The sequence below is a fragment of the Arthrobacter sp. P1_D4 genome (genome assembly GCF_056406115.1).
The window spans coordinates 1-56,474 of the sequence record NZ_JBFUAU010000005.1; the positions used below are offsets into that span (position 1 = coordinate 1).

Genomic DNA, 56,474 nt, shown 5'->3' on the forward strand with positions numbered 1-56,474 from the left:
CCCCCACCACCAGGTGGGGGTCCTCCCGCATTTAAACCCCCACCACAAAATCCGGCCCGGGGCCCGGGGCCCGGGGCCCACGGCCCCGCAACACCTGCGGGAGCATCCCGCCAAACCCCGCCAAACGTGAGGGAGCGTCACCGCCGCACCCCGCCTAACGTGAGGGAGCATCCCGCCGCACCCCGCCTAACGTGAGGGAGCGTCACAGGACACCCCGCCCAAGGTGAGAGAGCGTCGGGAACAACGCCACAGCCGCCGTCGACCACCCATGGATGAGGGAGCTGCCCGCCAGCCGGCGGCCGCTGACAGAAGCGCCCCGGCAGGTTGTGAGACTTCCCACCGCGGGCCCCCTTTGACCTGGTGCCGTTAGCCGGTGGCGGGTTGCTCGCCTAGAATTGGGGGAGATGTACGGACTTCGAAGCGCTTGATTTCGGGTTGCGTAGGAAACGAAACACGGAACAGAGCGGCTGCGATTGCGCCAGTGGTCAGCTCACAACAGGAGGATTCCAGCATGGCTGAGCACAATGATGGCAACCGCGGTGGCAAGGCCCACGGCAACTCTGGCGGACGCAGTTCCGATGGAGCCCCTTTCCGCGGCACCAGCAACTCTGGCGGCGATCCCCGCGGATTCCGTTCCAGGGAAGACCGTGACCGTAAGCCGTATGGCGATCGTGCTCCGCGTGAGGGCGGGGATCAGCGCGGCTTCGGAAACAGCGAGCGTAGGCCGTACAGTGGCGGCGGTGAGCGTAAGCCGTATGGTGATCGTGCCCCGCGTGAAGGCGGGGGACAGCGCAGCTTTGGTGGCGACAGCCGCCCGTCCTATGGTGACCGTAAACCGTACAGCGGCGGCGGTGACCGTAAGCCCTATGGTGACCGTGCCCCGCGTGAGGGCGGGGATCAGCGCGGCTTCGGCGGTGGCGACCGTAAGCCTTATGGTGACCGTGCCCCGCGTGAGGGCGGGGATCAGCGCGGCTTCGGCGGTGGCGACCGTAAGCCTTATGGTGACCGTGCCCCGCGTGAGGGTGGGGGCCAGCGCAGCTTTGGTGGCGACAGCCGTCCGTCCTATGGTGACCGTAAGCCGTACAGCGGCGGCGGCGACCGTGACCGTAAGCCTTATGGCGATCGTGCTCCGCGTGAAGGTGGGGGCCAGCGCAGCTTTGGTGGCGACAGCCGTCCGTCCTATGGTGACCGTAAGCCGTACAGCGGCGGCGGTGACCGTAAGCCGTATGGCGATCGTGCTCCGCGTGAGGGCGGGGGCCAGCGCAGCTTTGGTGGCGACAGCCGTCCGTCCTATGGTGACCGTAAGCCGTACAGCGGCGGCGGTGACCGTAAGCCGTATGGTGACCGCGCCCCGCGTGAGGGCGGGGGCCAGCGCAGCTTCGGCGGCGGTGGCGACCGTGACCGCAAGCCGTACGGCAGCGGCGAGAACCGCAAGCCCTTCGCCACCCGCGAGGATCGTCCCGCACGGGGCTTCGACCGTGGCGACTCAGGCCCGCGCCAGTATGGACGCGACCGCCCCGAGGACCGTCCGGTTCGCGTGCCCAATGCCCGCGACCTCCGCAGCGCCAACCGCCCCGACCGGGAGCGTTCACCCCAGATCGACGAGGACGTCACGGGCAAGGAGCTTGACCGCGCCACGCAGCACCAGATCAAGACCCTCGAAGGCACCAGCGCCGAATGGGTGGCCCGCCACCTCGTCATGGCCGGGCGGCTCCTGGACGAGGAACCTGAGCTTGCCTTCCAGCATGCCCTGGCAGCCAGCCGCCGTGGCGGACGCCTCGCGTCCGTCCGCGAAGCTGTCGGCCTGACCGCCTACGCAGCCGGCCACTATGGTGAAGCCCTTCGGGAATTCCGGACCTACCGCCGGATCAGTGGCTCCAACATGCACCTGCCGGTCATGGCCGACTGCGAACGCGGCCTTGGCCGCCCGGACCGTGCACTGGACATGGCCCGGTCCGACGAAGCCAAGGATCTCGACGCCCCCGGCAAGGTGGAACTGGCCATCGTTGCAGCCGGTGCCCGCACCGACCTCGGGCAGCTCGACGCCGCGGTTTCCGAACTGGAAATCCCGCAGCTGGACATCAACCGCGCCTTTTCCTACAGCCCCCGGCTGTTCCGTGCCTATGCTGACGCGCTGACGGCAGCCGGCCGCGCTGCCGAAGCCACCAAATGGCAACGCCAGGCCACTGTGGCAGAAAACGCGCTGGGCCTCGGGGCTGACGAGGAACCCGACATCATCGATCTCGGCTGGGACGAGGAAGAAGAAGCCCGCGAGGAGGAACGGCAGCGCCGCCTCCGGGCGCAGGAGCATGCCGACACGCACGCCGGAACCGAAGAGCGCGCACCGCGTGCCGCAGGTGCCGCTGCCGCGGCAGAGGCCACCGGCGCCGCAGCCGGTGTGGCCGGCTTGGACGCGGGCGATGAGCTCGCCAGCGACGACGGAGCCGACGACGCCGAAGCCGACTACTTCGAGTCTGACGACCCCGAGTCCGACCTGGATTCAGTGGAATCCGACGTGCTCGACGAAGCTGATCACGAAGCCGAGGACGAAGCCGAGGACGAAGCTGATGACGAAGCGATCGCCGAGTCAGACCTGGAACTGAACGATGACGCGGACCAGGAACTCTCCGCTGACTCAGAGCGGGACCAGCACGAAAGTGTGGAGGACTAATCGCATGACGGGTACCGCCCTGATCTCCACCTTTGATGCCCTGCTCTCCGATCTTGACGGCGTTGTCTATGCAGGGCCCAACGCCATTCCCGGGGCCGTCGAGTCGCTGCGCCGGCTGGCCGGGGTGGGCGTCGGACTGGGCTACGTCACCAACAACGCATCCCGTTCCCCTGCACAGGTGGCCCAACACCTGCGCGATCTCGGCGCCCCCGCCGAGGACCACCAGGTGGTGAGCTCCTCGCAGGCGGCGGCAGCGCTGCTGGCGTCGATGCTGCCGGCCGGGGCACATGTGCTGATCACGGGCAGTGCCGCACTTGCCCGGGAAATTGAACTGGTTGGCCTGGTTCCCGTCCGCGGCGCGGAGGATGACCCCGTCGCCGTCGTTCAGGGCTTTAGTCCGGAACTTGGCTGGAAGGACCTCGCCGAGGCGTCGTACGTCGTCGCCGGCGGCGCCCTGTGGGTGGCCACCAACACGGACTGGTCCATTCCCCAGGCGCGTGGAATTGCCCCCGGTAACGGGACGCTCGTGGCCGCCGTGGCAGCCGCGACCGGCAAGAGCCCGATCGTGGCCGGCAAACCCGAAGCCCCCCTGTTCCACACGGCCGCCAAGCGGCTGGCGGCGGACCGGCCGCTGGTCGTCGGTGACCGCCTGGACACCGACATCCTGGGCGGCAACAACGCCGGTTTCGCCACCGTCGCCGTGCTGACCGGAGTGGACACAAGGGAATCGATCCTCGCGGCACGGTCTGTGGAACGCCCCGATTTCCTCATCAATGACCTGACCGGCCTGTACGCGCCATACCCTGCCGTAGAGCACGACGCCGGGCGGTTCCGCAGCGGCACGGCCTCGGCGACCGTGCGGGGGCAGTCGGTCCACATCAGCGGCGACCCCGCCGACCTCGATTCGTGGCGTGCCGCCTGTTCGGCCTGGTGGGCCGCAAACCCCGAGACGACCAGCGCACTGCCTCCGGTCCTCGAGTGGTCCGATCACTAGGCTGGACACATGAGCGAGCTACACCAGGGACTGGACCAGGCCCCAGACGAACAGCCGGCTGAGGCGCCGACCCCTGCGGCCGACGTCGCCTGGCCCGAGCTGCCGACGCAGCAGCTCCCGGCGGAGCTGTCCGGGCATGCGGCAGCAGAGCACGCGGCAGCAGTCCTGGATCCGGCTGTCAACGCTGTCCTGGACCGCCTCGGGGCCGTGCGGCAAATGCCTGTGTCCGGGCACGGCGAAGTGTATGCAGGCATGCATGATGCCCTGCTGGAGGCCCTGAACGAAGACGTGACCGGACACGCCGGCGTGGCGCGCCGTATCCATGCCGCGGGGAACGGGGGATCGTGAGCCGGCTCGACCAGGCACTCGTCAGCCGGGGGCTCGCCAGGTCCCGTACCCATGCCGCCCGGCTCATTGCCGAGGGCAAGGTGAGCTCCGGGGGCGAGGTCCTCGCCAAGGCGTCGCTGCAGGTCCCGGAGGACGCCGCGCTGGACGTCACGGCCTCGGCCGAGGACGGCTACGTCAGCCGCGCCGGGCACAAGCTGGCCGGCGCGCTGGATGCCTTTCCCGCCGTCGACGTCGCAGGCAAACGGTGCCTCGACGCCGGCGCCTCCACCGGCGGGTTCACGGATGTGCTGCTTCGGCGCGGTGCTGCCCACGTGGTGGCCGTCGACGTGGGGCACGGCCAGCTGGTGCCGGAAATCCGGAATGACTCCAGGGTTTCCGTGCACGAAGGCCTCAACGTCCGCTACATGGCGGCCGCGGAAATCGGCGGACCGGCCGCCCTGACGGTGGCTGATCTGTCCTTCATCTCGCTGACGCTTGTGGTGGCGCCACTCGCGGCCTGCACGCTGCCCGGCGGCGACCTCGTCCTCATGGTCAAGCCACAGTTCGAGATCGGCAAGGACCGGCTGGGCCGGACCGGCGTGGTCACCTCGGAACGCGAACGCCGGCTCGCCGTGGGCAAGGTGGCTTCCGCCGCCGTGGATGCGGGCCTGGTCTTGTCAGGCCTCGCCCAGAGCCCGCTGCCGGGCCAGGACGGCAATGTCGAATACTTCCTGTGGATAAAACGCGCGATGTCGGAAGTCCCGCCTAAGATCGAGGAGCGGGACGCAGCTGTTGCTGCGTTGCTCGGAACAATCTGGCCGAACCACTAGTACCACCAGAAGGCGGAACCTGATGAGCAGGCGTGTCCTGATCCTGGCCCACACAGGGCGCGAGGAGTCCCTCAAGGCTGCCTGGGAAGCGTGTGCGCTGCTGCACGAATCCGGGCTGGTCCCCGTTCTGCAGGAGAACGAGCTCGGGGACATGGTCCGCTTCTTCGGCCGGCTCGACCACCCGGTCGAGGTCCTTCACGATCACGTGAAGCTGCCCGAGGTGGAACTTGTCATGGTGCTCGGCGGGGACGGCACCATCCTCCGGGCTGCCGAACTGGTCCGCGAAGTCGACGTGCCGCTGCTTGGAGTGAACCTTGGCCACGTGGGGTTCCTGGCCGAGAGCGAACGGGCCGACCTCGCCCAGACCGTCGAGTGGATCGCCAGCCGTGACTACACGGTGGAGGAGCGCATGACGATCGACGTCCAGGTCTGGGTCCGCGGCCAGAAGATCTGGCACACCTGGGCCCTGAATGAGGCCGCGATCGAAAAGGGCAACCGGGAACGGATGCTGGAGGTGGTCACCGAAGTCGACGAACGCCCCCTGACCTCATTCGGCTGCGACGGCGTGGTCCTGGCCACGCCCACAGGCTCCACGGCCTACGCGTTTTCCGCCGGCGGTCCCGTGGTGTGGCCCGAGGTCGAGGCCCTCCTGATCGTGCCGATCAGCGCCCATGCCCTCTTCGCGAAGCCGCTCGTGGTTTCGCCCCGGTCCCGCCTCGCCGTCGAGATCCTGAACCGCACCGACGCCCAGGGTGTCCTCTGGTGCGACGGCCGCCGCTCGGTGGATCTGCCGCCCGGCGCGCGCGTCGAAGTGACCCGCTCCGCAACGCCCGTGCGTCTGGCCCGGACACACCAGACCCCCTTCTCCGGCAGGCTCGTGCGCAAGTTCCAGCTCCCCATCCAGGGCTGGCGCGGCCCCGTGCCCCAAACCCGGGCCATCCACACCGGCCCCCTCCCGATCATCCGCACGCCCCGTCCCATGCCGCCGCTTCCCTCGCCGCGCCACGAGGGAACTGCCGACGCGCCCGATCCCTCGCCAGATCCCACAACCGAGAAGTGAACCATGCTTGAAGAACTGCGTATCCGCGACCTCGGCGTCATCACCGACGCCACCCTGCCGCTGGGCCCAGGCCTCAGCGTGGTGACCGGTGAAACCGGTGCCGGCAAGACCATGGTGGTGACGGCCGTCGGGCTGCTCCTCGGTGCCAGGTCCGACGCCGGCGCCGTCCGCAGCGGCGCGAAGAGCGCCTCGGCGGAGGCCGTGCTGAAGCTCGACGCCGGCCACGCTGCCGTCGCGCGGTCCAGGGAAGCCGGGGCCGAGGTGGAGGAGTTCGACGGCGGTGTGGAACTCCTGCTGGCCCGCAGCGTCGGGGCCGACGGCCGCAGCCGGGCCTATCTGGGCGGACGCGCCGCGCCGGTGGGGGTGCTGGCCGAAATCGGCGAAACCCTCGTGGTGGTGCACGGACAGTCGGACCAGATCCGGCTCAAGAGCCCGGTGGCGCAACGCGGAGCCCTGGACAAATTCGCCGGCGAGAGCCTTGCCGGCGCGCTTGCCGCCTATCAGGACCTCTACGCGCACTGGCATGCCAGCCAGGGCGAGCTGGACTCCTTGCGCAGTGCCGCGCGTGAACGCCTCCGCGAGGCCGAGTCGCTGCACGTAGCCCTGGCCGAGATCGACGCCGTGGACCCGCAGCCGGGGGAGGACGAGGCCCTCAAGGCCGAGGCCGTGAAACTGGCCAACGTCGAGGAATTGCGGATCGCGGCCAGCACCGCCCACCAGGCGCTCATCGCCGAGGACTTCGGTGAAGAAGCCGACGCGACCACCCTCGTGGACGCCGCCAAACGCACCCTGGAGCACGTTGCCGAACACGACGGGGAGCTGGGCTCCGCCGCGGCACGCCTGGCCGAGGTCGGTTTCCTGCTCAACGACATCGCCGCTGAACTCGCCAGCTACCAGGCCGCCCTTGACACGGAGGGCCCGGAACGGCTCGCCGAAATCGAGGACCGACGGGCCGCGCTGGCCAAGCTGGTCCGCAAGTACGCGCCGAGCATTGACGAGGTGCTGGTCTGGGCGGAGGAGGCCCGGGCCCGGCATGAGGAACTCCAGGACGACTCCACCCGGATCGAAGCGCTGGACGCCGAGGTCGCCCGGGCCGAAACCGAGCTCCGGAAGAAGGCCGCCGGGATCAGCAAGGCCCGCAGCAAGGCCGCCAAGGACCTCTCCGCGCGGGTCAGCGCGGAGCTCACGGCGCTGGCCATGGCCGATGCCACCCTGGTCATCAATGTGGAGTCCGCGGGCCAGCTGGGACCGTTCGGGGCCGACGAAATCTCCTTCCTGCTTCAGCCGCACTCCGGCGCGCCGGCCCGGCCGCTGGGCAAAGGCGCCTCGGGCGGTGAACTCTCCCGCGTCATGCTCGCCATCGAGGTGGTGCTCGCCGCCGTCGATCCCGTCCCGACGTTTGTCTTCGACGAGGTCGACGCCGGCGTCGGTGGCCGTGCCGCCGTCGAGATCGGGCGCCGGCTGGCGATGCTGGCCCAGCACGTCCAGGTCCTCGTGGTGACCCACCTGCCGCAGGTGGCCGCGTTCGCGAACCAGCACATCAGGGTCACCAAGACCTCCGTGCGGGGCGCTGACGGGGCTACCGCCACCGGCTTCACCTCCAGCGACGTGCAGCTGCTGGACGAGGCCGAGCGGGTCCGCGAACTGGCCCGCATGCTGGCCGGCCAAGAGGACTCCGAATCAGCCCAGGCCCACGCCCAGGAGCTGCTGGACGACGCCAAACTCCTCCCGCAAAGCTAGGCGGGCCCGAAAGGACCTCCGCAGGGACTCCCGCAGGGACCGCTGCCAGGACAACAATCACATCGGGATCCCGCCAAGGAACCCGTGGAAGGCCGAATTGATGATAAGCTCAAACCCCGTGGTGCAGCGATCAAACTCTCGTGTAAATTCCCGGTTTCCGGGCTCGTCCAAGACGACCAAACACATCTTCGTCACCGGTGGTGTAGCGTCCTCGCTCGGTAAGGGACTGACGGCTTCGAGCCTCGGCCACCTCCTGCGGGCACGCGGTCTGTCTGTAACAATGCAAAAGCTCGATCCCTATCTGAACGTGGATCCGGGCACGATGAACCCCTTCCAGCACGGCGAAGTCTTCGTCACTGACGACGGCGCCGAGACGGACCTGGACATCGGCCACTATGAGCGCTTCCTCGATGAAAACCTCGAAGGATCGGCCAACGTCACAACCGGCCAGGTCTACTCGACCGTCATTGCGAAGGAACGCCGCGGCGAATACCTCGGCGACACCGTCCAGGTCATCCCGCACATCACCGATGAGATCAAGCGGCGCATGCGGCTTCCCGCCGAGGGCAAGAACGCCCCCGACGTCATCATCACCGAAATCGGCGGCACGGTGGGCGACATCGAGTCCCAGCCGTTCCTCGAATCCGCCCGCCAGGTCCGCCAGGACATCGGCCGCGGAAATGTGTTCTTCCTCCACGTGTCCCTCGTGCCGTACATCGGCCCGTCGCAGGAGCTGAAGACCAAGCCGACGCAGCACTCCGTTGCCGCGCTGCGCTCCATCGGCATCCAGCCCGAGGCAATCGTGATCCGGTCCGACCGCGAAGTCCCGCAGCCGATGCGCGACAAGATCGGCCGCATGTGCGACGTCGACATCGACGCCGTGATCGGCTGCCCGGACGCACCGAGCATCTACGACATCCCGAAGACCCTGCACTCCCAGGGCCTGGATTCGTACATCGTCCGCGCCCTGGACCTGCCGTTCAAGGATGTGGACTGGACCAGCTGGGACAAGCTGCTCGACGCCGTCCACAACCCGAAGCACGAAGTTGAGATCGCGCTCGTGGGCAAGTACATCGACCTGCCGGACGCCTACCTGTCCGTCACTGAGGCCCTGCGCGCCGGCGGCTTCGCCAACGACACCAAGGTCAAGATCCGCTGGGTCCCCTCGGACGAATGCGAAACCCGCGAGGGTGCCGTGCAGTCCCTGGCCGGCGTCGACGCCATCTGCGTTCCGGGCGGCTTCGGCATCCGCGGCCTGGAAGGCAAACTCGGCGCCCTGAAGTACGCCCGCGAAACCAAGCTCCCGGTCCTGGGCCTGTGCCTGGGCCTGCAGTGCATGGTGATCGAGTACGCCCGCAACGTAGTCGGCCTCGAAGGAGCGTCCTCGTCCGAGTTCGAGCCGGACTCCAAGTACCCCGTCATCGCCACGATGGAAGAGCAGCTGGACATCGTTGACGGCAAGGGCGACCTTGGCGGCACCATGCGCCTGGGCCTGTACGAAGCCAAGCTCGACGAAGGCTCCGTCGTCGCCGAGACCTACGGCGCCACCAAGGTCAGCGAACGGCACCGCCACCGCTACGAGGTCAACAACAAGTACCGCGATCAGATCGCCGCCAAGGGCCTGTCGTTCTCCGGAACGTCGCCCGACGGCAAGCTGGTGGAGTTCGTGGAACTTCCCCGCGACGTCCACCCGTACTACGTGGCCACGCAGGCGCACCCAGAGCTCAGCTCGCGGCCCACGCGCCCGCACCCGCTGTTCGCGGGCCTGATTGAGGCTGCCCTTGGCCACCAGCGGGCCGGCGATGCCGCGCCCGCTGCCAGCAGCAGCCCGAGTGCAAAGGCCGATGCCCCGGCACCTGCGCCCAAGCCCTCGTCGGCAGCAGTGTCCAAGTAATTTCCAACTGAATCAAAGGACGGCGCGATGCCCGGTATGTCTGAGACCCCCAATGCTGCACGGCAGGTTTCGGATGAGCCGAGCCCGCGCCGTCTTTTGTCGTCCCGGAAGGTGTACGAGGGCAGGATCTGGGACGTCGTCAGCGACAGTTTCCAGCTCAACGACGACGGCGACACCCTGGTCCGGGACTATATCGACCATCCCGGCGCGGTGGCGGTTCTCCCGATGAACGACGACGGCGACGTGCTGCTGCTCCGGCAGTACCGGCACCCCGTCGGCATGGATCTCTGGGAGATCCCCGCCGGGCTGCTTGACGTCGAAGGGGAGGACTTCGTCGTCGGGGCCGCCCGCGAACTGGCCGAGGAAGCGGACCTCGTCGCGGACCGCTGGAACGTGCTGGCGGACTTCTTCAACTCCCCGGGCTCCTCCAGCGAGGCCATCCGCATCTACCTGGCCCGAGGCCTGAGTGAGGTGCCGGGACATGAGCGGCACGTCCGCACAGACGAGGAAGCCGAAATCGAACTGCACTGGACCCCGCTGGACGAGGCCGTGCAGGCGGTCCTTGACGGCCGCCTCCACAACCCGTCCGCCGTCGTCGGCGTCCTGGCTGCTGCCGCCGCCCGCGCGGGCAACTTCGAAAGCCTCCGCCCGGCCGACGCGCCCTGGCCCGCCCATCCCAGCCAGCGCTAGTGGAACCGCTGATCGCCGAACGGCCGGCCCCGGCGCAACTTCCGGCCCCGGCGCAGGCAGCCGCTCCCGAGCGCCCGCCCGCCAGGGCGTTGACGGCGATCGACCGCGCAATCACTGACTACCTGCAGCACATGGGCGTGGAGCGGGGCCTCGCGGCCAACACGCTCTCCGCCTACCGGCGGGACCTGGCCCGCTACGCCAGGCATCTGGCCCACGCGGGCCGGGAACGCCCCGCGGAGATCACCCGGCACGACGTCACAGCCTTCGTTCAGGCGCTCTCCGACGGGTCCGACGGCGGCTCCGCCTTGGGCATCCGCTCGGCGGCCCGGACGGTGGTGGCTGTGCGCGGACTCCACAAGTTCTGGGCCCTCGAAGGCATCACGTCCACCGACCCGGCCAGCGACGTCCACCCGCCCATGCCCGGCAAGCGGCTGCCCAAGGCCATCAGCGTCGACGAGGTCACCCGGATCCTCGAGGCGGCCGGCACGGACACGGCGACCGGCCTGCGCGACCGCTCGCTGCTCGAATTCCTCTATTCCACCGGTGCCCGCATCAGCGAAGCCGTGGGCCTGGACGTTGACGACATTTCCCTGCATACCTCGGGCGGGTCCGACGCCGGCGAAGGGCCCGCGATCGTCAGGCTCTTCGGCAAGGGCTCCAAGGAACGCCTCGTCCCGCTCGGATCCTATGGGGCACGAGCCCTTGACGCCTACCTCGTCCGCGGCCGGCCCCTGCTGGCCGCCAAGGGCAAGGGCACCCCTGCCCTGTTCCTCAACGCCCGCGGCGGCAGGATCAGCCGGCAAAGCGCCTGGACCATTTTGAAGGCGGCGGCGGACAAGGCCCACATCACCAAGGACGTTTCGCCGCACACGCTGCGGCACTCCTTCGCCACCCACCTGCTGGAGGGCGGCGCCGACGTCCGGGTGGTGCAGGAACTGCTGGGGCACGCCTCGGTGACCACCACGCAGGTCTACACCCAGGTGACGGCCGATACGCTGCGGGAGATCTATGCCGCCGCGCACCCGCGCGCCCTGGGCTAAGGTATAGTCCGCCGGTCCCGCACCGCGCCGGTTACGGCGAACTTTTTTGCGGGCCTGTGTAAGGAAATGCCGTTCACTGGACACTTACACATCAAGAAGAAGTCATCGATGTCCGGGGGAACCACCATGTTGGCTGCCAAAGAGCAAGCGTTCATTGATCTGCACACCCAGCACTCCGCGCGGGTCTACCGCTACATTGCGTGCCGTATCAGTGACGGGCACCGCGCCGAGGAACTGGCCGCGGACGTCTTCAGAATTGCCTGGGAGAAGGAGCTGGCGGAACCGCCCGGCATTGGCTGGTTGTTGGCAACGGCCCGGAATGTGGTCGGCAATGAGTACAAGGGCCGCCGGCGCCGCCAGGAACTTGTCGAAAGGCTGAAAGACGATGTCCGCAGCCAAGCCCCCGGGTCAAACGATGAAGAACGAGCCGCCGTGGCAGAGGTGCTGGTGCAGCTCAGGGAGCGGGACCGCGAAGTCCTCATGCTCAGCTACTGGGACGAGCTGACCATCGCTGAACTGGCGCAGACGCTGGGATGTTCTTCATCCGCCGCTGCGGTTCGCCTGCACCGGGCACGCCGCGCGTTCGCGAAAGCTGCCCCCTCGCATCTCATGACCGAACGGAAGGACTAGCCATGGACCGCATCGAACAGCTCATGAGGGATGCAAAACCTCGGGTGGGAGCGCCGGGAGCAGAGCCGGGAAGCGACTCTGCCCGCTCAATCGTATTTTCCACGGATCCGAATGTCGTCCTTTTGGCAGGGCGCACTCCGGCACGACGGAATGCCGTGCGGGCTGCGGCCGCGACTGTACTGGCCGCTGCAGCCATCGTTGGCGCGGTGGTTGTCGGCGGCAATCTGATGCCGCAACCAGCGCCGGGGCCTGCCCAGACGGGCATCCCGGTCCCGACTGTCTCCGCCAGCCCATTGCCGTCGTCCCCAACCCCGTCCGCTGCCTCACCAGCCGCCCCGTCGTCTCCCACGAAAGCGGGTCCTGCCGCTTTGAGCACCGGCGGGGTCGCATGCACCCTGGCCAACATTGACCAGCAGCGCAATGACCAGCAGCGCGCGATCATCCCGATTGCCCCCGCCGACCAGGGCTACTACACGGTGCTGGGCTGCGCCGGCGGATGGCTCGCCTACTCCATTTCCGGTGACGGGATCCGGGCACTCCAGCTCGATGGCGGCAACGCCTGGTTCAAGATTGCCAAACTGCAGAACGGCCGATTCCTCTGCGATGTCCGGCAGGAGTGGTCCAGCGTCTACAACTGGGAGTTCCAAGCCACGAACAACCAGGGCCTCACGCCGCAGCAGGCCATGGACAAAGAATTCGCGCAGAAGGGGATACCGGTCGAACTGAGGCAGCAGCTTGTCGGCGACGGCCCGGCCGCCGGATAGCGCCGGCAGCCTGCGGCAGCTATAGGGTTGAGCACATGAAGCTCACGCCCGTCACTCTCTGCTTCCCGCTCCGTGATGCGGAGAGCGGCACCGAGGTGCTGCTGGGCATGAAGAGGACCGGCTTTGGCATCGGCAAGATCGTGGGAATCGGCGGCCACGTGGAGCTGGGGGAGAGCGACGCCGAGGCCGTGGTCCGCGAGGTCTGGGAAGAAGCCGGGATCATAGTGCTCCAAGAGGACCTGGCCCACGCCGGCGTTGTCGAGTTCATCTTTCCGGCCCGGCCCGACTGGAACATGTCGTGCCGGCTCTTCACCACCCGGCGGTGGCACGGCGAACCCGCCGAGAGCCCGGAAATCACGCCCGAGTGGTTCGACTCCGCGGCGTTGCCGCTGGAGCGGATGTGGCAGGATGCGGGGCATTGGCTGCCTCCGGCGCTGGCAGGCGAAACGATCGACGTCGTCGTGGTCCTCAACGAGGACAACGAGACCGTTGCGTCGGTCCGCATCCCGCGACGCTGAAGTTCGCGGGCAAACAGCACGGGCCGGCCACCTACGAATAGGTGGCCGGCCCGTGCCGGCGTCCGGTCCCGCGCGTCCCGCAGGAAGCCCTGCTACGCCAGGTGCCGTTCCTCGACGCCGTTGTACTCGCTCAAGGGGCGGATCAGGGAGTTCGAATCCAGCTGCTCCATGATGTGCGCCGTCCAGCCCGTGATGCGGCTGGCGACGAACAGCGGGGTGAACGTGGCGGTGTCGAAGCCCATGAGGTGGTACGTGGGTCCGGTCGGATAGTCGAGGTTCGGCTTGATCCCCTTCGCCTCGTCCATCGCCGTCTCGAGCCCGTTGTAGAGGCCCAGCAGCTCCGGCCGGCCATAGTGCGCGATCATCTTGTCCAGCGCCGACTTCATGGTGGGCACCCGGGAGTCGCCGTGCTTGTAGACGCGGTGGCCGAAGCCCATGACCTTCTTTTTGTGGGCCAGGGCGTCCTCCATCCAGGCCTTGGCCCGGACGTGGGCGTCCTCCAGGGACTCCTCCGGCCGGATGCCGATCTCGTCAAAGGTGTGCATGACGGCCTCGTTGGCACCGCCGTGCAGCGAACCCTTGAGTGCCCCAATGGCGCCGGTCACGGCAGAGTGCAGGTCCGAGAGCGTGGAGGTGATTACCCGGGCCGTAAACGTCGAGGCGTTGAAGGAGTGCTCGGCGTACAAAATCATGGAGACATTGAACGCGTCGACTACTTCGGGGACGGCTTCCTCACCAAACGTCATCCAGAGGAAGTTGGCGTCGTAGCCCAGATCCTCGCGGGGTTCCACCACGTCCTGGCCGTGCCGGCGCCGCTGGTCGTAGGCCACCACTGCCGGCATCGCGGCGAACAGATCGATGGCCTTGGCCAGGTTGGCTTCGCGCGAGGCGTCCTCGGCGAGGGGGTGCCGGGCACCCAACACCGACGTGGCAGTCCGGCAGACATCCATGGGGTGCGCGGTGGTGGGCAGCGCGTCAATCACCTGTTTGACGACCGGATCCAGGGCGCGCCCGGCGCGTTCCCGGGCGGTGAACTCCGCCAGCTGCTCCGCGTCGGGCAGCTCGCCGTTCCAGAGCAGGTACGCGACTTCCTCGAAGCTGCACTTGGCAGCCAGTTCCTGGACGGGGTAGCCGCGGTACAGCAGCGAGTTCGTGTCCGGGTTGACCTTGGAGACCGCGGTGTAGTCCACCACGACGCCGGCGAGGCCCTTCTTAATGTCCTGTTCAGCCATGCTGAAACTCCTTTGTTCCTAACGCCTGTATACCGGCACGTGCCGGAGGTTCTATGCGGGGCTTACTTACCGGGGATCTGGAAATTAAAGACTCCGGTATCGAAACGGTTGTAAGCCTCGTAATCAACGAGATCGTACAAACGCGCACGGGTCAGCATGCTTCCAACCTGTGCCTCCTGGGTTCCGTCGGCCTTAATCGATTCCAGAGTACGCTCCGCAGCGCCCATGGCACTACGGAGCAGCGTCACCGGATAAATGACCATATTGACGCCGACGCCGGCCAGCTCCTCCACGGTGAACAAGGCACTCTGGCCGAATTCGGTCATGTTGGCCAGGATCGGGACGTCAACGGCATCGCGGATGGCCTGGAATTCGGCCAGGTCCTTCATCGCCTCCGGGAAGATCGCGTCCGCACCGGCCTCCACGAGCGCTTTGGCGCGCTCCTGGGCGGCCTCGAGCCCGTCCGTGGCGCGGATGTCGGTCCGGGCCATGATCAGGAAGTTCGGGTCGCGGCGGGCATCGGCCGCGGCCCGGATCCGCTTGGTGGCGGTCTCCAGGTCCACGACGTTCTTCCCGTCGAGGTGGCCGCAGCGCTTGGGGTTGAACTGGTCCTCGATGTGGCAGCCGGCCAGGCCGGCGTTCTCGAGTTCCTGGACCGACCGGGCCACGTTCATGGGCTCACCGAAGCCGGTGTCGGCGTCGACGATCGCCGGCAGGTCCGTCATCCGGGCGATCTGCCCGGCGCGGGTGGCCACCTCCGTGAGGGTGGTCAGCCCGATGTCCGGCAGGCCCAGGTCATTGGCGAGGACGGCGCCGGAAATGTACACCCCGGCGAAGCCCTTCTCCTCGATCAGCCGCGCCGAGAGCGGGTTGAACGCGCCGGGGAACTGGGCGATGGTGCCGGAGGCGAGGATTTCGCGGAACCGGATCCGCTTCTGCTCAGGTGTGACCTTCGAATACAACATTAAAAGAGTCCCTTCGGGGCTCCGGCGAGGTCGATCACGCCGTCGGCGGCCTGGATGTTCAGCTGGTCCAGCTCGCCGGCGGCGAGCTCGGGGAGCCGGGCGGCGGCGGCAAGGAAGCGTTCGATCTCCTCGTCGGCCACCAGGCCGGCGGCGAGGGTGCGGAACTTGTTGACGTACTGCTCCCGGGCGAACGGCCGGGCGCCCAGCGGGTGGGCATCGGCGACCGCGATGTCATCGGTGATGACCGTGCCGTCCTTGAGCGTTATTTCCACGGTGCCGCCGAAGGCCTTCTCGGCGATGTCCAGGGAGTGGTAGCGGCGGGTCCATTCCGGATCCTCGACAGTGCTGACCTTGTGCCAGAGTTCCACGGTGTCCGGGCGGGCAGCGCGTTCCGGGGCGTAGGAGTCAACGTGGTGCCAGGTGCCGTCCTGCAGGGCGACGGTGAAAATGTACGGGATCGAGTGGTCCAGCGTCTCGCGGCTGGCCGTCGGATCGTACTTCTGCGGGTCGTTGGCGCCGGAGCCGATCACGTAGTGGGTGTGGTGGCTGGTCTTGATCAGCACGGATTCGACGTTGGCCGGGTCCGTGACCTCGGGGTGTTCGCCGTTGAGCTTGCGGGCGAGGTCGATCCACGCCTGGGCCTGGTATTCGGCCGAGTGTTCCTTGGTGTAGGTGTCCATGATGGCCCGCTTGGCTTCGCCGGCCTCGGGCAGCGGCACGGTGTAGGAGGCGTCCGGGCCGTCCAGCATCCAGGCGATCACGCCGTCTTCGCCCTCGTAGATCGGCACGGGGGAGGTCTGGCCGCGCATCGCACGGTCCGCGGATTCGACGGCCATCTTGCCGGCGAACGCGGGGGCGTGCGCCTTCCAGGTGGAGATTTCGCCCTTGCGGGACTGCCGGGTGGCGGTGGTGGTGTGCAGCGCCTGGCCGACCGACTGGAAGATGGTCTCGACGTCGAGGCCCAGCAGGGTGCCGATGCCGGCGGCGGCGGAGGGGCCGAGGTGGGCCACGTGGTCGATCTTGTGCTTGTGCAGGCAGATGGCCTTGACCAGGTTGACCTGGATCTCGTAGCCGGTGGCGATGCCGCGGACCAAGTCCCGGCCGCTGGAACCGACGTGCTGGGCGACGGCCAGGACCGGGGGGATGTTGTCACCCGGGTGCGAGTAGTCCGCGGCCAGGAAGGTGTCGTGGTAGTCGAGTTCACGGACCGCGACGCCGTTGGCCCAGGCGGCCCATTCGGGGGAGACGCGTTCCTCGATGCCGAAGACCTTCGCGCCCTTGCCGCCGGTGCTGGGGCCGTGGGTGAGGGCCTGGGCCCGGGCCGCGACGATCGGGGCGCGGTTCAGCGACGCGATCGCCACCGAGGCGTTGTCGATGATCCGGTTGATCACCATGTCGGTGACCTCATCGGTGACCTCCACGGGATCAGCGGCGACCTTGGCGATCTTGTAGGCGAGCTGGTCCTCGCGGCCCAGGTTTTCCTCGCTCTTGTAAACGCGGACGTGGTGTTCCTTAACCATGGTGCTCCCTTTGCTGAGGTGTATGGGTGGCTTTGACGTGCGAAAGACTGCGGTGCAGGTGAAGCGTGGTGGCGGCCTCGGCCAGGCGCGGGTTGCCGGCGGCGATCGCCTCGGCGATGGCCGCGTGCTCGGCGGCGGCGGCAGTAAGCCGGGTGGCGTCGTCGGCGGCCAGCCGGCGGACGCGCACGAGGTGGACGCGGAGGCTGCGCATGGCCTGGACGAGGTAGGCGTTGGAGATGGCAGCGTCGATGGCCGCGTCCAGCCGTCCGACCAGCCCGTAGTAGTCGTGCAGGGCCGGATCCTGGCCGCCGATCAGTTCCGGGGCCTGGAGCAGTTCGCGCCGCAACGCATCGAAGGTTGCGGGGTCGCCGCGCTCGGCGGCGAGGGCGGCGGCCCTGCCCTCGAGGGTTTCGCGCAGTTCGAACAGTTCGTCGATGTCGTCCAGGGAAATGTCGGTGACGACGACGCCGCGGCCGCCCGCCGTCGTCGTCAGCCCTTCGGCCGTGAGCCGGCTGAGGGCCTCCCGCAGCGGGGTGCGGGAGATGCCGAGGCGCGCCGACTGTTCCACCTCCGCGAGCACGGTTCCGGGCAGGAGGCGCCATTCGATGATGTCGTCGCGCAGGGCCGCGTAGGCCTTGTCGCTGGCGCGCATCCTGCCTCCTTCGGTGGTGGCTGTGTCGGGATGGAACATCATCAGTGTATACACGCCACGGCCCTATGCCCAGCAATTGCCGCCTGTGGTGAACAAATAGCCGAGTTGTGTATACATGACCCTTGTATCGCCGGTCCGCCCCGGTTTACCATGGCTGCATCACAACGTCGTGGACAGGATGTACGTCATGGTCACCAAGAGCTACCGGGCCGCCTACGAACGGAGCCTGGAACATCCCGCAGAGTTCTGGCTGGAGGCCGCGGAAGGGATCTCCTGGCAGACGCCACCGCAGCAGGCCCTTGACGCGGGCCGGGCGCCGCTCTACGACTGGTTTCCGGACGGGGTCCTGAACACGTCGTACAACGCCCTCGACCGGCACGTCGCCCAGGGCAGGGGTGAGCAGGATGCCCTGGTCTACGACTCAGCGATGTTGGGCATCCGGCAGAGCTATACCTATGCGGAACTGACGGACCTCGTGGCCCGGTTCGCCGGTGTCCTGCGCCGCAGCGGCGTCGGCAAGGGCGACCGCGTGGTGATTTACATGCCGATGATCCCCGAGGCCGTGATCGCGATGCTGGCCACCGCACGGCTCGGCGCCGTGCACTCGGTCGTCTTCGGCGGGTTTGCTCCCAAGGAACTTGCCGCCCGCATCCGCGACGCAGCCCCCGCGGCGGTGGTGGCGGCGTCCGGCGGCATCGAGCCGTCGCGCCGGATTGAGTACCTGCCCGCCGTCGCCGAGGCCCTCAGTATCGCCGGCGCCGCCGGAACCCCGGTGCTGGTCAAGGCCAGGGACGGCTTCGCCTCGACGGTGGCCTCCATGGCGGCCGAGCACCCCGAATGGCTCGACTGGGACACCGAGATGGCCTCCGCCGAGGCGGCCGCGCCGGTGGACGTCAAGGCCACGGACCCGCTGTACATCCTCTACACCTCGGGCACCACCGGCTCGCCCAAGGGCGTGGTGCGGGACAACGGCGGCCACGCCGTGGCCCTGAAATGGACCATGGAAAACCTCTACGACGTCGGTCCCGGCGACGTCATGTGGACCGCCTCGGACGTCGGCTGGGTGGTGGGCCACTCCTACATCGTCTACGGTCCGCTGCTGGCCGGCGCCACCACGGTGCTGTACGAAGGGAAGCCGGTGGGGACGCCCGACGCCGGCGCGTTCTGGCGGGTCATCCAGGACCACAAGGTCAACGTGCTGTTCACCGCGCCCACCGCGCTGCGGGCCATCCGCAAGGCCGACCCTGAGGGCCGGTTCCTGGACAAATACGACATTGCCAGCCTGCGGACCCTGTTCGCGGCCGGCGAGCGGCTGGACACCGATACCTTCCACTGGGCCTCCCGGGTGCTCGGTGTTCCGGTGGTCGACCACTGGTGGCAGACGGAGACCGGCTGGGCCATCTGCGCCAACCCCCGCGGCCTCGGCGGACTGCCGATCAAGGCCGGGTCGCCGAGCGTCCCGATGCCCGGCTTCCGGCTCAACGTCGTCGACGGCGCCGGCGGGGACGTCGAGGCCGGCATGGAAGGCAACATCGTCCTGGGCCTGCCGCTGCCGCCTGGCACCCTGACCACGCTCTGGCGCAACGACGACCGCTACATTTCCTCCTACCTCCAGGCGTTTGAGGGCTACTACGCCACCGGTGACTCCGGCTACCGGGACGAGGACGGCTACGTCTTCGTCATGGGCCGCACAGATGACATCATCAACGTCGCCGGACACCGGCTCTCCACCGGCGCCATGGAACAGGTGATCGGCCAGCACCCGGCAGTTGCCGAATGCGCCGTGATCGGCCTCGCCGACCCGCTCAAGGGCCAGCGGCCCAGCGGCTATGTGGTCCTCAAGTCCGGGGTTGACGTGCCCGAGGACGTCCTCGTCAAGGACCTGATCGCCCTGGTCCGGCGCGACATCGGGGCCGTGGCGGACTTCAAGCACGTCACCGTGGTGGACGCTCTGCCGAAGACCCGTTCGGGAAAGATCCTGCGCAAGACCATGCGCCAGATCGCCGACGGCGAGACCTACGTGGTGCCCTCCACGATCGAGGACGCCGGCGTGATCGACGCGCTGATCGACACCCTGCGCCCCGGCCCTGCGTGACCGGAGCAGCCTCGTGGTCTAGTGATAGTCGCCGGCCCGTTCGCGGGCGATTTCCAACAGGGTGGAGTGGAAGGCCACCTCGGCCGGGGCATAGACCTTGTCCTCCCGCTGCGCCAGCAGTATCCTCCGCAGCGGGGCAGCGGAACCCAGGCTCAGCACCTTCACGTCGGGATGCTGAAGTGCTACGGCGGTCTTGGGCACCATGGCCACGCCCATTCCCACGCTGACCATGGCCTGGGCCTCCTGGTAGTCGTTGGCCAGGAAGGCAATCTCCGGTTCGAATCCGGCGTCGTGAGCGGAGCGCTGCAGCACCTCCACGACGGGGTGGGCCTCGGCGCGCACGATCCAGGACTCGTTGCGCAGGTCGTCCATGCTTACCTGCTCACGCTCGGCGAGCGGGTGGCTGCGGGCCACCAGGATGACGGTGCTCTCCCGGAAGACCTCGGTTACGCGGATGGAATCGTCCCGGAACGGGTTCCAGGGGTAATCCCAGAGCAGGCACAGACCCGTGACTCCGGACTGCAGATCTGCGACGAGTTCATCGAAGCGGGCGCTGCGCAACGAGAGGCTGATGGCCGGGTAGCGCTTTTTGAAGGTCCGGATGACGATGGGCAGGAAGGATCCGGCCAGGGTTGGGAACGTACCCACGGTCAGGGAACCGCGTCTTAGGCCCGCAATCTGGCCCAGGTCGGACCGGGCTGCCTGCATCTGCCAGACGATCTTGCGGGCGTGGCCGGCCAGAACCTGGCCGGCCTCGGTGGGCACCACCCCGCGGGAGCGACGGGTGAGCAGAGGCTGCCCCACCTCCTGCTCGAGCTTGCGCAGCTGCTGGGAGACGGCCGAGGGCGTGTACATCATCAACTCGGCCGCCGCGGTGATCGAGCCCTGCTCCACCACCTCCAGCAAAAGCGCCAGCCGCCTTATATCGAACAAATCCTGGCCTTCGTCCTTTAGCAATGCTTCACCCTTCTTCGCCTTTGGTTCATTCCCTGCCGGGACCGGGCCTCCCTTGAGGACTTCGAGCACTTTTCCTGGCAACGGACGCTTTGCAGCTGGGGAATAATCCTCCAGCGCTCTATGAGTTAAGCAATCCTACATCCCCCTGAAAAAATCCAACATTGTCTAAAGTTGTGATCTGGCTCAATCTCTTTTCAGGTCCTCATTCAAGTCTGAGGCACGAGGAGAAGCGGGAAAAACCATGAAGATCGAAGCCCAATGGATGCGCGGAGGCACCAGCAAGTGCTGGGTGTTCGAAGCGGAACATCTTCAGGCGGGCGGCACCAGCCTCGATGTGCTGCTGCCGCGGCTGTTCGGCAGCCCGGACCCGCGCCAGATCGACGGCGTCGGCGGCGCCACCTCGACCACCAGCAAGGCCGTGATCCTGCACCGGCCCGTCAGTGGGGACATCGACGTTGAGTACACTTTTGCCCAAGTGGGCGTCGAAGAGGCCGCGGTGGACTGGGGCAGCAACTGCGGGAACGGCTCGGCGGTGGTGGGTCTGTACGCCATCGAGAAGGGCTGGGTGCTCCCCAACGGAGACGTTACCCGGATCGTCACCCGCAACACCAACACCAACCAAATCATCGTCCAGCGCGTGGCCACCCCTGCCGGAGCCCTGGCCTCCGTTCCGGACGCCCGGATGCCAGGCGTACCCTTCCCCGGCTACGCTGTGGGGCTCGGCTTCCAGGACCCTGCCGGCAGGACCACCGGTGCGCTGCTGCCCACCGGAGCGGCCACTGACACCCTCACCGCCGGCGGAACCCGCTGGACTGTGTCGATGGTCGACGCCGGAGCGCCCGTGGTGATCGTCAACGCCGAAGAACTGGGCCTGGACCTGGCCAGGTACGACAGCTGGCGCGCCGGAGTGGAGTTGCAGCTGGATACCCTGGAGCAGATCCGGCGGCAGGCGGCGGTGCGGATGGGGCTGGTCCGCACAACAGCCGAAGCGGCCCGGGCCATCCCCAAGCTCGCCATCGTAGCCGCGCCCGCCCAGGCCGACCCCGGCTGCGACGCCAACGTCATGATGCTCTCCATGGGCAAGCCCCACCCGGCCCTGGCCATCACCGGCAGCATCGCCCTGACCCTGGCCGCCCGCACCCCCGGCACCGTGCTGCACACCATCACGGGCGACTCCCTGGGGAGCACGCTCCGGCTCCGCACCCCCGCCGGGGTCATCGAGACCTGGAGCGAGGAGCACGACGGGACGCTCCTCGTAGGCGTCGACCGCACGGCCCGCACCATCGCCACAACCATCATCCATCTCCCCGAGGTCCCCGGCAGCGCCGTCGCTGCCTCCCTCGCGGGAGCCACCCGCTGAGGAGACGATCATGACCAAGACTGAGCACCGCACCGCTGTCGCTGCGGACGAGACCCGGGACAACGATGCCCCGCGTCCAACCCGCCGCCGCCGAATCCTACTGGCGGCGGCCGCCGGGTTCGCGTTCCTGGCGTTGATTGCGCTCGTGCTGGGGGGTGATATCTTCAACCCTTCGGCCACCCCGCAACCGGAGCACTCCATGACCGCTGTCCAAATCATCCCGCTCGTCATCCTCGTCATAATGTTCATCGTCGCCACGAAATGGCCGCTGAACATCGGCGTGATGGGGCTGGTGGCCTCCTTCGGCGTCGGCTATTTCATGCTCGGAATGACGGACAAGCAGATCCTCGAAGAGTTCCCCGCCAGCATCGTCGTGACGATCATCGGAGTCACGTACTTCTTCAGCATGGCCCAGCGGAACGGCACCATCGACATCATCGTCCAGACCTGCGTACGCCTCGTCAGGGGCAAGACGATGCTGCTGCCCTGGGTGTTCTTCCTGATCGCTGCTGCGCTCACGTCACTGGGCACCTTCTCGCCGGCCGCCGTCGCGCTGCTGGCACCGGCGGCCATCGGCTTCGCCTACGAGTCCCGGATCCATCCCGTGCTGATGGGCGCATTCATCATCAACGGAGCCCACGCCGGCGGCTTTTCCCCGCTGTCCGTCGCCGGGGTGCTGGTGCACGACATCGCCCTGAAGAACGGATTTCCCATTTCCCAGGGCGCACTCTTCATCGCCAGCTTCGCCATCAATCTCATTCTCTCCGTGCTCACCATCGTCCTGTTCGCCCTCCTGGGCAGGCTGCGGGACGGCGAAGGCGGCCAGCATGCCGACGTCGACACCGCCCGCACCAGCCGCCCTCACGGGCAGCAGATCCTCACGCTGGCACTGATCGCGGTGATGCTCGTGTGCACCCTGGGCTTCCACTTGCCGATCGGCTTTGTCGCGCTCTCTGCCGGACTCCTGCTGGCGCTGGTCAACATCAAAGAACACCAGACGTTCATCGGCGGCGTCTCCTGGTCCACCGTCCTGCTGGTAGCCGGCATGATCACCTATGTCTCCCTGCTCCAGCACGTTGGCGTCATCGACACCCTCGCTGAGCAGGCTCTGGCACTGGGCGCACCGCTGCTGGTGGCCCTGGTCCTCTGCTACGTCATTGGGGTCGGCTCAGCCTTCGCCTCATCCACGGCGTTGCTGACCGCGTTCATTCCCCTGGCCGGTCCGCTCCTGGCTACCAGCTCGCTGAGCGCCTCAGGAACGGTCGCGGCGCTGGCTATAGCTGCCACGGTGGTGGATGTCTCGCCCTTCTCCACCGACGGGGCGCTGGTGGTCGCCAACGCCCGCGCCAACGACAGGCAGCGAGTCTACCGGCAGCTGATGGCGTATGCCGGGGGAGTGGTGCTCGTAGCCCCGGCCCTCGCCTGGGTCCTGCTGGTTCCCACCGGCATCATGTAAAACGCACGGCCATCGGCGACGCGGCTCCCGATAGCCAGGCCGCCCCCGCCGCATGGAATGAAGTCTTCGGTTGCGGCAAGCAACCAGGAAGAAGGCCCGGACACACATAGTCCGTAGGCACCAGACCGCAGTGGGGCGGCGAATGATGATCACCCGGATCATCGCCTATTCGCAACGCGCGCCGCCCCACTGCCCTGAAACGTCAACAGCGGCCGCATGGCACCAAGCATTCGAGACCATCCCCGCAAGGAAACCGCCGGGACGGCATTTCGCGGCAGTGTTTCCCGGGACTACCGGCAAGTGCCCTCCCGGTGACGGGAACGGGGGAGCGGCAGGCCTACGTCCGCGGCCGGTTCCAGCGGTATTCGTTCTCCGGCCGGCCGGGGGCGCCGTAGCGGGCGGCGCGGGTGACCGTTCCGGCGTCGGCGAGGTACTCGAGGTAGCGCCGGGCAGTGACCCGGGACATCCCGAGCGCCTCCATGACCTCGCTGGCCGACACCGCCTCGGCCTGCTGCCTGATGTAGTCCTGGACGGATTCCAGCGTGGATACGGCCAAGCCCTTGGGCAGCGACAGCTCGGACGGGGCACGGAGGCTGGCGAAGGCCTGGTCCACATCGCTTTGGGACGCCCGGGCTCCGGCTTCCCCGGCCAGGGGCGCGGCCAGCTGCTCGCGGAACAGCCGGTAGCTGGCGAGCTTGTCCGCAAAGGTCGCGTAGGTGAACGGCTTGATCAGGTACTGGACCACGCCGGTAGCCACCGCGCTGCGGACAATGTTAAGTTCCCGCACCGCGGTGATGGCGATGATGTCCGCGAACAGTCCGGCCGCCCGCATCCGGCGTGCGATGTCCAGCCCGTGCAGGTCCGGGAGGTTCATGTCCAGCAGGACCAGCTCCACCGGATTGCCTGCCGCGGAGAATTCGGTGAGCAGGCGCAGGGCGGACTGGCCGTCGGGCGCGGAGCCCGCCAGGGTGAAACCGTCCAGCCTTTCTATGTAGGCGGCGTGCGCTGCGGCAGCGATGGGCTCGTCCTCGACGACGAGCACCCGGATCTCGCTCATGGTTGTCCCTCGGTAGTGACCGGCAGCGTAGTGGCCGGCGGTGTTGTGACGGGCAGAGTGACGCGGAACAGCGCCCCGGCCGGGCTGGTGATTGTCATGGTACCGCCCAGCCGCTGGACCGCCTGGCGCACCAGGGCCAGCCCAAGGCCGCGTCCGAACGGTCCCGGGGCCTTGGTGCTGAAACCGTGCCGGAAGACGTCCTCCACGGCCGCGGGATCGATCCCGGGGCCGCTGTCCTCCACGGTAATCTCCAGGGCGGAGCCGGTGGTCTCGACGGTCAGCTCCACGAGCCTGGGTGCCGGCGCCTCGGCCGCGGCGTCGATGGCATTGTCCAGCAGGTTCCCCAGGATGGCCACGAGGTCCTGCACGGCCAGTCCGGTCACGGCCGTGGAACCGCTGGTATTGAGGGTCAGCTCGACGCCGCGTTCGTGTGCTTCGGCTGCCTTGCCCATGATCAGGGCGCCGAGCACGGGTTCCTCGATGGAGCTCACAATGTCATCCGTGAGCCGCTGGCTCAGTTCCAGGTCCTTGGTGGCAAAGTCCAGCGCCTCGGGGCCCCGGCCCAGTTCCATGAGCGAGACGATGGTGTGGAGCCGGTTGGCGTGCTCATGGGTCTGGGCGCGGAGCGCGTCCGAGAGCGTGCGCATGGTCTCGAGTTCACTGCCCAGGGATTCGATCTCGGTACGGTCCCGGATGGTGGCGACCGTTCCGTATACAGGAGTGCCAGCGCCGGACTTCGCTCCGTGCGGGCGGGCGCCGGCAGATTCGGGTCCCACCGCGGGGCCCTGGTTGACCACCAGGATCCGCGAGCCGGTCAGGTGGATCTCATCCAGGGCGGTCCGCCCCGATTCGAAGAGTTCCTTGAGGCTGGGGGCCAGCGGCAACTCCGCGAGGGAGGGCGCAGCCTGGCGCCCGCCCCCCGCAACGCCGCCGTCAGCGCCGGAGGTGGGACCGCCGTCGGCGGACTGTTTCCTCAGCCCGAGCAGTTCGGCGGCCTGGTCGTTGTACATCACCACTTTGCCCCTGGGGTCGATGAGGATCACGCCCTCACGCACCGAATGCAACACCGATTCGTAGTACGCGAAGAGCTGGCCCAGCTCTTCCGGGCCCCAGCCGCGGGTCACCCGGCGCAGGTACCGTCCCAGGAGCCAGGCCGCCGCCGACCCGCCGGCCAGCAGCGCCAGGCTGATGGCCAGCAGCGCCGGCAGCCTGCCGGAGAGTGCGACGTCCACCGTCCGGACCGTCACGCCCGCGGCCACGAGCGCCCGGACCTTGCCGTGGGCGTCCTTGACCGGGGCGATGGTGCGCACCGACGGGCCGAGGGTGCCGGCCACGACTTCCGTGAACACCTGGCCATGGAGGGCTGCGTCGATGGAGCCGATATACGGTTTGCCCAGTTCCTCATCGCGCGGGTGGGTCCAGCGTGTGCGGTCCGGGGCCATGATCGTGATGAAATCCGCGTCGGCGTCGTTCATGGTCTTCAGGGCATACGGCTGCAGCAGGGCCGTGGGATCGGCTGTGTCCGCCGCCGCCAGGACGAAGGGGGCGTCGGCGACGGCGGTGGCGATGCCGGCCATCCGGCGTCCGGCCTCGTCGTAGGCGTGATCGCGCGCGTCCACGAACACGGCCGTACCAACGATGGCCGTCAGGGCCACCACGAACAGCAGGTTGGCCGCAAACAGCCTGCGGGCGATGCTCCAGCGCCGGATCATCAACACCTTCCATGACCAATATGAACGCAAGGGTGATGCGCGTCACCTTCTCATCAATGATGGGGTTACACGCAAGAAGGACAAGAGCGGACCACAGCCAGGACCGCACCAAGTCCAGCCTATCCAAGGAGAACACCATGGCCTCTCAACGAGGAGAGTCAGCAGCACCGGCCGCCGCTCCGGCCAAGAAGCGCAAGGGACTGGACAAGTCCCACTACCTCTACATCGCAGTCATCGTCGCCGTGATCGCAGGTGCCGTTATTGGCCTGCTGTTCCCCGAGGTCGGCAAATCCCTCAAGCCGCTCGGCGACGGCTTCATCAAACTCATCAAGATGATGATTGCGCCCGTGATCTTCTGCACGATCGTGCTCGGCATCGGCTCCATCGCCAAGGCCGCGACGGTCGGCAAGGTCGGCGGCCTGGCGCTCGCCTACTTTGTGGTCATGTCCACCTTCGCCCTGGCGATCGGCCTCGTGGTCGGCAACCTGATCCACCCGGGCGAGGGCCTCAAGCTCGCCCCCTATGATCCGAACAAGAAGGCGGCAGTCGACAGCACCGTTGACTTCCTGCTGGGCATCATCCCGGGCGACATTCCTGTGTTGCCGACTCTCCTCGCCGCGATCCTGGTCGGCTTCGCGCTGCAGAAGATGGGCCCCCAGGGAGCCCCGATCCTCAAGGCCGTCGGGTACGGCCAGGCCCTCGTGTTCCGCATCCTCATCATGATCATGTGGCTGGCCCCGGTCGGAGCCTTCGGCGCGATCGCCGCGGTGGTCGGCGCCACCGGCTTCCAGGCCATCATCAGCATGGCGACCCTGATGGGCGCCTTCTACATCACCTGCGCCCTGTTCATCGTCGTGGTCCTCGGCGGTTTGCTCAAGGCGGTCGCGGGCGTCAGCATCTTCAAGCTCATGAAATACCTCGGCCGCGAATACCTGCTGATCTTCTCGACCTCCTCCTCCGAAGCCGCGCTGCCCCGCCTGATCGCGAAGATGGAACACCTCGGCGTGTCCAAGCCCGTCGTGGGCGTCACGGTCCCCACCGGCTACTCCTTCAACCTGGACGGGACCGCCATCTACCTGACCATGGCGGCACTCTTCGTCGCCAACGCCATGGGCACGCCGCTGGACCTTGGCGCCCAGGTTTCCCTGCTGGTCTTCATGATCATCGCCTCCAAGGGTGCCGCCGGCGTCACCGGCGCCGGCCTGGCCACGCTGGCCGCCGGACTCCAGGCGCACGCACCCCAGCTGCTGGGCGGCGTGGGCATGATCGTCGGCATCGACCGGTTCATGTCCGAGGCGCGCGCCCTGACCAACTTCACCGGCAACGCCGTCGCCACGGTGCTGATCGGCACTTGGGTCAAGGAGATCGACGGCGGACGCGTGGACCGTGTCCTGGCCGGTGCCGAGCCGTTCGACGAAGAGACGATGCTGGCCGGCCACTCCGGCGCACCGGATGCCGCCGAACAGCCCGCACAGCCGGCACAACCGGTCCTGGCACACGCCTGAACCGACGCCTGCACCGTCCTGACCCGCGCCGGAACCGGCCTGAGCCGCACCCCGGCCCTAAACTGACCGGAAGCACTACCGCTCGATGACGCCCCAAGCGCCCGGCMGCCCAGCTGCCGGGCGCTTGGGCGTTCGGTTCAGCCCTCGTCGGCGCCGAAGGGGGTGACCACGGTGCGGCGGGGCGTCCCTTCGTCGTCGTAGTTCAGGGTGCTGACGCGTACGCCGTACAGCGCCGAAAGCTGCGCATCGGCGAGGAGCGGCCCGGCAGGCCCGGTCACCACACCCGCGGCGCCCATCAGGACCACCGAGTCCGCGAGGAACAGGGCGTGGTCCGGGTGATGGGTGCTCACGAGCAGCGACATCCCGGTCCGCACGAGTTCCCTCAGCAGCTGGAGGACCCGGACCTGGTTCTTCAGGTCCAGCCCGGTGGACGGCTCGTCCAGGACGAGGAGCCGCGAACCGCCCGCGATAGCCCGTGCAATCAGGACCAGCTGCTGCTCGCCCCCGCTCAGCGTCGGAAACAGCCGGCCGGCCAGGGCGGCGATCCCGACCTGGTCCATGGCGCGGAGCGCGGCGGCCCTGTCCCGGCTGCCGGGGGAGCGGAAGACGCCGATGTGGCGGGCACGGCCCATGACCACCATGTCCAGGGCCGGGTAGCCGAACGTGCTGCCGCGCGCCTGGGGAACATAGCCCGCCGTCTCGGACCTGCGCACCGCACCCTCCTGTACGGCCAGCATGCCGGCCGCGCAGCGCACCAGGGTCGTCTTGCCGCTGCCGTTGGGCCCCAGGACCGCGGTCACGGTGCCCGGCGGCACCGAGAAGCTGAGATCCTTGAACACCCAGTTCTGCGGTGAATAGCCGAACCCGGCCCCGCGCAGCTCAAGCACCGTCCCAGATCCTCTCCCGGTTCCGGCGCAAGAGCACGAAGAAGACCGGTGCGCCGATCAGGGCGGTCAGGACGCCCAACGGGATTTCCCCGGCCGTGGCGGTGCGCGCGATGGTGTCGATGGCGATCAGGTAGGCCCCGCCCAGCAGGAAGGAGACCGGCAGCAGCACGCGGTGGTCCGGTCCCACCCACATGCGTGCGAGGTGGGGGATGACCAGCCCCACCCAGCTGATGACGCCGCTGACGGCGACGGCCCCGGCGACCATGAGGGCCACGGCGGCGAGGACCGCCCAGCGCAGGGGGCGGGGCCGGAGCCCCAGGGCGGTGGCGTCGTCGTCGCCGAGCGAGAGCACATTGATCCGCCACCGCAGGGCCAGCAGGACGACGCCGCCGGCAGCGATAGGGATGAGGGCCACCAGCACTTTCGCCCAGGTGGCGGTGGAGACACTGCCAAGCAGCCAGAAAACGATGGCGGGCAAGGTGGTGAACGGGTCCGCCAGATACGTCACCAGGGCCACCAGGGCGGAGAAGAACGAGGCCGTGACGATTCCGCCGAGGACCACCATGAGGATGTGGGCGCCGCCCCGCCCGGACGTGATGAGGAAGACGATTCCCAGTGCCAGCAGCCCGAAGCCGAACGATCCGCCCACGAGGGCGACGGGGCCCAGGCCCAGCAGCAGGGCCAGGGCACCGCCGAAGGAGGCGCCCGAGGAGACGCCGATGACCTCCGGGCTGACCAGGGGATTGCGGAACACGGCCTGCAGGGCCGCGCCACCGATTGCGAGGGCGCCACCGACCAGCAGGGCCAGCAGGACCCTGGGCAACCTGACCAGCAGCACCACGTTTTCCTCGGCCGCGGGAAGGCCCGGGCCGAAGGGAACTATTCGCGAGGCCAGGATCTGCACGACATGGTCCAGGGGCACGCTGTAGCGGCCGCTGGCGAGTGCAACCGCGGACACGGCCGCCAGGACTGCTCCGGAGAGCAGGCATGGACCGATGACCTGGCGCAGCCCCGGTCCGCGGCCGCCGGGGGGTCCCGTGGTCAGAGGCTGGGCCTCACGAAGCATCGAACTGCCGGTAGTTGGCCGAGGTGCCGTTGGCTTCGGTCCAGAGGATCTTGTCCAGCTCGGGCGCCGATGGCCGGTGGCGGTACAGGAAGTCGAAATAGTCGTTTGTCTCGTCCCTCAGCGTGGAGCGGTTGCCGGAGGGGAAACTGACATCTGTGAGCCAGCGCCACATCAGTGGCGATTCCTGGCCGGGGGGATCCCAGCGGTAGCCGCCCAGCGGGACCTTGTAGACGCGGCGGGAGCGCACGGCGGAGACGCTTTGCCACACCGGGTTGGCGTAGATGTCGGCGGGCATCGCGCCGTCGAAGTTCCCGAGCAGGATGATTTCCGGATCCCAGGCCAGGACCTGTTCGACGTCCACGCCCACCATGCCCTTGCCCTGAAGGCCCTGCGGGCCGGTGGCGGGGTTGTGTGCCCCGATGAGCTTGATGTAGAAGTCGTTGTAGCTGCCGTTTCCGGCCACCTTGAGGCCGCCGCTGAACCTGTTGAAATAGACGATGCCCGGGCCGCCGGTGCCGCGGGCGGCGGCCTCGGCCCGGATGGCCTTCTGTTGCCCGTCGCTGCGCGCCTTCATCTGCACGGCCCGGTCCGGGCGGCCCAGCATCGTTGCGAAGAGCGCGGCCCACGTATCCACGTCCTGCTGCGTGCCGGTGTTCGTGATGCCCAGGACCTTCATCCCGGCCTGTTCCAGCGGTGTCGTCAGTTGCGCATCGCTCCACTGGACCACGACGTCGGGGTTCAGCGCCCGGATGCTTTCGACATTGGGCGTGAAGTCGGTCGTGGCGATGTCGTGCGGGATGTTCAGGGCCTCCGGGTACATGGCGCCCATGGCGCCGTCGCGCATCGCGACCCAGGAGGCGTTGTGCATCCCGGCGAGATGGCTGGCGCCCTGGTCGACGGCGGCCAGCAGGGAGGCGGCGGGCATGGGAATGGTCACCACGCGGGTGACCGGGTGGTCGAAACTCAGGACGGTCCCGCGCTGGTCCGTCACCTGGATCCCGGCCGGGCCGGAGGCGGAACCCGGGGGCGCTGTACCGGCAGTCCCTGCCGGCGGCGTTGACTGCGGCGACGACTGTGGCGCCGTGCCGGCCGCGGCGCAGGATGCGAGGAACAGCGCCCCTCCGCCGTAGAGGGCCGCTGCCAGTACAGATCGTCGGTTGGCTTCGGGGATGCTCATCGGCCTACCTCCCGGGAAGGACCGCGCGCCACGGCCTTTCGCTCCGCGCCGGCCACAGCAATGGTCCCGGTGCGGCATTTCCTCACAGCATCCGCCGAATGCGCAGGGGTGTCAATGCCGGTCACACCGGGCATTGTTCGCCGGTGGGCGCCGGTGCTAGCCTCGCTGATATCCCCTGTGAAACGAGGCCACGGGATGGAAATCAACGGCGCCCAACTGTTTGTCCGCTACGCGTATCCGCCGAATTCGCGGGGCAGCTGCGGGCCGCCTGACAGCGACGCGCTGCTGCACTATGGCCAGTCCGGGGTGACCGACGCGGGCCTGCGCGAACTGGCGAAGGGGTTCGCCGGCGCCTGGCCGTACCTGGAGCTCATCGCCGGTGCCACCGGCAACCCGGACCCGCTGGACTACGCGGTGGTGGAGGCCTACTGGGTGGGAAACACGTTGCTGGACTCCGTGGGTGTACGCAGCATCGGCAATTCCATGGAGGACCGGTTCCGCGCACGGACCGGGCATCAGTTCCCGCACCTGATGGAAGGGGTCCTGGCCGGCGGCGTCCCGCATCACAGCTTCCACGTCCTGGAAATCTATCCGTGGACGGGACTCCTGCGCGATGACCGGCGCTCATCCACGGCCCTGAACGTCCTTGACCAATGCCGCATCCGGTGGGGCGAGGTGGTGGCCATCGAAGGGGACAGCGCCCTCGTGCGCTCGCGGCCCCTGGCGTGGGACGGGATGGCGCTGTCGCTGGGGGAACCGGTGATCGAGACGGCCAAGTACGCCGTGGCCGGGTCCGGCTTCATTGCTGACCTCACGCCCGGGGACATGGTGTCCCTCCACTGGGACTGGGTGTGCGACCGGCTCTCGCCCGCCCAGCTCCACCGGCTCCGGCACTACTTTGCGCGCCACCTCAAGATCGCGAATTCCGGCGTGGAGCACCGCGGCGCCGCGATCGCCCTCGAATAGCGGGCGCCTTGCAGTTCCGTCAGTGGAGAGTTCCTTCAGTGGGGGAGTCCAGCCAGTGGGGAGTGAAGGCTACGGGACCGTGTCGGTGGGGTCCGGGCCCCGTCCCATGAGCTCAAGTCCCGTCATCGCACGGTCGGCACCTTCCTGGTCCACGCGTTCCAGGGCGAAGCCCATGTGGATCAGGACCCACGTGCCGCTCTCCACAGGGCCGTCATCGAGGAGGCCAACGTTGATTTTGCGCTCCACTCCGGCCACATCCACGAGGGCGAGTTGCCCGTTGTAGCCGTCGATCACTTCGATGATCCGGCCCGGTATTCCCAGACACATCCGTGGTTCCTCCTCAGCCTGCTTCATCCGGAGCCGCGCTCGCGGGCGCTGCGTCTGCCTTCGTGATGCGGGCTGCCACCAGGGTGCGGACTGCTTCCACGGCTGCCGGAACGGCGCGGGACACGTCCTCGGACAGTCCCATGCCCTCGTCCGTTCGCCCCGCGATGCAGCCGACCAGGTAGGTCTCCGGCAGCGATCCGCCCAAAACACGCAGACGGCGGAGGACAGCCAGCGGGTCCATGCCATGCGGATCGAAGGCCGGATCGGCCCGCAGGCCGGCCGGCGTCAGCGGACCGCCGCTTTCCAGGTCCTCCACCCGTATCTTCAGGATCCGGAGCGTCCCTGCGCTTGTGCTCCGGTCGGCCGGGGCCGGGAGCACATCCACGAGCACGAGCGCATCCACCCCGTCCAGGAGATCGTAGGCGAGGTGCAGCCCGCGGATCCCGTAGTCCCGCACCTGGACCTCCTCCGGCGCCCAGCCGGGCAGGCCGGACTGCTCCTCGGCCAGCCGGCGGGCGACGGCCGGCCCAAATCCGTCGTCGCGAAGGAACACGTTCCCCACGCCCGCCACCAGGACCCCGCTCACACCGGGCCTCACATGCTCCGCATTCGCACGTAGCGCTTGATGTCCGGAATTGAACGCAGGCCGACGACGGCTGCTGCCAGGCCCGCGGCCAGCAAGAGCACGACTGTCATGATGCCAAGAGCTTTCATGGTGATGGTTCCTTTCCGTTGTCCGGGGCCGGCGCCGCGGTGAGCGGGACGAGTTCCTCGGGGGCGAAATACAGATACCGTCCGTACCACTCCTGCAGTTCGGCGGCGGGGTCCGCCTCGAGGACCACCGCGACGTGCGTTCCGCCGTCGACGTCGAAGTGGACTCCGGTGACACGCCCCGACTTGCCGGCGAAGAAGAGGTCCTGGGCGTCGGCGCGGCGCAGCGGGACAACCCGCACCCTGCTGCCGCGTGAGACCGGGACGCCGTCGATGAAGACGGTGTCCGATCCCGGATCCACGGCCGCGTCCCGGGCCGGATCCCACCACGGCGTGCCGGCGCCGGTGTCCGCGTCGGAGGCGCCCGGAACCGAGAATTCCGGAACTGAGAACTCCGGATAGGCCGGGACCGCGGGGCCGGGGAAGCCGTCGCCTCCGATGCTCCCGGGTCCACGGGGCGCACCGGCGTGCGGGTTCCGCAGGATGCCGTGCAACTGCTGGAGCTCCTCTGCCGTCATGTTTTCGCAGCGCTCGATGATCGCGGCGGCCCGGGCATCGGTTGACCGGGCCTCCGCCTTTTCCGCATCGGTCAGGGTGAGCACCCGCAAGGTCAGGATTTCATCGATCTCCGTCGCGTCGAACAATTCCACGGTGCTTTCCGGTGCTACCGCCGGATGGTCATAGAGGATGATCGGGGACAGGAGCAGGACATCGCGCTGCCCCTCGGGGCCGGCGAGCACCGGCCAGCAGCGGTGCTGGCTGCACGAAGCCGCCGCCGCTGCTGCCCATCCCGGCGGATCGATCACCGACAGGAAATCGGCGTCGTGGACGGCGAGCAGGACATGGGCTCCGATGAACGAGTACTCGATGGCGGTACGCGTGTCGGTGGCCGCTGCCGCCGCGTTCTCCACCGTGACCCTGAGCCGCCACAGCGGCCCGTGCGCCTGCCCGCCCGGGGCGCCGGCCTGGGCGGCCTGCCCCGGCGCCACCACTTGCGCCGCCAGCAGGCGCACCTCGCCACGAAGCTCCCGCCGCCGGCGCACAAGCCGGCCGGCAATGGCGCCGGCGGGATCCAGCACGGGCTCGATGTCCTCGTTCGCCGGCACGTTCACCGGCGCGCACACGCCCGCGGCAAGCTGGCCGAGGCTGTACGGCCCGAGGGTGATCTCCTGATCCGTTGCCTCGTCCCAGCTAAGCCACCGGGAGGCGCCGACGGTGAGTTCGTCGACGGGCGTGAAACCGCCGGCATCCGCGCGTTCGGCGGAACGGCTCTGGAGGTGCAGGAAGCGCAGGTGCACGTCGACCCGGGCCGCGGGTCCCGGCTCGAGGAGGCAATCCGCTGCCATGTCCGGCTGTTCGCCGGCACCGGATTCAGCCGCGCCCGGCGGCCCGAGCACGCCGAACTGCCAGCGGGCCTGGTTCTTGGCGGACGAGGCGCGGTAGGGGTACAGGAGGTACCCCTCGTAGAGGACGGCGTCGGCGACGGCGCGGGCCAGGCTGAGTCCGGTGTTCACGGCACCGGGTCACCCGCCCCGGCCAGCAGCCCCTCGATGGCGGCCTCCCAGGAAATCAAGCCGTGGACCGCCTTGTACCTGGCCAGGGCCGCGAGGACGTCGCGGTCCAGGCGGATCCATCCCTGGTTCGGGAAGAATGCGTCCATCAGCGACCGCCAGGCCGCCACGGGCAGGGCGTACCGCGTTTCCCGGTCCCAGGGAATCTGCTCGACGCCGAAGCCCGCCGCGCCGCGCGTGAAGACCGTCCCGGAGAAGAGGAACTCCAGCGGGACCGTCCCGTCCCGCAGGGAGTTCAGGTATTTTGCCGCTGCGACGTCGAAGTCGAACGTGCAGGGCAGCGGCAGGTCAACGTCGGCACTGTCCGCAAATCCCTGGACCAGGATGCCGCTGTGCATCCAGATGAAGGGCTTGAGCGTGGTGGGCCACCGTCCGCGGGTGCCGAAGAGTTCCAGCAGCCCGGTTTCCTCGTCGGCGTCGTAGCCGCGGCGCTGGGCCAGGATCCGCACCTGGCACCGGAGGGCCATGGCATGGACGGCGGCGCCGCTTTTCTCCTGGATCCGCAGGCGGGCGGTCAGCTGGGGTGCGGCCGCGTAGGGCTCCGGGGCGATGTCCAGCACACTGAAATCGAGCTCAACCATGGCGTCCCTCCAGATCTGCCGCGGGGGCGCCCGGCCTGCTGCGGCGGCTGATCCGGTCGAAGAATCCCGCGAGCTCCTGGCGGGACTCCTGGCCGCCGTCGAAGCCCTTCCATACCCGCCGCAGGCGGCCCACCAGCTCGTAGCACGCATCGATGGGGACAAGGTGGCAGTCCGCCCGGCCCCGGKCGGGGCCGGGGGCGCGGATCAGCAGGGCTTCCGTGTCGGGGGCGAGCGCGGTGATGGCCGGGTTGGCCGCCTCGACCGACGCCCAGGCAGCCAGGGGAAGTTCGGACTCCGTGGCGCCCGCGGGGCTCGGGTAGAAAGCGGCCGTCCGGCCAAGAGCCGAGTTGAAGAAGAAGAATGCCAGCCCCACCGGGATTTCCAGCTCGTCCCACTGGGCCTGGCCGAGCTCGAAGGGCTCGAACGAGAGGTAACGGTCAGGGACGGAGCGGTAACGCAGATGGGCCGACGAGTCCGTGAACAGCAGATAGCAGGGCCGGCACGTGCACAGCAGGGAGCGGTTCTCCAGATCCACCACGTGCTGGTGGGCGTCCGGGATGGGCTCCGCGCACATCTCGCAGCGCTCGCCGGCAGGCTGGGCCGGGCGGGTGGACGCTATCCGGCGGAGCACGGCGAGCGCCGACGCGCTGTTTCCGGCGCTGTTGTTTCCGGCGCTGCCGGCCGGCTGACTTCCGGTTCCCGGCGTCGCCGTCATGCCCTGCTCCGTTCCCGTGCCGCGGAATTCATGTGCCTGCATCTCACAGCGGGTCCGCGGTGGTGGGGACGGCCACGGAGGGAACCCCGTCGCGGAGCAGCAGCGGGAGGGGATCAAGATGCAGCGCCTTGTCCTCCAGACAGGCCCCGGCCTTCCGGACGTCGAAGTGGCTGCGGCAGTGCGGGCAGCGCAACAGCCCCCCGCCCACCGGGGCAGCCAGCGCCCGCTGCAGCGAGGCGCCCGGCATGGAGTGGGTGCACCGCGGGCACCGGTCCACAAACGCGTAGACGTCCGGACCGATCCGGCACGTGAGCACCTCCACGCCCGCCACCAGGAAGCCCGCCACGGCTCCGGACTCCAGCTCAGCGAGGGCCGGGACCGCCTGCCACGTGCCTGAGGCCGGCGTGCCGGCGTCGGGGACCGCCCAGTCCGGCGCGGCACTGCGTATGCCGCCGTCGGGCGGGCCGCCCAGCCCGTCCAGCCGCGAGCGCAGGGCGCCGACCGGGATGAGGGCGGGAACGGCGGCGGGAGCCGCCTCCTCCACTTCGATGCCGGTCACCTCGGGCGCCGCAGATTCGATCGCGTCCTCGACGGCGAGCTTGAGCGTCACCGACGACGACGGACAGCCCTGGCAGCTGCCCAGCAGCCTCAGCCGGACGACGCCTTCTTCGCTGATACCGAGCAGTTCCACATCCCCGCCGTGCGAGCCGAGGTAGGGCCGGACCGAGTCCAGGGCACCGGCGACCCTACCGGGCAGGTCCACGGGGTGCAGCCCGTGGATCAGGAGCAGGCCTGAAACCAACGAGTCGGAGGTGAGGGCGGAAACCGTTCCGGGCCCGAGCGCACCCTGCGAATCGAGCACGTGCAGGATCCGCTCCAGCCCGGCACCGTAGAGTTCCGTCACCTGCCGGACCAGTTCCTCCGCCCGGTCCCGGGCCACCGGACCGCCGGAGCCCAGTGCGTCCAGGAGGGAACTGATCCGTTCACCGGCCGAGCCCAACAGATTCTCCCGGTCCATGGCGGGCTACTCACCGGTGAGCGACTGCGTGGGGGAGTGCAGCAAATCCAGCGTCTGCCCGTCGCCGAGATACATGTGGACGCCGCACGGCAGGCAGGGGTCGAAGCTGCGGACGGTGCGCATGATGTCGATGCCCTTGAAATGATCGCGGTCGTTCTCCTCGAAGATGGGCTGGCCCTGCACCGCGTCCTCATACGGGCCCGGTGTTCCCTCGGAGTCGCGCGGGCTGGCGTTCCAGGGCGTCGGCGGATAGGGATGGTAGTTGGCGATCTTGCCGTCGCGGATCACCATGTGGTGCGAGAGCACACCGCGGACGGCTTCGGTAAAGCCGCAGCTGATGGCTTCCTCCGGCACCTCGAAGGACTCCCACGTCTTGGTGCGGCCGGCCCGGATTTCCTCGAGCGCCTTTTCGGCGAAGTGCAGGGCGGCGGCCGCCGCGTAGGCCTGGAAATAGGTCCGGGCGCGGTTCCGCTCCAGCGTGTTGCTCCACTGCGGGATCTTCCATTCCAGGGTCACCGGGCCCTTCAGCGCAGTCTTGGGGAGCTCGATCTGGACGCTGCTGCCCGTTGACTTGAGGTAGCCGGTGTCGACGAAGCCGGCAAGGGCGGTCGACCAGAGCCGGGCCAGCGGGCCGCCGCCGGTATCCAGCGCCAGGTTGCTTTCGCCGTCATTCCACCGCGGTGACATCACCCAGCTGTACTTGTCCTCGAGGTCGCGCTTCTGCGGCCGCGGGTTGGTGTGCTGGTTCCAAGGGTGCCGGCGGTCCACCGGGTTGCCCAGCGGGTCGCGGGTGACGAACATTTCCTGGTCGCCCCAGTCCTCGTAGTAGGACGAGCCCAGCATGATCCGGATCCCCAGGTTGATGCGCACCAAGTCCGTGGTCACGAGTTTGCCGTCCACCACGACGCCGGGGGTGACGAACATCTTCCGGCCCCACTCCGTCATGTCCTTGTAGGCGAAATTGCAGAACTCCGGGTCCTGGAAGGACCCCCAGCAGCCCAGCAGGGTGCGCCGCAGCCCCACCTGCTCGTACCCGGGCAGGGCCGCATAGAAGAAGTCGAAGAGGTCATCGTGCATCGGCACGACCTTCTTCATGAACTCCACGTACCGCATGAGCCTGGTGATGTAGTCCGTCATCAGCTGGATCGTCGCCACGGTGCCCACGCCGCCGGGGTAAAGCGTGGAGGGATGGACATGCCGGCCCTCCATCAGGCAGAACATTTCCCGGGTCATCCGGCTCACTTGCAGCGCCTCGCGGTAGAACTCCCCGGTAAACGGGTTCAGCGAGCGCATGATGTCCGCGATGGTGCGGTAGCCGTGCTCAGCGGCGTGCGGGGCCGGCGTGTTCTCGGCTTTGGCCAGCACCGACGGGTTGGTTTCGGAGACCATCTTCTCGCAGTAGTCCACGCCGACCAGGTTCTCCTGGAAGATGTTGTGGTCGAACATGTACTCGGCGGCCTCGCCCAGGTTGACGATCCATTCGCCCAGGTGGGGCGGCTTCACGGCGTAGGCCATGTTCTGCGCGTAACAGGAACAGGTGGCGTGGTTGTCGCCACAGATTCCGCAGATCCGGCTCGTGATGAAGTGCGCATCCCGGGGGTCCTTGCCGCGCATGAAGATGGAATAGCCGCGGAAAATCGAGGACGTGCTGTGGCATTCCACCACTTGGTTGTTCTTGAAATCGACCTTGGTGTAGATGCCGAGGCTGCCGACGATCCTTGTGATCGGGTCCCAGGCCATCTCCACCAGGTTCTCGCCCGCGGTACCGTCCGCCGGGGGCATCGGAATCGTCGAAGTCATTGCATTGCCTCTCTGCCTAGCGTCCCTACCAGGTCCGCTTGGCGCCGGTCAGCAGATCATTACCGGGTTTGCGCCAGCGGGGTTCCTGGTCCAGTGTGTGCTTCGTGATGTTCCGCAGTGTCCTGATGGTCTTGCCGTACGGCATGACCGACGCGGTCGACAGCTTGCCGCCGGGAGGTTCGTCCATGAACGGCATGAATTTGTCCGGGAAGCCCGGCATTGTGCAGCCGATGCAGATGCCGCCTACGTTGGGGCAGCCGCCGATTCCGTTCATCCAGCCGCGTTTGGGCACGTTGCACTTGACCACCGGTCCCCAGCAGCCGAGCTTGACGATGCACTTCGGGGACCCGTATTCGGTGGCGAAGTCGCCCTGTTCGTAGTACCCCGCGCGGTCGCATCCCTCGTGCACCGTCTGGCCAAACAGCCAGGTCGGCCGGAGCGCCTCATCCAGGGGAATCATGGGGGCCTGTCCGGTGGCCTGATACAGCAGGTACGTCATGGTTTCGGAAAGGTTGTCCGGCTGGATGGGGCAGCCCGGGACGCACACGATCGGGATCCCGGCTTTGGAGCGCCAGTCATACCCGAGATAGTCGGGCACCCCCATGGCGCCGGTGGGGTTTCCGGCCATGGCATGGATGCCGCCGTAGGTCGCACAGGTCCCGGCGGCGATGATCGCCGTCGCCTTGGGCGCCAGCCGGTCCAGCCACTCGCTGGTGGTGATCGGCTGTCCGGTGTCGAGGTTGTTGCCGAAGGCCGCCCAGTAGCCGCCCGCGGCGTGCAGCTTTTCATTCGGGATGGACCCCTCCACCACCAGCACAAACGGCTCCAGCTCGCCGCGGTCCGCCTTGCGGAACCACTCGAGGAAGTCGTCGGCGCCTTGCTGCGGGCCGCATTCGAAGTCGATCAGCGGCCAGTGCATGGCAATCTTGGGTAGTCCGGGAAGCGCCCCAAGGGCTATCTCCTCGACGCTTGGCTGGGTTGCCGCCGTCAGGGCCACGGAGTCACCGTCGCAACTGAGTCCGGCATTGATCCACAGGACGTGGATCAAGGTTTCTTCCGCTTTCAATGCAGTAGCTGTAGGCATCGTTGCCTCCTTCGGAGCCCGCCCTGTGGCCGCGGCTCGAATGTTGCGTCAACGGTCAAACGCGTAGTCCGCCAGAGCGCGGCGCACTCCCGGCGGCAGCCGCCGCCGGGTGGGGATTCTTCCGGATCCACTCCAGCCAGCCGTCCATGCCGTCGCCGGTGGTAGCTGACAGGGTCAGGACGTCGACGCCGGGATTGAGCAGGCGCGCCTGGCGCACGCAACGTTCGACGTCGAACTCCACATAGGGGAGCAGGTCTGCTTTGTTGATGATCACCAGGTCGGCAGCCAGGAACATGTGGGGGTATTTCTGCGGTTTGTCATCGCCCTCCGTAACTGAGATCACGACGACCCGGGCCGATTCGCCGAGGTCAAACAATGCCGGGCACACCAGGTTGCCCACGTTTTCGATGAAGAGTGTCGATCCGGGGACCGGATCCAGCGCGCCCAGCGCCCGCTGCAGCATCCCGGCATCCAGGTGGCAGCCCGCCCCGGTGTTGATTTGGATCACCGGCCGCCCGGTGGAGCGGATCCGGTCGGCGTCCAGCGAGGTCTCCTGGTCCCCTTCGATCACACCAATGACCAGCTCACCGGCAAGTTCCCTGATGGTCCGGACCAGGAGCGTGGTCTTGCCCGCCCCTGGGGAACTCATGACATTGAAGGCCTGGATGCCGCGTCCTTCCAGCCAACCCCGGTTCCGTGCGGCCAGGAGGTCGTTCTTGGCGAGCAGGTTCTCCTCCAGGGAGATGAGGGTCCGTCCCTCCGCCGCGGGGCTGTGCCCGGCGTCGGCTGTCCCGGGGGATTGGGGACGCGGATGGCCGTGATCGTGCTCGTGATCGTGGGGATGGCCGTGATCGCGCGGATGCTCGTGCGGATGCGGGTGCGGATGTTCGTGCGGGGCCGCAGCAGCGGGCAAGATGTCGTGCACAGTGCCGTCGAGGTCCGAAACCCTGGTGCCGGCGTCGTCGCCGCATCCGCACGTCGCACACATGTCTACGCAACCTCCACCGAGGTGACCAGGAGCTCCCGGCCACTGACGACTTCGACATCGGCACTGCCGCAGGGGCAGAGCAGAAACATGTCCTCAAGGACGAACTCGTCGCGGCAGCTGCGGCATCTGGCCCGGCCCTCGGATTCATCGATCGTCAGGGTTGCCCCGGCCAGCGGCGTGTCAGCTGAAACGACTTCGAAGCAAAAGCGCATGGCGTCCGGGAGGACGCCGCTCAAGGGTCCGATCCGCAGGTTGACGCCCGTCACGGAGCGTCCACCGGTCCGGTCCAGGACCGCCTCCACAAGACTTTGCGTGATCGAAAGTTCGTGCATGAGCCGCTGCCACCTCGTCGTTTCAATGTAGGCCTGCGGGGTACAAACTTCAATATCTCCGGGGTCGCCGGAGCGCCCTTGGCGTCCCCCGGGCGCCGCCGTGACAGCCCGGTAGCAACCTTCGACTTCAACCCGAACGTCAAGGCACAGCCTCCGGCGCAGTGTCAAGGTCCGGCGAATACCGTGTCGGGCGCTGTAACCTTGGGAGGAACGCGCTGGGCTCCGGGAGCCCGGAAGCGGCAAAATGAAGCACGACAATCACCGTCATCGAAAGTGTGGATAGATACGTGAGCAGCGAACAGGGTTCAGCAACTCTGGAAGGCACCGAACTCGATCTGGAAGACGCCGTCATGGGCCCCACCGGGCGGCCCCAACGCGACTTTCCGGAGCCCGCGCCGCTGTCCTCCCACGGTCCTGCGCGGGTCATCGCCATGGTGAACCAGAAGGGCGGGGTCGGCAAAACCACGTCCACGATCAACCTCGCCGCAGCCCTGGCCGAATACGGCCGCCGCGTGCTCCTGGTCGACTTCGATCCGCAGGGCGCCCTGTCCGCCGGCCTGGGCACCAACCCGCACGAGCTCGACCTCACCGTGTACAACGTGCTGATGGACCGCAAGGTGGACATCCGCGACGCCATCCAGAAGACCGGCGTGGAAAACGTAGATCTGCTCCCGGCCAACATCGACCTCTCCGCCGCCGAGGTACAGCTGGTCAACGAAGTGGCCCGCGAACAGGTGCTGGACCGGGCCCTGAAAAAGGTCGAGGACGACTACGACGTCGTCCTGATCGATTGCCAGCCCTCGCTCGGCCTGCTCACCGTCAACGCGCTGACCGCCGCCCATGGCGTCATCATCCCGCTGATCTGTGAATTCTTTGCCCTGCGCGCCGTGGCGTTGCTCGTGGAAACCATCGACAAGGTCCAGGACCGCCTCAACCCGCGCCTGCAGGTCGACGGCGTGCTCGCCACGATGTACGACGCCCGGACCCTGCACGGCCGCGAGGTGATTGCCCGCCTGGTGGAGGCCTTTGGCGACAAGGTCTTCGAAACCGTCATCAAGCGCTCGATCAAATTTGCCGACGCCACGGTCGCGGCCGAGCCCATCACTACCTACGCGGGCAACCACGTCGGTGCCGACGCCTACCGCCGCCTGGCCAAAGAGCTGATCTCGCGCGGCGGCGCGCCCTAGCCAGGGTCGTGGCAGGCGCCTTTTCTCCGCCAGCGAATCTCGACATGCCTGCGGAGCTCGACACGCGCGCGGAATCCGCGCGGGCCGCGGGGCCGGAGGGCCCAGCAGAACCGCGCGTCAAAAAGCCCGGATTCGAAGTGCGGCTGGCCAACTTCACCGGCCCGTTCGACCTCCTGCTCGGCCTGATCTCCAAGCACCAGCTGGACATCACCGAGGTGGCGCTGTCCACGGTCACTGACGAATTCATCAAGTACATCAGGGGCCTGCAGCAGCTGGGGGAGGAGTGGGCCCTGGATGAGGCCAGCGAATTCCTGGTGATTGCGGCCACCCTCCTGGACCTCAAAGCGGCCCGGCTGCTGCCCGCGGGCGAGGTTGAGGACGATGAGGACATTGCCCTGCTGGAGGCCCGGGACCTCCTGTTCGCCCGGCTGCTGCAGTACAAGGCCTTCAAGCAGGTGGCCGGCATGATCGGCTCCACGCTCGAGCTTGAGGCCCGGCGCTATCCCCGGCAGGTTGCCCTTGAGGGGCACTTCGCTGCCCTGCTTCCGGAACTGCTGTGGCGGCACACCCCTGCCCAGTTCGCCTTCCTGGCCGAGGCGGCCCTCAAACCCAAGGAGGCAGCCCCCACCGAAGTAGGCCTCGCGCACCTGCACGGCGCGCCCGTCAGCGTCAAGGACCAGGCCGAGCTGCTGGGGAACCGGCTGCGGCTGGGCACGCCACTGAGCTTCCGGGCCCTGATCGCCGACGCCGAATCCACGCTGGTGGTGGTGGCGCGGTTCCTGGCTTTGCTGGAGCTGTTCCGCGACCGGGCAGTGGGCTTTGACCAGCTGCTGCCGCTGGGGGAACTGACGGTGCACTGGACGGCCGATACCCAGGGGTGGAGCAGCGAAAACCTGAGTGAAGAATACGAGGACCAACCGTGAACGAACGACTCCCTGACGCTGCCCGCGAGGCCGGGCCGGACGCCGGGCCGGACGCTGCCCGCGAGGCCGGGCCGGACGTCGCGAGCCTGCCAGGGGGCGCCCGCGCGGCCCTCGAAGCGGTCCTGATGGTGATCGACGAACCGGCCACGGCCCAGGCCCTGGCAGCCGGACTGAACCTGACGGTCGACGTCATCGAGACCCTGCTGGCTGAACTGCAGCGGGAGTATAACGGTTATACTGTTAATGCCCCGGATGTGGACGATGCCAGTTTGAACGGCTTCAGCGCCACCGCCCGGGGTTTTGAATTGCGGAATATCGCCGGAGGCTGGCGGATCTATTCCCGCGCTGAATTCGCCGAGATCGTTGGCGAATTCGTGCTGGAAGGCCAGACAGCCAGGCTGACGCAGGCGGCGCTCGAAACGCTCGCCGTCATCGCTTACCGCCAGCCCGTATCTAGGGCGCGGGTGTCTGCAATTCGAGGAGTCAACGTTGACTCTGTCGTGCGGACGCTGACGCAGCGGGGGCTGATCGAGGACTCGGGAACCGATCCTGAATCCGGAGCAATCCTGTACCGCACGACGTCGTATTTCCTGGAGCGAATGGGAATCGGCTCGGTGGCGGAATTGCCACAGCTTTCACCCCACCTTCCGGGGCTTGAAGGCATCGAAGAGTTTTACGACGCTGGAAGAATGTAGGCAGGAACAACTGCCTGCGCACGAGTATCCACTAGGGCAGAATCATTTTGCCCAGTCGGCGGGTGTTGTCGGGAGACAGCGGCCGTCGGCCAACAAACGAAGGACGGGTCATGACACAGGCGGGACGCCAGGGTTCACCACGTAACAGTTCGGGACGTAACAGTGCCGGACAAAGCAGTGCCGGACAAAGCAGAGGTCAGGGCTCAGGCCGCGGCGCACAGGGCGGTTCGGGCCGCAGCGGCGGAGCCGGCTACAAGGGCGGCGCGGCCCGCAGCTCCCAGGGCGGCGCCGGCCGCAGCGGCGGAGCCGGCTACAAGGGCGGCGGAGACCGCCCCTTCAAGCACCCCAAGCCTCGCGAAGAGGCCTTTATCGATCCGGACCTGCAGGGTCCCGACGGGGCGCCGTCGACTGCCCGCCCGGCTTCCGCTGACTGGAAGTCGAAAGCGCCCTCCGGCAAGGAGGCAGCCCGCAAGGCAGCCGCCCGCAAGCCCGGCTTCGGCAAGGCTCCCGGCACTCCCGGCGCCCTCAAGCCCAAGCCGCGCGTCGGCGCCGGAGCGGCCAAGGCCACCGGTTCCCGCGCCTTCGGCAGTGAACGCTTCGGCCAGAACCTCGGGCCCGTGCGCAAGCCGGCCCGCAAGCGCGGACCCCGCGCCGAGGTGCCGCAGTCTGAGCTGCACGACGCCGACGGCACCCGCCTCCAGAAGGTCATGGCTTCCGCCGGCGTCGCCTCACGGCGGGTCTGCGAGGAAATGATCGCCGAGGGCCGCGTCGAGGTCGACGGCCAGGTGGTCACCGAACTCGGCGTGCGCGTCGACCCGAAGACGGCAGTGATCCACGTCGACGGACTGCGCATCCAGCTGGACGAGAACATGGTCTACATGGTCTTCAACAAGCCCAAGGGCGTTGTCTCCACCATGGAGGACCCGGACGGCCGCCCGTGCATCAGCGACTTTGTCCGCAACCACCACGGCGAACGCCTCTTCCACGTGGGTCGGCTTGACGTCGCCACCGAAGGGCTGCTGCTGCTGACCAACGACGGCGAGCTCGCCAACCGCCTGACGCACCCGTCCTATGAAGTGCCCAAGACCTACCTCGTGCAGGTCCGCGGGCCGTTCCCGCAGGGCGTGGGCGCCGAACTCAAGGGCGGCGTCGAACTCGAGGACGGCATCGCCTCGGTGGACTCCTTCAAGCTCGTCGACTCGACCCCCGGCCACGTGCTGATCGAGGTCGTGCTGCACTCGGGCAAGAACCGGATCGTCCGGCGCATGTTCGACGCCGTCGGCTTCCCCGTGCTGCGCCTGGTGCGCGTCAAGGTCGGCCCCATCGGGCTCGGCGACCAGCGCCAGGGCAGCATCCGCAACCTCGGCAAGCAGGAAGTCGGCCACCTGCTGGCCTCCGTGGGGCTGTAAGCATGTCCGCCTTCCGCACGCACGGCCGCGGCCACCTGAACGGCCCGGTGCTCGTCCTGGGCTCCGGGCTTCTGGGCACCAGCATCGGGCTGGGGCTGCGGGGGCGGGGCGTTCCCGTGTTCCTCTCGGATCCCTCGCCGACCAACCAGGCCGTCGCCGTCGACATCGGCGCCGGCCTGCCGCTGGCGCGCCTCGAGGGGGAGGCTCCGGAGCTCGTCGTCGTGGCCGCGCCGCCGGATGTCACGGCGGACGTCGTGGCCAAGGCGCTCCAGGACTACCCGCACGCCGTCGTGGTGGACATCGCGAGCGTGAAGGCGCAGATCCTGGCCGATCTCCGCAGCCGCGGCGCGGACCTGGGCCGCTACGTGGGGACCCACCCCATGGCCGGGCGCGAGAAATCGGGCCCGGTCGCGGCCCGGGGCGAGCTGTTCACCTCCATGCCGTGGGTCGTGTGCCCGGCGGAGGAGACACTGCCGGAGTCTCTGCGGGTGGCGCGTGCGCTGGCCGGCGATCTCGGCGCCGTCGTGTCCGAATTCGCTGCCGACGAGCACGATGCAGCCGTGGCGCTCGTCTCACACCTGCCGCAGGTGATGTCCTCGCTCGTGGCCAGCCGCCTGCAGGGCACGCCCCTGCACGCCCTGTCCCTGGCCGGCAACGGGCTGCGCGATGTCACCCGGATCGCCGCAAGCGATCCCACGCTCTGGGTCCAGATCCTGGGCGCGAACGCGGAAAAAGTGGTGGAAATCCTGCACGGAGTCCGCGAGGACCTCAACCGGCTGATCGGCACCCTGGAGGCACCGGCCGCTCCCGGCGCCCGGCTGGACCTTGCCCAGCTGATCAGCGAAGGCAATGCCGGCCAGTCCCGGATCCCGGGCAAGCACGGCGGACCCCCGCAGGCATACTCGTGGCTGACGGTGCTGGTGGATGACACACCCGGGCAGATCGCCAAGCTGCTGACCGAGATTGGCGAGATCGGCGTCAACGTCGAAGACCTCCGCCTCGACCACTCTTCGGGGCAGAATGTGGGCATGGTGGAAATTTCCGTCCTGCCCAACAAGCACGACCTTTTGATAGCAGCCCTCAATGACCGTGGATGGCGGGTACTCCAGTAATGACCCAGGAACTCATCGAGACAGTGGACGTAGTCCGCCCCGGAAAAAGCCTTGTGGTTGCCATCGACGGCCCCTCCGGCTCCGGCAAATCCAGCGTGAGCAAAGAGGTGGCCCGCCGGCTGAAACTGGCCTACCTCGACACCGGCGCGATGTACCGCGCCCTGACGTGGTTCTGCCTGCAGAGCGGCACGGACCTGGACGACGGGGCCGCCGTCGAGACCGCCGCAGAGACCCTGCCGCTGGAAATCAGCACGAGCCCGCAGGAAGAGTACGTCCGCGTCGGCGGGCACGATGTCACTCTCGCCATCCGTGAACCCGCCATTTCCGCGGCAGTCAGCGCCGTCGCCACCACGCTGGGCGCGCGGACTGAACTGATCCGCCGGCAGCGCGAGCTGATCGAAAAGCACCACCGCCGCATGGTGGTCGAGGGCCGGGACATCACCACCGTCGTCGCGCCCCATGCCGAGGTGCGGATGTTGCTGACCGCCAGCGAGGAAGCCCGCCTGCGCCGCCGCGGCATCCAGTTGGGCGGCAGCCAGAATGCCGAGCAGCTGGCAGCCCAGGTCACCTACCGCGATGCCAAGGACTCCACCGTAGTGAACTTCACCACGGCCGCCGACGGCGTCGTGACCCTGGACTCCTCCGACCTGGACTTTGACGAGACGGTCCAGGCCGCCCTCGACATCGTGGACACCGTGGTCAACCACTCTCCTGTTCCGCTCCGGGCCGTCCACGGTGACTGAGGGGCGCGCCGGACTGCCGGGGACAGCGCCCGCCGCCCCGCCCGGCCAGTGGACGACGGCGTGGAGCCGGCCCGTGGGCTGGCTCCTGGACCACCTCGTCTACCGCACCTCGGTCAGCGGACGCTCCAACGTCCCGGCGGCCGGTCCCGTGATTTTCGCGGGAAACCACATCAGCTTCCTGGACGGGCCCGTCATGTTCGGCGCCTCGCCCCGGCCCATGCACATCCTCGTCAAGCAGGAGATGTTCACCGGGTTCCTCGGCCGCGTCCTGGCGGCGTCGGGCCAGGTGCCCGTCGACCGCCGCGGTGGCCGTGCGGCGCTGGCCACGGCCCGGAGCCTGCTCGACGCCGGGCGGTGCGTCGGGATTCTTCCCGAAGGCACGCGGGGGAGCGGTGAGGCCGCCGCGATCAACAACGGCGTCGCCTGGCTGGCGCTTAACTCCCGCGCCACCGTGGTTCCCGTGGCCATCCTGGGCACAAGAATCGGCGGCGAACACCTGGACACGGTGCCCGCACCGCGCCGGCGCCTGCATGTCAGCTTCGGCGGGGCCATCAACGTCAGCCGCAGGCCGGGCGAGAGCGGGCGTGTTTCAATGGACAGGGCGGGAACCGAAATCCGGGCCGCATTAGCGCGCCATGTCCAGGACTCAGTACTAAGAACCGGGCAGCCCCTGCCCCACGCGGAATCACCGCATGAACGTCATGAAGCAGTAGCCGGGACGCCGGCAGATCACCACCTAAGGAAAGTGCAATGAGCGATACGACTCAAACCTCCGGCAATTTTGGCGCCGGCGAAGACGAATACACGCCCACCGGCACCGACCAGGTGGCTGAAAACCTTGCCGCCCTGGACGATGACGAAGCGGAACTCCGCGCGGCCTCGCTGCGTGCCGGGCTGGACGACTACGAGCTCGACGAAGACGACGCCGCCCTGCTGAGCGGCCACTTCGACGATGAGGACTTTGACGGCCCGGTCAAGCTGGACCCGGTCCTGGCCATCATCGGGCGGCCCAACGTGGGCAAATCCACCCTGGTCAACAGGATCCTGGGCCGCCGCGAGGCAGTGGTCGAGGACACCCCCGGCGTCACCCGCGACCGTGTCATGTACTCGGCAAACTGGAACGGCCGCAACTTCACCGTGGTGGACACCGGCGGGTGGGAGCACGATGCCCGCGGCATCCACGCCCGTGTGGCGGAACAGGCCGAGATGGCCGTGGAACTTGCCGACGCCGTCCTGTTCGTCGTCGACTCCGCCGTGGGCGCGACCGCGACCGACGAAGGCGTCATGAAGATGCTGCGCAAGTCGAAGAAGCCGGTCATCATGGTGGCCAACAAGGTGGACGACTTCGCCCAGGAAGCCGACTCGGCCACCCTCTGGGGCCTGGGCTTCGGCGAACCGTACCCCGTCTCGGCCCTGCACGGCCGCGGCGTGGCGGACCTCCTGGACCACGTCATGGACACCCTCCCGGAGTACTCCCTGATTGAAGGCCTCGAGCGCTCCGGCGGACCCCGCCGCATCGCCCTGATCGGCCGCCCGAACGTCGGCAAGTCCTCGCTGCTGAACAAGCTCGCCGGTTCCGAGCGTGTGGTGGTGGACAACACCGCCGGCACCACCCGCGACCCGGTCGATGAATTCATCGAACTCGGCGGGCGCACGTGGCGCTTCGTGGACACCGCCGGCATCCGGCGCCGCCAGCACATGGCCCAGGGCGCGGACTTCTACGCCTCCCTGCGCACGCAGAGCGCGCTCGAAAAGGCCGAGGTCGCCGTCGTGCTCCTGGCCGTGGACGAGGTGCTCAGCGAGCAGGACGTCCGCATCCTGCAGCTCGCCGTTGAATCCGGCCGCGCCCTGGTGCTGGCCTTCAACAAATGGGACCTCCTCGACGACGAGCGCCGCCGCTATCTGGAACGCGAAATCGAGCAGGACCTGGCACACGTGGCCTGGGCGCCGCGCGTGAACATCTCGGCCAAGACCGGCTGGCACAAGGACCGGCTCGTCCCGGCCCTGGACACCGCCCTGGAAAGCTGGGACAAGCGAATCCCCACCGGACGCCTCAACGCGTTCCTGGGCGAACTTGTCGCAGCGCACCCGCACCCGGTCCGCGGCGGCAAGCAGCCCCGCATCCTGTTCGGCACCCAGGCCTCGAGCCGGCCGCCGAAGTTCGTGCTCTTCACCACCGGATTCCTGGATCCGGGATACCGCCGCTTCATCACCCGACGCCTCCGGGAGACCTTCGGCTTCGAGGGCACGCCGATCGAGGTCAACATGCGCGTGCGCGAAAAGCGTGGCAAGAAACGTTAATTCCGACACACCTTGCCGTGACAGCCTGAAATTGTCACAGGCACCCTCCCGGATCGTGTAAGCTTTTGGAGGTGGTTCGGCCGGACTGCTTGGAAGAAAACCTGGAGCGAATCCGGGAGGACTTCCGGGCGGAGAACGGTGGAACCAGCGGGCTGTAGCGCAGCTTGGTAGCGCACTTGACTGGGGGTCAAGGGGTCGCAGGTTCAAATCCTGTCAGCCCGACCAACAGCTGAAACCCCGCCATTCCTGATGAAGGAATGGCGGGGTTTTCTGTTTCCCGGACACATCCGCGCCGCGGTGTTCCCCGGACGGTCCGCGGTGATCCGCTATTTCAAAAAGCGCGACGTCCGGCGGTCGGCCAGGATCTTTCCTTTCGTCTGGCACGTCGGGCAGTACTGCAGGGCGGAATCGGCAAAGGAAACCTCCCGGACCGTGTCCCCGCACACCGGACACGGTTCGCCGGTCCGGCCATGGACCCGCATGTGGCTCCGCTTGGTGTCCTTGAGCTCGTTGGGCGGCTTGCCCTTGGCCTCCGCCACCGCTGTTCCCAGAATGGTGTGGATGGCGTCGTAGAGGCGCTGCACGTCCGTCCGGTCCAGCGACTTGGCGATCGCGAACGGCGAAGTCCTGGCGGCGTGCAGGATCTCGTCACTGTAGGCATTCCCAATGCCCGCGATGATGCCCTGGCTCCTCAGGACGCCCTTGATCTGCTGGGAACTGGAGCCGAGAATCCCGGCCAGTGCATCGACGTCGAAGTCCGGACTGAACGGATCCGGTCCGAGCGCCGCGATGCCGGGCACGTCGTGCGGATCACGGACCACATAGACCGCCAGGCTCTTTTTTGTGCCCGCCTCCGTCAGGTCCATGCCCACCGGGCCGGAATCGCCCGAGAACGTCAGCCGCAGCGCGATGTGGCCCTTCCCCATTTTCAGCTGGGCGTCGGTAGGGGAGTCCGTGAAGCGGACCCAGCCGGCCCGGGCGAGGTGGAAGACAAAATGCAGCCCGTCCGCTTCCACGCTGACAAACTTGCCGAACCTTTGCACGCCGCTGACGGCCTTGCCCTGGAGATCGGAGTAGGGAGGGTCTGCCGTCTTGAGCACGGCGAAGGAGACCGGCTGGATTTTCCGCACCATTGCTCCGCGCAGGTGCTCGTCCAGAAAGTCCGTCAGGGCCGCAACTTCAGGAAGCTCAGGCATGGCCTAGCCCTGGCGTGTCCGGACGGTCCCGGCGCCCCGGTTGTTCACATTCCCGCCCTTCAGCGGAGCATGTTCTGCCATGGCACCATCTTCGCAGATCCCTCCCCGGCCCCTGCCCGATATGCCTATACTTTCAGCGGCGGCTAGAACAAACGACTGCCGCCGCCAGGTGATTGACCCGATGAAAGGCCCGTCATGAGCATCATTCCCGAAGACCTGTCCTACACCGCAGAACACGAATGGGTTTCGGCCCCCAACGCCGACGGGGTTGTGCGCGTGGGCATTACTGATTTTGCCCAGGACGCCCTCGGGGATGTCGTCTACGCCCAGATGCCCGAGGTCGGGACCACCATCAAGGCCAACGACGTCGTCGGAGAGGTCGAATCCACCAAGAGCGTCAGCGACATTTACGCCCCGGTGACGGGCGAGGTGGTCGCCAGGAACGAGTCGCTGGACACCGATTCCGCCCTGATCAACTCCGATCCGTACGGTGAAGGCTGGCTGATCGAAATCAGGCTCGCGGAAGCCGACGCGGTCGAGTCCTTGCTCAGTGCATCCGAGTATGAACAGCAGGTAGGCTAAAGACAGAGGTCATTCGGGCCGGGGCCGCCGGCGAGTGTTGTTGGGATAGCAAAACAAAGCCGCGCCCCGCCGAAGGGCCTCATTACCGGGACTGCAAGGCTTTTCCGGACGGCATGCGTTGTTTGCAGGGGGGACACCTGCAACGAATGAGGAGGACTCAATGTTTGGGCACGAACGGAACGACACCGGTGACGGTTACGGCACGGGTGGAGTGAAGGCTTCGGAGACCACGTCGATCAACCTCACTCCGGTGCGCGACGAACCCAATTTCACGCCGAAGCTTTCGACTGAGGAACGGGCAGCGGTTGAGGCCCTTCCCTTCGGATCGGCCCTGCTCGTGGCGCACAGCGGCCCCAACGCCGGTGCGCGGTTCCTGCTGGACTCCGACGTCACCACGGCGGGCCGCCACCCGGACGCCGACATCTTCCTCGACGACGTCACTGTCTCGCGCAGGCACGTTGAATTCCGCCGCACTGCGCGCAGCTTCGAGGTTGTGGACACCGGGAGCCTGAACGGCACCTACGTCAACCACGACCGCGTGGACTCGGTGGAACTGAAGTCCGGCAACGAGGTCCAGATCGGCAAATTCCGCCTCACCTTCTACCTCAGCCCTGCCCGCGCCGCAGGCAACGTCTGATTCCGGGGTAGTTGCCTGTGGCCACGGCACATGCGGATCGGCGCGGACCCCAGGTTCTGAACATCGGGGAAGTCCTGGCTCAACTGAGCGACGACTTCCCCAGCATGACTGCGTCAAAAATCCGGTTCCTTGAAGAAAAGGGACTCATCAACCCGCAGCGGACACCTGCCGGCTACCGTCAGTACTCCGAGAACGACGTCGAACGGCTGCGCTTCGTCCTCTCACTCCAGCGTGACCAGTACCTGCCGCTGAAGGTCATCAAGGACTACCTTGATGCGATCGACCGGGGCGAACGGCCGGAGAACCTGCCGGCAGGCGTCACGCTGTCCCCGCGGATCGTCTCCGAGGAGCTCGCCTCCGAGCTGCACAGCCGGGCACGCAGGCTCAGCGAGGAGCAGCTGCGCGCCGAATCCGGGGCGAGCGTCCCGCTGCTGGAATCGCTCCTGAGCTACGGCCTGATCGGGCACGTCAACGGCAAATTCGACGAACACGCGCTGCAAGTCGCGCGGGCCTGCGTCCAGCTTGAGAGCCATGGCCTGGAACCCCGCCACCTGCGGCCCTTCCAGGCCGCTGCCGACCGCGAATTCGGGCTCGTGGAGCGTGCTGTGGCCACCCTGACCTCCCGCAAGGACGCAGCCTCCCACGCCCGGGCCGCCGAGGCGGCCCGGGAAATCAGCGACCTCTGCCTGTCCTTGCACCAGGCGCTGGTCCACGACCGCATCTCAAGGATGGACATCTGATGATTGAGGTGGAGATTGTCGGCGTGCGGATCGAGTTGCCGTCCAACCAGCCGCTTGTCCTGCTCAAGGAAATCCATGGTGAGCGCCACGTGCCCATCTGGATCGGGACCCCGGAGGCCAGCGCCATCGCCTTGGCCCAGCAGGGGGTCATCCCGCCCCGGCCGATGACCCACGACCTCCTGGTGGACGTTGTCGAGGCCCTGGGCCACACGATCGTCAGCGTCAACATCGTGGCGGTGGAGGACAACATCTTCTACGGGCAGCTGCAGTTCGAGAACGGCACCACCGTGAGCTCCCGGGCCTCCGATGGGTTGGCCGTTGCCCTGCGCGCCAAGTGCCGGATCTGGTGCGCCGACGCCGTCATGGACGAGGCCGGCGTCCGGATCACCGAACACGACGAGGGCGAGGACACGCACCCCGGACCCGCCGTGGACGAGGAAGGCGAACTGCGGCGCTTCCGCGAGTTCCTCGACGACGTCGAACCCGAAGACTTCGGCGGCTGAGCCGGCCCAGGCAACAGGCGCCAGGGAACCTGCCGGGGTTGCCTGCGTGCCTGTGACTGCTGGTGTTTCTGATACGTGCGTGACAGCTGTGGCGGCACTGAACGTTAAAGTCAAGGATGAAACTTTCGACACGCCCCTGGAATAGCCCCAACGTCTTTGACCTTGGGCCCCGGCAGGCCTAACGTCGGAGGTACAAGTTCCCATTGCATACGGTAGCCGCGCAAGTCACACTGGAAGGTGCAGCCCGGCTGAATTACACGGATGGAGTATTCATCCGGTGTCATGCAGCTGTTCACATCTATTGCTGCCGATGCAACAAACCCAGGGGAACCCACGACAAGGAGGGTCCACGTGAGTCCGAAAGGCGAAGCAGGCGAGCTGAAGCAGGCCTCAACGGCCGGCGTTGCTGTGCCCGCCAGCGGTGCCCAGGGCCTGCTGTTCACCGAAGATCTCCCCGTTCTGGACGAGGACGCGGGCTACCGCGGACCCACCGCCTGCAAGGCGGCCGGCATTACCTACCGCCAACTCGATTATTGGGCGCGCACCGGACTCGTTGAGCCCGCCGTCCGCGGCGCGGCCGGCTCCGGCTCGCAGCGGCTCTACGGCTTCCGCGACATTCTGGTTCTCAAGGTGGTCAAACGGCTCCTGGACACGGGCGTCTCCCTGCAACAGATCCGCACCGCCGTGGAACACCTGCGTGAGCGCGGCGTCGAGGACCTCGCCCAAATCACGCTCATGAGCGACGGCGCCAGCGTCTACGAGTGCACATCGGCAGATGAAGTCATCGATCTCGTCCAGGGCGGCCAGGGGGTGTTCGGCATCGCCGTCGGCCGCGTATGGCGCGAAGTTGAAGGAAGCCTCGCAGCCCTTCCCAGCGAACACGCCGCGGACCAGTCCTTTCCCGACGACGAGCTGAGCAAGCGCCGGGCGGCCCGCAAGATCGGCTAGCGCCCACAGCTGCAGACATGACTGAGCACAGAAACGACTGAGCACAGAAACGACTGAGGCCGCCTCCCGGACAGGGAAGGCGGCCTCATTCTGTTGCGCTGTGTACGGCAGCCCGGGGCTACCGTAGGCTGCGGTCGCGGACAGCGCCGGCCGGGGCCACGCTGCCCTGGTTCAGCAGGTTCTGCAGCAGGGCATCGAAGAGCCCGGCCGCATTCTTGGCCGAGTCGCCGGGCCAGTGGTGGATGGAGTGGGCCGCGCCCTGGATCTGCTGCCAGTTGGCCTGCTCCGGGATATGCGGGCTCAACAGCAGCTGGCCGAACATGGATTCCATCTCCGAGAGCCGGAACGTGTGCTCGGCCGAACTGCTGCGCACCCGGTTGGCCACGATGCCCGCGGGGGACAGCTTGGGGGCGAATTCCTGCCGGAACAACTGGATGGCGCGCATGGTGCGTTCTGTGCCGGCCACCGAGAAAAGCCCGGGCTCGGCCACCAGGGTCACCTTGTCGCTTGCGGACCACGCCATCCGGGTCAGGCCGTTCAGTGACGGGGGACAGTCGACCAGGACGAGTTCGTAGTTCGTGGCGCCGGCCAGGACCGTGGAAAGCCGGCGAAGGTCGCGGCGGCCCAGGTCGGGGCGGTCGTAGATGCCGGTATAGGCGGAGCCGACGGCCACGTCCAGGACGGAGGTCGCCGCGCCGGACTGGATCCTGCCGTTCGCGCTGCCGTTGGCGTTGCCGCGGCCGTTGATCCGGGCGTGATCCACCCAGCCGCTGGGGACCACGTTGTCCGCCAGATGTGCCCGCCGCGGCGACCTCAGCATCCTGCCGATATCGAGCTGATCGTCCGGACTCACGCCCAGGGCCGTGCTGGCGTCAGCATGCGGATCAAGGTCGACGACGAGGGTGGGGATGCCGGCGGCCAATGCCGCCGACGCCAGTCCGGTGGTCACGGATGTCTTGCCGACACCGCCTTTGAGGCTGCTGATGCTCACTACTTGCACTTGAAAAACCAATACCTAACGCCGGTTGCCGAGACGGGGTCGTGCCGGCTCCTGCGTTCTTCGGAGCCGGGGCGTGCATGCGCCACCCACCCACTCATCATATGTTGATGCTCCGGCGAAACCCGTTTCATCCGGCGTGGGGCGCCAGAACCTCGCCAATCGGACGGACGGGGAAAGCTCTAAGGCCAAGGCCCTGCCCATCGCGGCGTCCGTGACGGATAATGCTGTGACAGTCGCCACAATGATTTGTGTTTGCCCGCACAGGTCCTAGACACTGTGAGCACTTACCGATACGCCCGCGATGAAGCAGGAGAAGTATGTTTTCTAAGATTCTGGTGGCCAACCGCGGCGAAATCGCGATTCGCGCCTTCCGCGCGAGCTACGAGCTGGGTGCCAAGACTGTCGCTGTGTTTCCCCATGAGGACCGCAACTCCATTCACCGCCAGAAGGCCGATGAGGCGTATCTGATCGGCGAGGAGGGGCACCCGGTCCGGGCCTACCTGGACGTTGATGAGGTGGTGCGCGTCGCCAAGGAGTCCGGGGCGGACGCCATTTACCCCGGTTACGGTTTCCTCTCCGAGAACCCGCGCCTGGCGCGGGCCGCGAAGGAGGCCGGCATCACCTTCGTCGGGCCGCCGGCAGAGGTCCTGGAACTCGCCGGTAATAAGGTTGCCGCCCTCGAGGCCGCGCGCAAGGCCGGCGTCCCGGTCCTCAAGTCCAGCCAGCCGTCGAAGGACCTGGACGAACTGATCGCCGCCGCGGATGAAATCGGCTTCCCCATCTTCGCCAAGGCCGTCGCCGGCGGCGGCGGGCGCGGCATGCGCCGCGTGGACACCCGCGAGGCGCTCCCGGAGGCCCTGCAGGCCGCCATGCGCGAAGCCGACGCCGCGTTCGGCGACCCCACCATGTTCCTGGAGCAGGCCGTCCTGCGCCCGCGCCACATCGAGGTCCAGATCCTGGCCGACGCGGAGGGCAACGTGATGCACCTCTTCGAGCGTGACTGTTCCATCCAGCGCCGCCACCAGAAGGTCATCGAGATCGCCCCGGCCCCGAACCTCGACGAAGGCATTCGGCAGGCGCTGTACCGCGACGCCGTGAAGTTCGCGAAGGCGCTGAACTACGTCAACGCCGGCACCGTCGAATTCCTCGTCGACACCGTGGGCGAGCGGGCCGGCCAGCACGTCTTCATCGAAATGAACCCGCGGATCCAGGTCGAGCACACGGTCACCGAGGAAGTCACCGACGTCGACCTCGTCCAGGCGCAGCTGCGCATCGCCGCCGGTGAGAGCCTCGCGGACCTGGGCCTGTCCCAGGAGAGCGTCCAGCTCAAGGGTGCCGCCCTGCAGTGCCGCATCACCACGGAGGACCCGGCCAACGGCTTCCGGCCCGACGTCGGCAAGATCACCGGCTACCGCTCGGCCGGCGGCGCCGGCGTCCGGCTCGACGGCGGCACCGTCTACTCGGGCGCGGAGATCAGCCCGCACTTCGACTCCATGCTGGTCAAGCTGACCTGCCGCGGACGCAACTACCCGGCCGCCGTCGCCCGGGCCCGCCGCGCCCTCGCCGAGTTCCGCATCCGCGGCGTGTCCACCAATATCTCCTTCCT

54 protein-coding genes and 1 tRNA gene (1 of these 55 running past the window's edge) are annotated in these 56,474 nt (G+C 67.7%); 32 read left to right on the top strand and 23 right to left on the bottom strand.

The features are described 5' to 3' along the window. Positions 1–511 precede the first annotated feature (511 nt). The 12 genes from AC1D0A_RS05980 to AC1D0A_RS06035 all read left to right on the top strand — a co-directional run bounded on the left by AC1D0A_RS05980 (position 512) and on the right by AC1D0A_RS06035 (position 13,158). Positions 512–2,671 carry a hypothetical protein gene (locus tag AC1D0A_RS05980; RefSeq protein WP_476945377.1) on the top strand — a complete coding sequence of 720 codons (2,160 nt, stop codon included), beginning with the start codon at positions 512–514 and terminating at the stop codon, positions 2,669–2,671. Positions 2,672–2,675: 4 nt separating this feature from the next. Then, positions 2,676–3,665 (top strand): HAD-IIA family hydrolase, encoded by a 990-nt coding sequence (locus AC1D0A_RS05985; RefSeq protein WP_476945378.1) that lies wholly within the window; start codon positions 2,676–2,678, stop codon positions 3,663–3,665. Positions 3,666–3,674: 9 nt separating this feature from the next. Further along, on the top strand, positions 3,675–4,013 hold the full coding sequence (locus AC1D0A_RS05990) for a hypothetical protein (protein ID WP_476945379.1): 339 nt from the start codon (positions 3,675–3,677) through the stop codon (positions 4,011–4,013). Continuing rightward, positions 4,010–4,822 (top strand): TlyA family RNA methyltransferase, encoded by an 813-nt coding sequence (locus tag AC1D0A_RS05995; RefSeq protein ID WP_243179571.1) that lies wholly within the window; start codon positions 4,010–4,012, stop codon positions 4,820–4,822. The genes AC1D0A_RS05990 and AC1D0A_RS05995 overlap by 4 nt, the downstream gene beginning before the upstream one ends. A gap of 22 nt (positions 4,823–4,844) precedes the next feature. Next, positions 4,845–5,882, top strand: a complete 1,038-nt coding sequence (locus tag AC1D0A_RS06000; RefSeq protein ID WP_028277417.1) for an NAD kinase — start codon at positions 4,845–4,847, stop codon at positions 5,880–5,882. 3 nt (positions 5,883–5,885) lie between these two features. After that, positions 5,886–7,622, top strand: a complete 1,737-nt coding sequence (gene recN, locus AC1D0A_RS06005) for a DNA repair protein RecN (protein WP_243179570.1) — start codon at positions 5,886–5,888, stop codon at positions 7,620–7,622. Between the two features lie 100 nt (positions 7,623–7,722). Next, a complete protein-coding gene (locus AC1D0A_RS06010; RefSeq protein WP_043436300.1) occupies positions 7,723–9,516 on the top strand; it encodes a CTP synthase in 1,794 nt (597 codons plus the stop codon). 27 nt (positions 9,517–9,543) lie between these two features. Then, positions 9,544–10,206, top strand: a complete 663-nt coding sequence (locus AC1D0A_RS06015) for an NUDIX domain-containing protein (protein ID WP_476945380.1) — start codon at positions 9,544–9,546, stop codon at positions 10,204–10,206. Next, positions 10,206–11,246: a site-specific tyrosine recombinase XerD gene (gene xerD / locus AC1D0A_RS06020; protein WP_476945381.1), complete on the top strand. Its 1,041-nt coding sequence runs from the start codon at positions 10,206–10,208 to the stop codon at positions 11,244–11,246. The genes AC1D0A_RS06015 and xerD overlap by 1 nt, the downstream gene beginning before the upstream one ends. A 108-nt stretch (positions 11,247–11,354) precedes the next feature. Next, complete coding sequence (locus AC1D0A_RS06025; protein ID WP_084476185.1) at positions 11,355–11,876, top strand: sigma-70 family RNA polymerase sigma factor; 522 nt, start codon at positions 11,355–11,357, stop codon at positions 11,874–11,876. A 368-nt stretch (positions 11,877–12,244) separates the two neighbouring features. Next, positions 12,245–12,640, top strand: coding sequence for a hypothetical protein (locus AC1D0A_RS06030; RefSeq protein WP_476945382.1), 396 nt, complete (start codon positions 12,245–12,247; stop codon positions 12,638–12,640). A gap of 35 nt (positions 12,641–12,675) precedes the next feature. Continuing rightward, the gene (locus AC1D0A_RS06035; protein WP_476945383.1) at positions 12,676–13,158 is read left to right on the top strand and encodes an 8-oxo-dGTP diphosphatase; all 483 of its coding nucleotides are present in this window, start codon (positions 12,676–12,678) and stop codon (positions 13,156–13,158) included. Positions 13,159–13,250: 92 nt separating this feature from the next. Here AC1D0A_RS06035 and AC1D0A_RS06040 read toward each other — a convergent pair whose 3' ends face one another. The 4 genes from AC1D0A_RS06040 to AC1D0A_RS06055 form a co-directional block, all read right to left on the bottom strand. Next, a complete protein-coding gene (locus AC1D0A_RS06040) occupies positions 13,251–14,390 on the bottom strand; it encodes a bifunctional 2-methylcitrate synthase/citrate synthase (protein WP_028277410.1) in 1,140 nt (379 codons plus the stop codon). Between the two features lie 62 nt (positions 14,391–14,452). Next, on the bottom strand, positions 14,453–15,355 hold the full coding sequence (gene prpB / locus AC1D0A_RS06045) for a methylisocitrate lyase (protein WP_028277409.1): 903 nt from the start codon (positions 15,353–15,355) through the stop codon (positions 14,453–14,455). Continuing rightward, on the bottom strand, positions 15,355–16,875 hold the full coding sequence (locus AC1D0A_RS06050; protein ID WP_476945384.1) for an MmgE/PrpD family protein: 1,521 nt from the start codon (positions 16,873–16,875) through the stop codon (positions 15,355–15,357). The genes prpB and AC1D0A_RS06050 overlap by 1 nt, the downstream gene beginning before the upstream one ends. Next, positions 16,868–17,527, bottom strand: coding sequence for a GntR family transcriptional regulator (locus AC1D0A_RS06055; protein WP_476945385.1), 660 nt, complete (start codon positions 17,525–17,527; stop codon positions 16,868–16,870). The genes AC1D0A_RS06050 and AC1D0A_RS06055 overlap by 8 nt, the downstream gene beginning before the upstream one ends. Positions 17,528–17,714: 187 nt before the next feature. Here AC1D0A_RS06055 and AC1D0A_RS06060 point away from each other — a divergent pair, with 187 nt between their 5' ends. Continuing rightward, complete coding sequence (locus AC1D0A_RS06060; protein WP_476943453.1) at positions 17,715–19,622, top strand: AMP-binding protein; 1,908 nt, start codon at positions 17,715–17,717, stop codon at positions 19,620–19,622. A gap of 18 nt (positions 19,623–19,640) precedes the next feature. Here the strand turns inward: AC1D0A_RS06060 and AC1D0A_RS06065 are convergent, their stop codons facing one another. Then, a complete protein-coding gene (locus tag AC1D0A_RS06065; protein ID WP_459385980.1) occupies positions 19,641–20,579 on the bottom strand; it encodes a LysR family transcriptional regulator in 939 nt (312 codons plus the stop codon). A gap of 241 nt (positions 20,580–20,820) precedes the next feature. Between AC1D0A_RS06065 and AC1D0A_RS06070 the strand changes: the two genes are divergently transcribed. Both AC1D0A_RS06070 and AC1D0A_RS06075 read left to right on the top strand, forming a co-directional pair. Then, on the top strand, positions 20,821–21,939 hold the full coding sequence (locus AC1D0A_RS06070; RefSeq protein WP_243179566.1) for a PrpF domain-containing protein: 1,119 nt from the start codon (positions 20,821–20,823) through the stop codon (positions 21,937–21,939). Between the two features lie 10 nt (positions 21,940–21,949). Beyond that, positions 21,950–23,395, top strand: a complete 1,446-nt coding sequence (locus tag AC1D0A_RS06075) for an SLC13 family permease (RefSeq protein ID WP_243179565.1) — start codon at positions 21,950–21,952, stop codon at positions 23,393–23,395. Positions 23,396–23,732: 337 nt separating this feature from the next. Here the strand turns inward: AC1D0A_RS06075 and AC1D0A_RS06080 are convergent, their stop codons facing one another. Next, on the bottom strand, positions 23,733–24,452 hold the full coding sequence (locus AC1D0A_RS06080; RefSeq protein WP_476943448.1) for a response regulator: 720 nt from the start codon (positions 24,450–24,452) through the stop codon (positions 23,733–23,735). Continuing rightward, positions 24,449–26,164: a sensor histidine kinase gene (locus AC1D0A_RS06085; protein ID WP_476945386.1), complete on the bottom strand. Its 1,716-nt coding sequence runs from the start codon at positions 26,162–26,164 to the stop codon at positions 24,449–24,451. Before AC1D0A_RS06085 ends, AC1D0A_RS06080 begins: the two co-directional genes overlap by 4 nt. 137 nt (positions 26,165–26,301) lie before the next feature. Between AC1D0A_RS06085 and AC1D0A_RS06090 the strand changes: the two genes are divergently transcribed. Beyond that, positions 26,302–27,669 carry a cation:dicarboxylate symporter family transporter gene (locus tag AC1D0A_RS06090; protein ID WP_476943447.1) on the top strand — a complete coding sequence of 456 codons (1,368 nt, stop codon included), beginning with the start codon at positions 26,302–26,304 and terminating at the stop codon, positions 27,667–27,669. A gap of 137 nt (positions 27,670–27,806) precedes the next feature. Here the strand turns inward: AC1D0A_RS06090 and AC1D0A_RS06095 are convergent, their stop codons facing one another. The 3 genes from AC1D0A_RS06095 to AC1D0A_RS06105 are packed head-to-tail and all read right to left on the bottom strand — an operon-like array spanning position 27,807 to position 30,799. Continuing rightward, on the bottom strand, positions 27,807–28,556 hold the full coding sequence (locus AC1D0A_RS06095) for an ABC transporter ATP-binding protein (RefSeq protein ID WP_476943446.1): 750 nt from the start codon (positions 28,554–28,556) through the stop codon (positions 27,807–27,809). Beyond that, entirely contained in the window at positions 28,549–29,622 is a 1,074-nt protein-coding gene (locus AC1D0A_RS06100; RefSeq protein WP_476943445.1) for a FecCD family ABC transporter permease, read from the bottom strand. Before AC1D0A_RS06100 ends, AC1D0A_RS06095 begins: the two co-directional genes overlap by 8 nt. Further along, positions 29,612–30,799, bottom strand: a complete 1,188-nt coding sequence (locus AC1D0A_RS06105) for an ABC transporter substrate-binding protein (RefSeq protein WP_476945387.1) — start codon at positions 30,797–30,799, stop codon at positions 29,612–29,614. Before AC1D0A_RS06105 ends, AC1D0A_RS06100 begins: the two co-directional genes overlap by 11 nt. Positions 30,800–30,994: 195 nt before the next feature. Between AC1D0A_RS06105 and AC1D0A_RS06110 the strand changes: the two genes are divergently transcribed. Then, the gene (locus tag AC1D0A_RS06110) at positions 30,995–31,765 is read left to right on the top strand and encodes a DUF6390 family protein (protein ID WP_476943443.1); all 771 of its coding nucleotides are present in this window, start codon (positions 30,995–30,997) and stop codon (positions 31,763–31,765) included. A 69-nt stretch (positions 31,766–31,834) separates the two neighbouring features. Here the strand turns inward: AC1D0A_RS06110 and AC1D0A_RS06115 are convergent, their stop codons facing one another. From AC1D0A_RS06115 to AC1D0A_RS06165, 11 genes are read right to left on the bottom strand one after another with little or no spacing between them, the layout of a single operon-like run. Beyond that, positions 31,835–32,092, bottom strand: coding sequence for a HypC/HybG/HupF family hydrogenase formation chaperone (locus AC1D0A_RS06115; protein ID WP_476945388.1), 258 nt, complete (start codon positions 32,090–32,092; stop codon positions 31,835–31,837). A gap of 13 nt (positions 32,093–32,105) precedes the next feature. Beyond that, positions 32,106–32,678, bottom strand: a complete 573-nt coding sequence (locus tag AC1D0A_RS06120; protein WP_476945389.1) for a hydrogenase maturation protease — start codon at positions 32,676–32,678, stop codon at positions 32,106–32,108. An 8-nt stretch (positions 32,679–32,686) separates the two neighbouring features. After that, the gene (locus AC1D0A_RS06125) at positions 32,687–32,806 is read right to left on the bottom strand and encodes a DUF6893 family small protein (RefSeq protein ID WP_018772298.1); all 120 of its coding nucleotides are present in this window, start codon (positions 32,804–32,806) and stop codon (positions 32,687–32,689) included. Further along, the gene (locus AC1D0A_RS06130; protein WP_243179555.1) at positions 32,803–34,317 is read right to left on the bottom strand and encodes a hypothetical protein; all 1,515 of its coding nucleotides are present in this window, start codon (positions 34,315–34,317) and stop codon (positions 32,803–32,805) included. The genes AC1D0A_RS06125 and AC1D0A_RS06130 overlap by 4 nt, the downstream gene beginning before the upstream one ends. Beyond that, positions 34,314–34,955 (bottom strand): DUF6084 family protein, encoded by a 642-nt coding sequence (locus AC1D0A_RS06135; protein WP_243179554.1) that lies wholly within the window; start codon positions 34,953–34,955, stop codon positions 34,314–34,316. Before AC1D0A_RS06135 ends, AC1D0A_RS06130 begins: the two co-directional genes overlap by 4 nt. Next, complete coding sequence (locus AC1D0A_RS06140) at positions 34,948–35,670, bottom strand: DUF5947 family protein (RefSeq protein ID WP_476945390.1); 723 nt, start codon at positions 35,668–35,670, stop codon at positions 34,948–34,950. The genes AC1D0A_RS06135 and AC1D0A_RS06140 overlap by 8 nt, the downstream gene beginning before the upstream one ends. 43 nt (positions 35,671–35,713) lie before the next feature. Then, a complete protein-coding gene (locus tag AC1D0A_RS06145) occupies positions 35,714–36,688 on the bottom strand; it encodes a NifU family protein (RefSeq protein ID WP_476945391.1) in 975 nt (324 codons plus the stop codon). A gap of 6 nt (positions 36,689–36,694) precedes the next feature. Further along, positions 36,695–38,488, bottom strand: coding sequence for a nickel-dependent hydrogenase large subunit (locus AC1D0A_RS06150; protein ID WP_243179551.1), 1,794 nt, complete (start codon positions 38,486–38,488; stop codon positions 36,695–36,697). Positions 38,489–38,513: 25 nt separating this feature from the next. Then, positions 38,514–39,572: an NADH-quinone oxidoreductase subunit B family protein gene (locus tag AC1D0A_RS06155; RefSeq protein WP_026538777.1), complete on the bottom strand. Its 1,059-nt coding sequence runs from the start codon at positions 39,570–39,572 to the stop codon at positions 38,514–38,516. 55 nt (positions 39,573–39,627) lie between these two features. Beyond that, entirely contained in the window at positions 39,628–40,560 is a 933-nt protein-coding gene (gene hypB / locus AC1D0A_RS06160) for a hydrogenase nickel incorporation protein HypB (protein WP_476945392.1), read from the bottom strand. A gap of 2 nt (positions 40,561–40,562) precedes the next feature. Beyond that, positions 40,563–40,892: a hydrogenase maturation nickel metallochaperone HypA/HybF gene (locus tag AC1D0A_RS06165; RefSeq protein ID WP_476943436.1), complete on the bottom strand. Its 330-nt coding sequence runs from the start codon at positions 40,890–40,892 to the stop codon at positions 40,563–40,565. A gap of 287 nt (positions 40,893–41,179) precedes the next feature. Here AC1D0A_RS06165 and AC1D0A_RS06170 point away from each other — a divergent pair, with 287 nt between their 5' ends. The 9 genes from AC1D0A_RS06170 to AC1D0A_RS06210 all read left to right on the top strand — a co-directional run bounded on the left by AC1D0A_RS06170 (position 41,180) and on the right by AC1D0A_RS06210 (position 49,487). Then, the gene (locus tag AC1D0A_RS06170; RefSeq protein WP_018772307.1) at positions 41,180–42,079 is read left to right on the top strand and encodes a ParA family protein; all 900 of its coding nucleotides are present in this window, start codon (positions 41,180–41,182) and stop codon (positions 42,077–42,079) included. Positions 42,080–42,123: 44 nt separating this feature from the next. Next, positions 42,124–43,002 carry a segregation and condensation protein A gene (locus tag AC1D0A_RS06175; RefSeq protein WP_476945393.1) on the top strand — a complete coding sequence of 293 codons (879 nt, stop codon included), beginning with the start codon at positions 42,124–42,126 and terminating at the stop codon, positions 43,000–43,002. An 86-nt stretch (positions 43,003–43,088) separates the two neighbouring features. Further along, positions 43,089–43,697 (top strand): SMC-Scp complex subunit ScpB, encoded by a 609-nt coding sequence (scpB, locus tag AC1D0A_RS06180; RefSeq protein WP_243179596.1) that lies wholly within the window; start codon positions 43,089–43,091, stop codon positions 43,695–43,697. A 110-nt stretch (positions 43,698–43,807) separates the two neighbouring features. Then, complete coding sequence (locus AC1D0A_RS06185; protein ID WP_476945394.1) at positions 43,808–45,106, top strand: pseudouridine synthase; 1,299 nt, start codon at positions 43,808–43,810, stop codon at positions 45,104–45,106. A gap of 2 nt (positions 45,107–45,108) precedes the next feature. Beyond that, complete coding sequence (locus tag AC1D0A_RS06190; protein ID WP_459384367.1) at positions 45,109–46,218, top strand: prephenate dehydrogenase; 1,110 nt, start codon at positions 45,109–45,111, stop codon at positions 46,216–46,218. After that, on the top strand, positions 46,218–46,961 hold the full coding sequence (gene cmk / locus AC1D0A_RS06195; protein WP_476945395.1) for a (d)CMP kinase: 744 nt from the start codon (positions 46,218–46,220) through the stop codon (positions 46,959–46,961). Before AC1D0A_RS06190 ends, cmk begins: the two co-directional genes overlap by 1 nt. Before the next feature lie 73 nt (positions 46,962–47,034). Beyond that, positions 47,035–47,715, top strand: coding sequence for a lysophospholipid acyltransferase family protein (locus AC1D0A_RS06200; RefSeq protein WP_459385981.1), 681 nt, complete (start codon positions 47,035–47,037; stop codon positions 47,713–47,715). After that, on the top strand, positions 47,712–49,262 hold the full coding sequence (gene der / locus AC1D0A_RS06205; RefSeq protein WP_028275909.1) for a ribosome biogenesis GTPase Der: 1,551 nt from the start codon (positions 47,712–47,714) through the stop codon (positions 49,260–49,262). Before AC1D0A_RS06200 ends, der begins: the two co-directional genes overlap by 4 nt. 148 nt (positions 49,263–49,410) lie before the next feature. After that, positions 49,411–49,487 (top strand) — tRNA-Pro (locus AC1D0A_RS06210). Positions 49,488–49,588: 101 nt separating this feature from the next. Here the strand turns inward: AC1D0A_RS06210 and AC1D0A_RS06215 are convergent. After that, the gene (locus tag AC1D0A_RS06215; protein WP_243179545.1) at positions 49,589–50,458 is read right to left on the bottom strand and encodes an Fpg/Nei family DNA glycosylase; all 870 of its coding nucleotides are present in this window, start codon (positions 50,456–50,458) and stop codon (positions 49,589–49,591) included. 195 nt (positions 50,459–50,653) lie between these two features. On the opposite strand from AC1D0A_RS06215, the gene gcvH reads away from it, so the two are divergent. From gcvH to AC1D0A_RS06240, 5 genes are all read left to right on the top strand, one after another. After that, entirely contained in the window at positions 50,654–51,040 is a 387-nt protein-coding gene (gene gcvH, locus AC1D0A_RS06220) for a glycine cleavage system protein GcvH (protein ID WP_028275907.1), read from the top strand. A gap of 160 nt (positions 51,041–51,200) precedes the next feature. Beyond that, the gene (locus AC1D0A_RS06225; RefSeq protein ID WP_028275906.1) at positions 51,201–51,677 is read left to right on the top strand and encodes an FHA domain-containing protein; all 477 of its coding nucleotides are present in this window, start codon (positions 51,201–51,203) and stop codon (positions 51,675–51,677) included. A 17-nt stretch (positions 51,678–51,694) separates the two neighbouring features. Further along, positions 51,695–52,417, top strand: coding sequence for a transcriptional regulator FtsR (ftsR, locus tag AC1D0A_RS06230; protein ID WP_028275905.1), 723 nt, complete (start codon positions 51,695–51,697; stop codon positions 52,415–52,417). Further along, on the top strand, positions 52,417–52,920 hold the full coding sequence (locus AC1D0A_RS06235) for a bifunctional nuclease family protein (RefSeq protein WP_028275904.1): 504 nt from the start codon (positions 52,417–52,419) through the stop codon (positions 52,918–52,920). Before ftsR ends, AC1D0A_RS06235 begins: the two co-directional genes overlap by 1 nt. Positions 52,921–53,271: 351 nt before the next feature. After that, positions 53,272–53,868, top strand: coding sequence for a MerR family transcriptional regulator (locus AC1D0A_RS06240; protein WP_028275903.1), 597 nt, complete (start codon positions 53,272–53,274; stop codon positions 53,866–53,868). 118 nt (positions 53,869–53,986) lie between these two features. Here AC1D0A_RS06240 and AC1D0A_RS06245 read toward each other — a convergent pair whose 3' ends face one another. Next, positions 53,987–54,868: a ParA family protein gene (locus tag AC1D0A_RS06245; RefSeq protein ID WP_476943433.1), complete on the bottom strand. Its 882-nt coding sequence runs from the start codon at positions 54,866–54,868 to the stop codon at positions 53,987–53,989. 317 nt (positions 54,869–55,185) lie between these two features. Here AC1D0A_RS06245 and AC1D0A_RS06250 point away from each other — a divergent pair, with 317 nt between their 5' ends. Further along, positions 55,186–56,474, top strand: the 5' end (the start) of a protein-coding gene (locus AC1D0A_RS06250) for a pyruvate carboxylase (protein ID WP_243179543.1). It continues 2,107 nt past the right edge of the window; only the first 1,289 of its 3,396 coding nucleotides appear in the window; its start codon is at positions 55,186–55,188; the stop codon falls past the right edge of the window.

What these genes read in the sequence shown, in the direction of transcription:
- AC1D0A_RS05980 (WP_476945377.1), top strand. Translation starts at nt 512, where the DNA reads ATGGCTGAGCACAATGATGGCAACCGCGGTGGCAAGGCCCACGGCAAC.
- AC1D0A_RS05985 (WP_476945378.1), top strand. Translation starts at nt 2,676, where the DNA reads ATGACGGGTACCGCCCTGATCTCCACCTTTGATGCCCTGCTCTCCGAT.
- AC1D0A_RS05990 (WP_476945379.1), top strand. Translation starts at nt 3,675, where the DNA reads ATGAGCGAGCTACACCAGGGACTGGACCAGGCCCCAGACGAACAGCCG.
- AC1D0A_RS06000 (WP_028277417.1), top strand. Translation starts at nt 4,845, where the DNA reads ATGAGCAGGCGTGTCCTGATCCTGGCCCACACAGGGCGCGAGGAGTCC.
- recN (WP_243179570.1), top strand. Translation starts at nt 5,886, where the DNA reads ATGCTTGAAGAACTGCGTATCCGCGACCTCGGCGTCATCACCGACGCC.
- AC1D0A_RS06010 (WP_043436300.1), top strand. Translation starts at nt 7,723, where the DNA reads ATGATAAGCTCAAACCCCGTGGTGCAGCGATCAAACTCTCGTGTAAAT.
- AC1D0A_RS06015 (WP_476945380.1), top strand. Translation starts at nt 9,544, where the DNA reads ATGCCCGGTATGTCTGAGACCCCCAATGCTGCACGGCAGGTTTCGGAT.
- AC1D0A_RS06025 (WP_084476185.1), top strand. Translation starts at nt 11,355, where the DNA reads ATGTCCGGGGGAACCACCATGTTGGCTGCCAAAGAGCAAGCGTTCATT.
- AC1D0A_RS06035 (WP_476945383.1), top strand. Translation starts at nt 12,676, where the DNA reads ATGAAGCTCACGCCCGTCACTCTCTGCTTCCCGCTCCGTGATGCGGAG.
- AC1D0A_RS06040 (WP_028277410.1), bottom strand. Translation starts at nt 14,390, where the DNA reads ATGGCTGAACAGGACATTAAGAAGGGCCTCGCCGGCGTCGTGGTGGAC.
- prpB (WP_028277409.1), bottom strand. Translation starts at nt 15,355, where the DNA reads ATGTTGTATTCGAAGGTCACACCTGAGCAGAAGCGGATCCGGTTCCGC.
- AC1D0A_RS06050 (WP_476945384.1), bottom strand. Translation starts at nt 16,875, where the DNA reads ATGGTTAAGGAACACCACGTCCGCGTTTACAAGAGCGAGGAAAACCTG.
- AC1D0A_RS06055 (WP_476945385.1), bottom strand. Translation starts at nt 17,527, where the DNA reads ATGCGCGCCAGCGACAAGGCCTACGCGGCCCTGCGCGACGACATCATC.
- AC1D0A_RS06060 (WP_476943453.1), top strand. Translation starts at nt 17,715, where the DNA reads ATGGTCACCAAGAGCTACCGGGCCGCCTACGAACGGAGCCTGGAACAT.
- AC1D0A_RS06070 (WP_243179566.1), top strand. Translation starts at nt 20,821, where the DNA reads ATGAAGATCGAAGCCCAATGGATGCGCGGAGGCACCAGCAAGTGCTGG.
- AC1D0A_RS06075 (WP_243179565.1), top strand. Translation starts at nt 21,950, where the DNA reads ATGACCAAGACTGAGCACCGCACCGCTGTCGCTGCGGACGAGACCCGG.
- AC1D0A_RS06080 (WP_476943448.1), bottom strand. Translation starts at nt 24,452, where the DNA reads ATGAGCGAGATCCGGGTGCTCGTCGTCGAGGACGAGCCCATCGCTGCC.
- AC1D0A_RS06085 (WP_476945386.1), bottom strand. Translation starts at nt 26,164, where the DNA reads ATGATCCGGCGCTGGAGCATCGCCCGCAGGCTGTTTGCGGCCAACCTG.
- AC1D0A_RS06090 (WP_476943447.1), top strand. Translation starts at nt 26,302, where the DNA reads ATGGCCTCTCAACGAGGAGAGTCAGCAGCACCGGCCGCCGCTCCGGCC.
- AC1D0A_RS06100 (WP_476943445.1), bottom strand. Translation starts at nt 29,622, where the DNA reads ATGCTTCGTGAGGCCCAGCCTCTGACCACGGGACCCCCCGGCGGCCGC.
- AC1D0A_RS06105 (WP_476945387.1), bottom strand. Translation starts at nt 30,799, where the DNA reads ATGAGCATCCCCGAAGCCAACCGACGATCTGTACTGGCAGCGGCCCTC.
- AC1D0A_RS06110 (WP_476943443.1), top strand. Translation starts at nt 30,995, where the DNA reads ATGGAAATCAACGGCGCCCAACTGTTTGTCCGCTACGCGTATCCGCCG.
- AC1D0A_RS06115 (WP_476945388.1), bottom strand. Translation starts at nt 32,092, where the DNA reads ATGTGTCTGGGAATACCGGGCCGGATCATCGAAGTGATCGACGGCTAC.
- AC1D0A_RS06125 (WP_018772298.1), bottom strand. Translation starts at nt 32,806, where the DNA reads ATGAAAGCTCTTGGCATCATGACAGTCGTGCTCTTGCTGGCCGCGGGC.
- AC1D0A_RS06135 (WP_243179554.1), bottom strand. Translation starts at nt 34,955, where the DNA reads ATGGTTGAGCTCGATTTCAGTGTGCTGGACATCGCCCCGGAGCCCTAC.
- AC1D0A_RS06145 (WP_476945391.1), bottom strand. Translation starts at nt 36,688, where the DNA reads ATGGACCGGGAGAATCTGTTGGGCTCGGCCGGTGAACGGATCAGTTCC.
- AC1D0A_RS06150 (WP_243179551.1), bottom strand. Translation starts at nt 38,488, where the DNA reads ATGACTTCGACGATTCCGATGCCCCCGGCGGACGGTACCGCGGGCGAG.
- AC1D0A_RS06155 (WP_026538777.1), bottom strand. Translation starts at nt 39,572, where the DNA reads ATGCCTACAGCTACTGCATTGAAAGCGGAAGAAACCTTGATCCACGTC.
- hypB (WP_476945392.1), bottom strand. Translation starts at nt 40,560, where the DNA reads ATGTGTGCGACGTGCGGATGCGGCGACGACGCCGGCACCAGGGTTTCG.
- AC1D0A_RS06165 (WP_476943436.1), bottom strand. Translation starts at nt 40,892, where the DNA reads ATGCACGAACTTTCGATCACGCAAAGTCTTGTGGAGGCGGTCCTGGAC.
- AC1D0A_RS06175 (WP_476945393.1), top strand. Translation starts at nt 42,124, where the DNA reads ATGCCTGCGGAGCTCGACACGCGCGCGGAATCCGCGCGGGCCGCGGGG.
- AC1D0A_RS06185 (WP_476945394.1), top strand. Translation starts at nt 43,808, where the DNA reads ATGACACAGGCGGGACGCCAGGGTTCACCACGTAACAGTTCGGGACGT.
- AC1D0A_RS06190 (WP_459384367.1), top strand. Translation starts at nt 45,109, where the DNA reads ATGTCCGCCTTCCGCACGCACGGCCGCGGCCACCTGAACGGCCCGGTG.
- cmk (WP_476945395.1), top strand. Translation starts at nt 46,218, where the DNA reads ATGACCCAGGAACTCATCGAGACAGTGGACGTAGTCCGCCCCGGAAAA.
- der (WP_028275909.1), top strand. Translation starts at nt 47,712, where the DNA reads ATGAGCGATACGACTCAAACCTCCGGCAATTTTGGCGCCGGCGAAGAC.
- AC1D0A_RS06215 (WP_243179545.1), bottom strand. Translation starts at nt 50,458, where the DNA reads ATGCCTGAGCTTCCTGAAGTTGCGGCCCTGACGGACTTTCTGGACGAG.
- gcvH (WP_028275907.1), top strand. Translation starts at nt 50,654, where the DNA reads ATGAGCATCATTCCCGAAGACCTGTCCTACACCGCAGAACACGAATGG.
- AC1D0A_RS06225 (WP_028275906.1), top strand. Translation starts at nt 51,201, where the DNA reads ATGTTTGGGCACGAACGGAACGACACCGGTGACGGTTACGGCACGGGT.
- AC1D0A_RS06235 (WP_028275904.1), top strand. Translation starts at nt 52,417, where the DNA reads ATGATTGAGGTGGAGATTGTCGGCGTGCGGATCGAGTTGCCGTCCAAC.